General features: G+C 66.4%; 54 protein-coding genes, 1 tRNA gene and 2 pseudogenes (2 of these 57 cut by a window edge). 35 read left to right on the top strand and 22 right to left on the bottom strand.

All coding sequences use genetic code 11. The annotated features are described in order from the left end of the window. The 5 genes in view from AC1DYU_RS05100 to AC1DYU_RS05080 are tightly spaced (at most 19 nt apart) and all read left to right on the top strand, a layout consistent with a single transcriptional unit that may run on beyond the window. On the top strand, positions 1-1,018 hold the 3' portion of the coding sequence (locus AC1DYU_RS05100; RefSeq protein WP_476790670.1) for an ABC transporter substrate-binding protein. Its footprint begins 536 nt before the window's first position; only the last 1,018 of its 1,554 coding nucleotides appear in the window; its start codon lies beyond the left edge, outside the window; the stop codon is at positions 1,016-1,018. 19 nt (positions 1,019-1,037) lie between these two features. Continuing rightward, entirely contained in the window at positions 1,038-1,985 is a 948-nt protein-coding gene (locus AC1DYU_RS05095; protein ID WP_476790669.1) for an ABC transporter permease, read from the top strand. Then, positions 1,978-2,802 (top strand): ABC transporter permease, encoded by an 825-nt coding sequence (locus tag AC1DYU_RS05090; protein WP_476790668.1) that lies wholly within the window; start codon positions 1,978-1,980, stop codon positions 2,800-2,802. Before AC1DYU_RS05095 ends, AC1DYU_RS05090 begins: the two co-directional genes overlap by 8 nt. Before the next feature lie 4 nt (positions 2,803-2,806). Next, the gene (locus AC1DYU_RS05085) at positions 2,807-4,426 is read left to right on the top strand and encodes a dipeptide ABC transporter ATP-binding protein (RefSeq protein WP_476790667.1); all 1,620 of its coding nucleotides are present in this window, start codon (positions 2,807-2,809) and stop codon (positions 4,424-4,426) included. A gap of 17 nt (positions 4,427-4,443) precedes the next feature. After that, entirely contained in the window at positions 4,444-5,664 is a 1,221-nt protein-coding gene (locus AC1DYU_RS05080; RefSeq protein ID WP_476790666.1) for a M20 family metallopeptidase, read from the top strand. Between the two features lie 95 nt (positions 5,665-5,759). On the opposite strand, the pseudogene AC1DYU_RS05075 reads toward AC1DYU_RS05080, so the two are convergent. Beyond that, positions 5,760-5,967: pseudogene (locus AC1DYU_RS05075) on the bottom strand (NADP oxidoreductase coenzyme); the annotation flags it as partial. Position 5,968: 1 nt separating this feature from the next. Between AC1DYU_RS05075 and AC1DYU_RS05070 the strand changes: the two are divergent. Next, positions 5,969-6,286, top strand: a pseudogene (locus tag AC1DYU_RS05070) (LysR substrate-binding domain-containing protein); the annotation flags it as partial. A 103-nt stretch (positions 6,287-6,389) separates the two neighbouring features. On the opposite strand, the gene AC1DYU_RS05065 reads toward AC1DYU_RS05070, so the two are convergent. Both AC1DYU_RS05065 and AC1DYU_RS05060 read right to left on the bottom strand, forming a co-directional pair. Next, complete coding sequence (locus tag AC1DYU_RS05065) at positions 6,390-6,863, bottom strand: AtaL-like protein (RefSeq protein WP_476790665.1); 474 nt, start codon at positions 6,861-6,863, stop codon at positions 6,390-6,392. Positions 6,864-6,894: 31 nt separating this feature from the next. Then, the gene (locus AC1DYU_RS05060) at positions 6,895-7,758 is read right to left on the bottom strand and encodes an SDR family oxidoreductase (protein ID WP_476790713.1); all 864 of its coding nucleotides are present in this window, start codon (positions 7,756-7,758) and stop codon (positions 6,895-6,897) included. 104 nt (positions 7,759-7,862) lie between these two features. Between AC1DYU_RS05060 and AC1DYU_RS05055 the strand changes: the two genes are divergently transcribed. After that, positions 7,863-8,774: a LysR family transcriptional regulator gene (locus tag AC1DYU_RS05055; protein ID WP_476790664.1), complete on the top strand. Its 912-nt coding sequence runs from the start codon at positions 7,863-7,865 to the stop codon at positions 8,772-8,774. 124 nt (positions 8,775-8,898) lie between these two features. On the opposite strand, the gene AC1DYU_RS05050 is transcribed toward AC1DYU_RS05055, so the two are convergent. Then, positions 8,899-9,468, bottom strand: a complete 570-nt coding sequence (locus AC1DYU_RS05050) for a TetR/AcrR family transcriptional regulator (protein WP_476790663.1) — start codon at positions 9,466-9,468, stop codon at positions 8,899-8,901. A gap of 110 nt (positions 9,469-9,578) precedes the next feature. On the opposite strand from AC1DYU_RS05050, the gene AC1DYU_RS05045 reads away from it, so the two are divergent. The 4 genes from AC1DYU_RS05045 to AC1DYU_RS05030 all read left to right on the top strand — a co-directional run bounded on the left by AC1DYU_RS05045 (position 9,579) and on the right by AC1DYU_RS05030 (position 13,505). Further along, complete coding sequence (locus tag AC1DYU_RS05045; protein WP_476790662.1) at positions 9,579-10,367, top strand: SDR family NAD(P)-dependent oxidoreductase; 789 nt, start codon at positions 9,579-9,581, stop codon at positions 10,365-10,367. 60 nt (positions 10,368-10,427) lie between these two features. Further along, complete coding sequence (locus AC1DYU_RS05040; protein ID WP_476790661.1) at positions 10,428-11,519, top strand: alkene reductase; 1,092 nt, start codon at positions 10,428-10,430, stop codon at positions 11,517-11,519. A gap of 43 nt (positions 11,520-11,562) precedes the next feature. Then, positions 11,563-12,564, top strand: coding sequence for an NADP-dependent oxidoreductase (locus AC1DYU_RS05035; protein ID WP_476790660.1), 1,002 nt, complete (start codon positions 11,563-11,565; stop codon positions 12,562-12,564). An 83-nt stretch (positions 12,565-12,647) separates the two neighbouring features. Next, a complete protein-coding gene (locus AC1DYU_RS05030) occupies positions 12,648-13,505 on the top strand; it encodes an alpha/beta fold hydrolase (RefSeq protein ID WP_476790712.1) in 858 nt (285 codons plus the stop codon). 95 nt (positions 13,506-13,600) lie between these two features. Here the strand turns inward: AC1DYU_RS05030 and AC1DYU_RS05025 are convergent, their stop codons facing one another. From AC1DYU_RS05025 to AC1DYU_RS05015, 3 genes are all read right to left on the bottom strand, one after another. Beyond that, a complete protein-coding gene (locus tag AC1DYU_RS05025; protein ID WP_476790659.1) occupies positions 13,601-14,416 on the bottom strand; it encodes an oxidoreductase in 816 nt (271 codons plus the stop codon). 57 nt (positions 14,417-14,473) lie between these two features. Further along, a complete protein-coding gene (gene fabF, locus AC1DYU_RS05020; protein ID WP_476790658.1) occupies positions 14,474-15,763 on the bottom strand; it encodes a beta-ketoacyl-ACP synthase II in 1,290 nt (429 codons plus the stop codon). A gap of 166 nt (positions 15,764-15,929) precedes the next feature. Further along, positions 15,930-16,535: a TetR/AcrR family transcriptional regulator gene (locus AC1DYU_RS05015; RefSeq protein ID WP_476790711.1), complete on the bottom strand. Its 606-nt coding sequence runs from the start codon at positions 16,533-16,535 to the stop codon at positions 15,930-15,932. A gap of 79 nt (positions 16,536-16,614) precedes the next feature. Here AC1DYU_RS05015 and AC1DYU_RS05010 point away from each other — a divergent pair, with 79 nt between their 5' ends. The 6 genes from AC1DYU_RS05010 to AC1DYU_RS04985 all read left to right on the top strand — a co-directional run bounded on the left by AC1DYU_RS05010 (position 16,615) and on the right by AC1DYU_RS04985 (position 23,511). Next, complete coding sequence (locus AC1DYU_RS05010; RefSeq protein WP_476790657.1) at positions 16,615-17,736, top strand: efflux RND transporter periplasmic adaptor subunit; 1,122 nt, start codon at positions 16,615-16,617, stop codon at positions 17,734-17,736. After that, complete coding sequence (locus tag AC1DYU_RS05005; RefSeq protein WP_476790656.1) at positions 17,733-20,843, top strand: efflux RND transporter permease subunit; 3,111 nt, start codon at positions 17,733-17,735, stop codon at positions 20,841-20,843. Before AC1DYU_RS05010 ends, AC1DYU_RS05005 begins: the two co-directional genes overlap by 4 nt. 153 nt (positions 20,844-20,996) lie before the next feature. Continuing rightward, a complete protein-coding gene (locus AC1DYU_RS05000) occupies positions 20,997-21,515 on the top strand; it encodes an arsenate reductase ArsC (RefSeq protein WP_158486336.1) in 519 nt (172 codons plus the stop codon). Further along, positions 21,512-22,393 carry a metalloregulator ArsR/SmtB family transcription factor gene (locus AC1DYU_RS04995; RefSeq protein WP_476790655.1) on the top strand — a complete coding sequence of 294 codons (882 nt, stop codon included), beginning with the start codon at positions 21,512-21,514 and terminating at the stop codon, positions 22,391-22,393. Before AC1DYU_RS05000 ends, AC1DYU_RS04995 begins: the two co-directional genes overlap by 4 nt. Beyond that, positions 22,390-22,845 carry an arsenate reductase (glutaredoxin) gene (gene arsC / locus AC1DYU_RS04990; protein ID WP_476790654.1) on the top strand — a complete coding sequence of 152 codons (456 nt, stop codon included), beginning with the start codon at positions 22,390-22,392 and terminating at the stop codon, positions 22,843-22,845. Before AC1DYU_RS04995 ends, arsC begins: the two co-directional genes overlap by 4 nt. A gap of 3 nt (positions 22,846-22,848) precedes the next feature. Next, entirely contained in the window at positions 22,849-23,511 is a 663-nt protein-coding gene (locus AC1DYU_RS04985) for an MIP/aquaporin family protein (protein WP_476790653.1), read from the top strand. Between the two features lie 107 nt (positions 23,512-23,618). Here AC1DYU_RS04985 and AC1DYU_RS04980 read toward each other — a convergent pair whose 3' ends face one another. The 10 genes from AC1DYU_RS04980 to ccoN form a co-directional block, all read right to left on the bottom strand. Next, on the bottom strand, positions 23,619-25,019 hold the full coding sequence (locus AC1DYU_RS04980; protein WP_476790652.1) for an NAD(P)-binding domain-containing protein: 1,401 nt from the start codon (positions 25,017-25,019) through the stop codon (positions 23,619-23,621). Between the two features lie 51 nt (positions 25,020-25,070). Then, positions 25,071-25,385: a metalloregulator ArsR/SmtB family transcription factor gene (locus AC1DYU_RS04975; protein WP_158486413.1), complete on the bottom strand. Its 315-nt coding sequence runs from the start codon at positions 25,383-25,385 to the stop codon at positions 25,071-25,073. Between the two features lie 189 nt (positions 25,386-25,574). Next, positions 25,575-25,772: a cbb3-type cytochrome oxidase assembly protein CcoS gene (ccoS, locus tag AC1DYU_RS04970; RefSeq protein ID WP_476790651.1), complete on the bottom strand. Its 198-nt coding sequence runs from the start codon at positions 25,770-25,772 to the stop codon at positions 25,575-25,577. A gap of 9 nt (positions 25,773-25,781) precedes the next feature. Further along, positions 25,782-27,974, bottom strand: coding sequence for a heavy metal translocating P-type ATPase (locus tag AC1DYU_RS04965; protein ID WP_476790650.1), 2,193 nt, complete (start codon positions 27,972-27,974; stop codon positions 25,782-25,784). After that, complete coding sequence (locus AC1DYU_RS04960; protein ID WP_476790649.1) at positions 27,971-28,504, bottom strand: FixH family protein; 534 nt, start codon at positions 28,502-28,504, stop codon at positions 27,971-27,973. The genes AC1DYU_RS04965 and AC1DYU_RS04960 overlap by 4 nt, the downstream gene beginning before the upstream one ends. A 147-nt stretch (positions 28,505-28,651) precedes the next feature. Further along, positions 28,652-30,094, bottom strand: coding sequence for a cytochrome c oxidase accessory protein CcoG (gene ccoG, locus AC1DYU_RS04955; protein ID WP_476790648.1), 1,443 nt, complete (start codon positions 30,092-30,094; stop codon positions 28,652-28,654). 2 nt (positions 30,095-30,096) lie between these two features. Further along, positions 30,097-30,981: a cytochrome-c oxidase, cbb3-type subunit III gene (ccoP, locus tag AC1DYU_RS04950; protein ID WP_476790647.1), complete on the bottom strand. Its 885-nt coding sequence runs from the start codon at positions 30,979-30,981 to the stop codon at positions 30,097-30,099. A gap of 4 nt (positions 30,982-30,985) precedes the next feature. Further along, positions 30,986-31,141: a cbb3-type cytochrome c oxidase subunit 3 gene (locus AC1DYU_RS04945; protein WP_305679403.1), complete on the bottom strand. Its 156-nt coding sequence runs from the start codon at positions 31,139-31,141 to the stop codon at positions 30,986-30,988. 11 nt (positions 31,142-31,152) lie between these two features. Next, a complete protein-coding gene (gene ccoO, locus AC1DYU_RS04940; RefSeq protein WP_476790646.1) occupies positions 31,153-31,917 on the bottom strand; it encodes a cytochrome-c oxidase, cbb3-type subunit II in 765 nt (254 codons plus the stop codon). A 12-nt stretch (positions 31,918-31,929) separates the two neighbouring features. Next, positions 31,930-33,597: a cytochrome-c oxidase, cbb3-type subunit I gene (gene ccoN / locus AC1DYU_RS04935; RefSeq protein WP_476790645.1), complete on the bottom strand. Its 1,668-nt coding sequence runs from the start codon at positions 33,595-33,597 to the stop codon at positions 31,930-31,932. Between the two features lie 261 nt (positions 33,598-33,858). Here ccoN and AC1DYU_RS04930 point away from each other — a divergent pair, with 261 nt between their 5' ends. The 6 genes from AC1DYU_RS04930 to AC1DYU_RS04905 all read left to right on the top strand — a co-directional run bounded on the left by AC1DYU_RS04930 (position 33,859) and on the right by AC1DYU_RS04905 (position 40,100). Beyond that, positions 33,859-34,692, top strand: coding sequence for a transporter substrate-binding domain-containing protein (locus AC1DYU_RS04930; RefSeq protein ID WP_476790644.1), 834 nt, complete (start codon positions 33,859-33,861; stop codon positions 34,690-34,692). Between the two features lie 165 nt (positions 34,693-34,857). Further along, complete coding sequence (locus AC1DYU_RS04925) at positions 34,858-35,598, top strand: amino acid ABC transporter permease (RefSeq protein WP_476790643.1); 741 nt, start codon at positions 34,858-34,860, stop codon at positions 35,596-35,598. Further along, positions 35,595-36,449, top strand: coding sequence for an amino acid ABC transporter permease (locus AC1DYU_RS04920; protein ID WP_476790642.1), 855 nt, complete (start codon positions 35,595-35,597; stop codon positions 36,447-36,449). The genes AC1DYU_RS04925 and AC1DYU_RS04920 overlap by 4 nt, the downstream gene beginning before the upstream one ends. 6 nt (positions 36,450-36,455) lie before the next feature. After that, complete coding sequence (locus AC1DYU_RS04915) at positions 36,456-37,208, top strand: amino acid ABC transporter ATP-binding protein (RefSeq protein WP_476790641.1); 753 nt, start codon at positions 36,456-36,458, stop codon at positions 37,206-37,208. 67 nt (positions 37,209-37,275) lie between these two features. Further along, positions 37,276-38,907, top strand: a complete 1,632-nt coding sequence (locus AC1DYU_RS04910) for an FAD-dependent oxidoreductase (RefSeq protein WP_476790640.1) — start codon at positions 37,276-37,278, stop codon at positions 38,905-38,907. A 26-nt stretch (positions 38,908-38,933) separates the two neighbouring features. After that, on the top strand, positions 38,934-40,100 hold the full coding sequence (locus tag AC1DYU_RS04905; protein WP_476790639.1) for an NAD(P)/FAD-dependent oxidoreductase: 1,167 nt from the start codon (positions 38,934-38,936) through the stop codon (positions 40,098-40,100). A gap of 61 nt (positions 40,101-40,161) precedes the next feature. Here AC1DYU_RS04905 and AC1DYU_RS04900 read toward each other — a convergent pair. Further along, positions 40,162-40,251 (bottom strand) — tRNA-Ser (locus AC1DYU_RS04900). Between the two features lie 388 nt (positions 40,252-40,639). Here AC1DYU_RS04900 and AC1DYU_RS04895 point away from each other — a divergent pair. The 7 genes from AC1DYU_RS04895 (at position 40,640) to AC1DYU_RS04865 (ending at position 48,184) form a co-directional block, all read left to right on the top strand. Further along, positions 40,640-41,848 carry a septal ring lytic transglycosylase RlpA family protein gene (locus tag AC1DYU_RS04895; RefSeq protein WP_476790638.1) on the top strand — a complete coding sequence of 403 codons (1,209 nt, stop codon included), beginning with the start codon at positions 40,640-40,642 and terminating at the stop codon, positions 41,846-41,848. Positions 41,849-41,989: 141 nt separating this feature from the next. Next, entirely contained in the window at positions 41,990-43,138 is a 1,149-nt protein-coding gene (locus AC1DYU_RS04890; protein ID WP_476790710.1) for a D-alanyl-D-alanine carboxypeptidase family protein, read from the top strand. An 8-nt stretch (positions 43,139-43,146) separates the two neighbouring features. After that, positions 43,147-43,797 (top strand): dTMP kinase, encoded by a 651-nt coding sequence (tmk, locus tag AC1DYU_RS04885; protein WP_476790637.1) that lies wholly within the window; start codon positions 43,147-43,149, stop codon positions 43,795-43,797. Between the two features lie 70 nt (positions 43,798-43,867). After that, positions 43,868-44,938, top strand: a complete 1,071-nt coding sequence (locus AC1DYU_RS04880) for a DNA polymerase III subunit delta' (protein ID WP_476790636.1) — start codon at positions 43,868-43,870, stop codon at positions 44,936-44,938. Positions 44,939-44,958: 20 nt separating this feature from the next. After that, complete coding sequence (gene metG / locus AC1DYU_RS04875) at positions 44,959-46,521, top strand: methionine--tRNA ligase (RefSeq protein ID WP_476790635.1); 1,563 nt, start codon at positions 44,959-44,961, stop codon at positions 46,519-46,521. Continuing rightward, positions 46,521-47,321, top strand: a complete 801-nt coding sequence (locus AC1DYU_RS04870) for a TatD family hydrolase (protein ID WP_476790634.1) — start codon at positions 46,521-46,523, stop codon at positions 47,319-47,321. The genes metG and AC1DYU_RS04870 overlap by 1 nt, the downstream gene beginning before the upstream one ends. A 14-nt stretch (positions 47,322-47,335) precedes the next feature. Then, entirely contained in the window at positions 47,336-48,184 is an 849-nt protein-coding gene (locus tag AC1DYU_RS04865; RefSeq protein WP_476790633.1) for an MBL fold metallo-hydrolase, read from the top strand. 100 nt (positions 48,185-48,284) lie between these two features. Here AC1DYU_RS04865 and AC1DYU_RS04860 read toward each other — a convergent pair whose 3' ends face one another. Together AC1DYU_RS04860 and AC1DYU_RS04855 are read right to left on the bottom strand one after the other, a co-directional pair. Then, positions 48,285-49,502, bottom strand: a complete 1,218-nt coding sequence (locus tag AC1DYU_RS04860; RefSeq protein ID WP_476790632.1) for an MFS transporter — start codon at positions 49,500-49,502, stop codon at positions 48,285-48,287. 24 nt (positions 49,503-49,526) lie between these two features. Then, positions 49,527-50,018 (bottom strand): class I SAM-dependent methyltransferase, encoded by a 492-nt coding sequence (locus AC1DYU_RS04855; protein WP_158486359.1) that lies wholly within the window; start codon positions 50,016-50,018, stop codon positions 49,527-49,529. 232 nt (positions 50,019-50,250) lie between these two features. On the opposite strand from AC1DYU_RS04855, the gene AC1DYU_RS04850 reads away from it, so the two are divergent. Further along, positions 50,251-51,228 (top strand): tripartite tricarboxylate transporter substrate binding protein, encoded by a 978-nt coding sequence (locus tag AC1DYU_RS04850; RefSeq protein WP_158486360.1) that lies wholly within the window; start codon positions 50,251-50,253, stop codon positions 51,226-51,228. 25 nt (positions 51,229-51,253) lie between these two features. Here AC1DYU_RS04850 and AC1DYU_RS04845 read toward each other — a convergent pair whose 3' ends face one another. After that, on the bottom strand, positions 51,254-51,835 hold the full coding sequence (locus AC1DYU_RS04845; RefSeq protein ID WP_158486361.1) for a regulatory protein RecX: 582 nt from the start codon (positions 51,833-51,835) through the stop codon (positions 51,254-51,256). Next, positions 51,835-52,254: an alternative ribosome rescue aminoacyl-tRNA hydrolase ArfB gene (arfB, locus tag AC1DYU_RS04840; RefSeq protein WP_158486362.1), complete on the bottom strand. Its 420-nt coding sequence runs from the start codon at positions 52,252-52,254 to the stop codon at positions 51,835-51,837. Before arfB ends, AC1DYU_RS04845 begins: the two co-directional genes overlap by 1 nt. 38 nt (positions 52,255-52,292) lie before the next feature. Between arfB and mazG the strand changes: the two genes are divergently transcribed. The 4 genes from mazG to AC1DYU_RS04820 all read left to right on the top strand — a co-directional run. Beyond that, complete coding sequence (gene mazG, locus AC1DYU_RS04835) at positions 52,293-53,132, top strand: nucleoside triphosphate pyrophosphohydrolase (RefSeq protein ID WP_476790631.1); 840 nt, start codon at positions 52,293-52,295, stop codon at positions 53,130-53,132. A 49-nt stretch (positions 53,133-53,181) separates the two neighbouring features. Continuing rightward, the gene (locus AC1DYU_RS04830; protein WP_476790630.1) at positions 53,182-53,640 is read left to right on the top strand and encodes a hypothetical protein; all 459 of its coding nucleotides are present in this window, start codon (positions 53,182-53,184) and stop codon (positions 53,638-53,640) included. 129 nt (positions 53,641-53,769) lie between these two features. Further along, a complete protein-coding gene (gene cysG / locus AC1DYU_RS04825) occupies positions 53,770-55,230 on the top strand; it encodes a siroheme synthase CysG (RefSeq protein ID WP_476790629.1) in 1,461 nt (486 codons plus the stop codon). Positions 55,231-55,329: 99 nt separating this feature from the next. Continuing rightward, positions 55,330-55,335, top strand: the 5' end (the start) of a protein-coding gene (locus tag AC1DYU_RS04820) for an OsmC family protein (RefSeq protein ID WP_158486366.1). It continues 432 nt past the right edge of the window; only the first 6 of its 438 coding nucleotides appear in the window; the start codon lies at positions 55,330-55,332; its stop codon lies beyond the right edge, outside the window.

Here is a 55,335-nt window from a genome sequence, read left to right as displayed (position 1 = left end):
GGAGGGGCTCGCGAAGCTTGACCGGCAGGCGATCGGCACCGGCCCGTTCAAGCTCGTTTCCTTCGAGCCGGAGCGGCAGATCGTGGTCGCCCGCAATGACGCCTATTACGACAAGGCGAGGCCCTATCTCGACAAGATCGAGGTCGTCGTCTTTCCGGATGTCAGCGCCGAGGCGTCCGCCCTGATCGCGGGCGATACCGACCTGATCAGCACGACGCCGCCGACGGAGTTCGGCCGGCTGCAGAAGGCCTCCGGCGTCAAGGCGCTGCGCGTGGCTTCTGGCCAGTTCTGCAACGTCAATTTCGGCTGCGACCAGAAGCCCTTCAACGATGTGCGCGTGCGCCAGGCGCTGGCCCTGACCGTCGACCGCGCCGCCATGGTCGATTTCGTCACCGAGGGCTTCGGCTCGGCCGGCAACGATACGCCGCTCAGCCCGGCCTATCGCTTCTACGCCGACCTGCCGGCCAAGAAGGCGGACATCGCCAAGGCCAAGGCGCTGCTCGCAGAGGCGGGCTACCCGAAGGGGCTCGAGGCGACACTGATCGCCTCGGACCGCCCGGGTCAGCGCACGCAGCTCGCAGTGGCTCTGCGCGAGATGGCCAAGCCCGCCGGCTTCGACATCAAGGTCGAGACCATGCCGCACGCGACCTATCTGGATCAGGTCTGGAAGAAGGGCTCGTTCTATGTCGGCTTCTACAACATGCAGGCGACAGCCGACGCCATCTTCTCGCTGCTCTACACCTCCAACGCCGCCTGGAACGAGACGCGCTGGAACAACACGGCTTTCGACAAGCTCGTCTTCGAGGCGCGCGCCACAGTCGACGAAGCCAAGCGCCGGGCGCTCTACGCTGAGGCGCAGAAGCTGATGTATGACGAGGTTCCCTCGATCATCCCGGCCTTCTTCGATCTGCTCGGCGGCCAGCGCAACTGGGTCGAGGGCTATCAGCTCCACCCGCGCGGCGCGGTGTTCCGGCTCGATCACGTCTCGCTCGGCGCCAGCGCGCCGAAGCGCGGCTGAGCGGAAGAGGGCAGCGGGCGTGTCGCCGGCCTATATCCTCAAGCGCATCCTGCTGATCGGCTACACGCTCCTCGTCGTGTCGCTGATCGTCTTTGCGATCACCCAGATCCTGCCGGCGGATGCAGCCGTCATGATGCTGGGGGAAAACGCGACCCCGGATGCGCTGGCGGCGCTGCGCGACAAGATGGGGCTGAACGACCCCATCTGGATGCAGTATCTGCACTGGCTTTCGGGCGTCGTCCGCGGCGATTTCGGCCTCTCGATGCGCACCGGCCAGCCGGTCGCACCCGCGATGCTGGAGGCGCTCGGCCGCTCGCTCCTGCTCGCCCTGTTCTCCATCCTGCTGATGCTGGCGGTCGCGATCCCGCTCGGCATCGTCGCGGCGGTGCGACGGGGCAGGGCGGCCGATCTCGGCGTCAGCTTCCTGTCCTATGTCGGAGTCTCGCTGCCGGAATTCGTCACGGCCACACTCTTCGTGCTGGTCTTCGCGGACTGGCTGCAATGGCTGCCCGCGACCGGCTATGTGCCGCTGACCGAGGATCCGCTGCGCGGCTTGCGGCACCTCGTCCTGCCGGTGCTGACCGTCTCGGTGATCCTGATAGCCCATGTCTCGCGCATGGTGCGATCGGAACTCGTCGACGTGCTGCACTCCGACTACATCCGCGCGGCGCGGCTGAAGGGGCTGTCGAAGCGACAGGTGCTGTTCAAGCACGCTTTGCGCAATGCTTTGCTGCCGACCATTACCATCGTCGCGCTGGATGTCGGCTATCTGCTCGGCGGCGTCATCGTGGTCGAGGAGATATTCGCTCTGCCCGGTATCGGCCGCCAGCTCATCGTCGCGATCCAGGCACGCGATCTGCCCTCGATCCAGGCGGGAGCGCTGATCATGGCGACGACCTACGCCGTCGCCAATTTCCTCGCCGACGTCGCCTATGCCTGGCTCGACCGGAGGATCCAGTATGATTGAGATCCTCAAGCGCATGCTGCGCTCGCCGCAGGGCGCCCTCGGCCTCGTCATCGTCGGGCTGATCCTGTCCGTCGTCATCGTCGGCCCATGGCTTGCACCCTTCGATCCCGAGAAGATGGCGCCGCTGATGCGCTACAAGCCGCCAAGCGCGCAGTTCTGGCTCGGCACCGACCAGTATGGCCGCGACATCTTGAGCCGGCTGCTGCACGGCGCCCGCGCTACCGTCGTCATGGCGGTGCTGGCGACGGCGCTGGGCACACTCGTCGGCGCCGTCATCGGCACGGTCTCGGCCTTCCTTGGAGGCCGCGGCGACGAGGCGATCATGCGCACCGTCGATGCGATCATGTCGATCCCAAGCCTGCTGCTGGCGCTTCTGATCGTGAACCTGCTCGGCAAGAGCGGCAGCAATGCGCTGCTCGCCATCGCGCTCGCCTTTGCCCCTGGCATGGCCCGCGTCACGCGCTCGGTCGCGCTGTCCGTGCGCAAGCAGGACTACGTCAACGCCGCGATCGCGCGCGGCGAGAGCGCAGCGTTCATCGTCATCCGCGAGATGCTGCCGAATGTCGTCGCACCGATCATCGTCGAGATGACGATCCGTGTCGCCTTCGCCGTCATGCTTTTCGCGACGCTCTCTTTCCTGGGGCTCGGCGCCCAGCCCCCGGCCTCCGAATGGGGGTTGATGGTCGCGGAGGCGCGACGCTTCATGCATCTGAGCGCATGGATGATCCTGTGGCCGAGCCTCGCCGTCGCGCTGGTCGCGATCGGCTTCAACCTGCTCGGCGACGGCCTGCGCGATGCGCTCAATCCGAGGAACTGAGGCGATGAGCGAAGCGATCCTCGACATCGCCGGCTATGGCCTCGACTACGCGACGCCGACCGGCTTCACCCGCGCCCTCGACGATGTGACGCTCCAGGTCGCCAAAGGCGAGGTGCTGGGCCTCGTCGGCGAATCCGGCTCCGGCAAGACGTCGCTAGCCTGGGCGATCATGCGCCATCTGCCGTCCAGCGCACGCGAGGCGGGCAGCATCCGCATGACGGGCCGGGACCTGCTGAAGGCCTCGGAAGCCGAGATCGACGCGATCCGCGGCAAGCGCATCGGCATGGTCTTCCAGGACCCGAGCACCTCGCTCAACCCGACGCTCCCGCTCGGCGAGCAACTCGCCGAGGTGCTGGTGCGCCATGGTGGCCTGACGCGGAAGCAGGCCTGGGTCGAGGGCGAGGAGCGCCTCGCCCATGTCGGCCTCAAGATCCCCAGGCAGATGATGCGGCGTTATCCGCATGAGGCGTCTGGCGGCGAGAAGCAGCGTGTCGTCATCGCCACGGCCTTCGCCTGCCAGCCGGAATGCATCATTTTCGACGAGCCGACGACGGCGCTCGATGTGATCACCGCACGCCAGATCCTGGACCTTTTCAGGGAATTGCAGGAGGAGACCGGCGTCGCCTCGCTTTACATCTCGCATGACCTCGCTCTGGTCTCGCAGATCGCGACCCGGGTCGCGGTGATCCACCGCGGCAGGATCGTCGAGCAGGGCGCGGTCGCGGATGTCTTTGCCCGGCCGCAGGATGCCTATACGCAGAAGTTGCTCGCCGCTGTGCCCAGGCCTGATCATCGCCTCGTCGAGGCCACCGTGCCGGACGGCGGAAAGCCGCTGGTCGAGGTCGAGAAGGTCAGCGTTCATTACGGTCGCAAGCCCTTTCTCGGCAGGCTGCTAGGGCGCGCCAACACGCAATTCACGGGCAATCGCGAGGTCAGCCTGTCGGTGATGCCGGGTGAAATCCTGGGCATCGTCGGCGAGTCAGGTTCGGGCAAGTCGACGCTGGCCAAGGCGATGACGGGGCTCAACCACTTCGAGGGCGAGATCCGCTTCGCCGGTCGACGCATCACCGGCCTCGGCGACATGGACAGTGCCTATCGCCGCGATGTCCAGATCATCTTCCAGCACCCGGACTCCTCGCTCAATCCGCGCCAGCGCATTCGCGAGATCCTGTCGCGGCCGCTCGAACTCTATGGCGAGCCCGGCGCGCGCAAGCATGCGGTTGCGATCGGCGAGTTGCTGGAGCAGGTCAGGCTGCCCGCATCCTATGCTGACCGCTACCCGCATCAGCTTTCCGGCGGCGAGAAGCAACGCGTCGCCATCGCCCGCGCCTTCGCCTCGAAGCCGAAGCTCGTGATCTGCGATGAGATCACCTCGGCGCTCGACGTCTCCGTTCAGGCCTCGGTTGTCGAGCTTCTGGTCGATCTCCAGAAGCGTTTCGGCACGGCCTATCTGTTCATCACCCACGATCTCAACCTGGTGCGCCAGATCGCCCACCGGATCGCGGTGATGTATCGCGGCGACCTCGTCGATCTCGTCGATATCGCGGCGCTCTCGACCGGCCCCCTCCACCCCTACACCCAATCCCTGCTCGAAGCCGTGCCCGCCCCGGCCACGGCCGCCTGACATTCGAGGCCATACGCATGAATCCCCGCGACCTGATCCATTCGCTCGACGAGAAAACCTGCCTCGCGCTGCTCTCCGACTGGGCGAAACATAAGAGCTATTCCGAGACGGAGGGCGAGAAGGAGCTGGTGCACCACGTCGTCGCCCAGATGAAGGCCATGGGCATTGAGGCGGAGGCGCAAGCCTTCGATGAGGGGCGCCGCGCCAACGCCATCGGTCGCTGGAAAGGGACTGGCGGCGGCAAGAGCTTGCTCTTCAACGGCCATCTCGACACCAACCCGGCGACCGAAGGCTGGACGGTCGATCCCTGGGGCGGGCTGGTCGACAAGGAGTTCATCTACGGCATCGGCGTCTCGAACATGAAGGCGGGCGACGCCGCCTCCTATTGCGCGGTCAAGACGCTGCGCGATGCCGGCGTAAGGCTGAAGGGCGACGTGATCCTGACCTATGTCGTCGGCGAATTGCAGGGTGGCGTCGGCACGGTCGCGGCGATCCGCAACGGCATCCGCGCCGACTACTTCGTCAACAGCGAGCCCACCGACGTGCAGGCCGTGACCATGCACGCTTGCGCCTTTTCCTTCGTGATCGAGCTCGTCGGCAACACCCGGCATCTCTCCAAGCGCGAGCAGGCGGTCGACGCGATCATGGCAGCTTGCGACCTGATCCCGCGCCTCAATGCGATGACGTTCAGCGGCGCGCCGTCGCCCGAGCATGAATCGATCAACCGCGTTCATGTCGGCGTCGTCCATGGCGCGCTCGGCAAGGAGCTGCATGAATGGCGCGCGCCGCAGGTCGCCGATTACTGCAAGCTCAAGGGTTCCGGCCGCTACGCGCCGGGCCAGACGGAAGGAGGCGCGCTCGCCGACATGCAGCGCGAGCTCGCTGCGCTGGAGCAGCGCTTCCCGGGGCTGAAGGCCTCGATCCGCGTCGAGAAGAAGGAAGGCCACCAGTCGATGCCGGCCTTCGAGGTCGCCAAGGACGCCCGAATCGTGAAGACCGTCAACGCCGCCTACGAGGCGGTACGCGGCGAGAAGCAGCCTACTGGCGCGATCAAGCCGCCGGGCTTTTTCGGCACCGATGCCGGCCATCTCTATGCCGAGGCCGGCATGGAAGGCATCGTCTGCGGCCCGGGCGGGCGCTACAACACCATGCCCGACGAGCGCGTCGAGATCCGCGACTTCCTCGACATGGTCCGCATCTACATGCTGACCATCCTCGACATCTGCGAGGTGGCGTGAGCCCACTCTTCCCACCCGGCCCGTCGGAACGGTAGCGCGACCGGAGCAGCCAGCGGGATCGCTGTCCTCGTCCTCGTGATATGGTCGTAGGTCGACTATTGCTCCTTCTTGAACAAATCCTTGAAGATGAGCTGACGCCATGTGCGGCCGTGTGCATGCACCAGGGCGCCGCCCTCGTTGAGCTTTCCGAGTTTGACGGGAGCGAACCCGAGTTGTTTGCCTGGCGCCGGTGAACGCCTTCGCGACGACGGCGGAGGATGGGAGGCCGTCCAGCTCTTCGGGAACGGGAAACGCGTTCGTCGCGCATGGACTCCCGGACTGGGCTCGCGAGGGAGAGGTTCACACCACGGGAGTTCCATTCAGGACGCCGGATGCCGAGGCGCAGATCGTAGCGGCTCAGCAAGGGATCGGGATGACGAAACTGCCGTGCTTCGTCGGAGATGCCGGCCCCCTCTTGGTGAGGGTGCCGGGCACCGATCTGGCCATGCACGGGACGCTCTGGCTTCTCACACACGAGGAGACACGCAAGACGAAGCGCGTGCGGCTCTTCGCGGAGTTCATATCCCGCAGGCTCGCTGCGTACGCTCCGCTTCTCGCGGGGCTGTCCATATCGCGCGACTGACGCCCGGAGGTCTCAGGCGACGCCTGCTGCAAGGAAGCCGGGCTGCCTTGTGGAACGAGGGCGGCACTGCCTGACGACAGGGCCGCCGATCGATCAACCAGGTTCAGAGCAAACCATCAGCCAGCAACTCGCGAGAGCGTCTCAGCGTCGAGAGGAGGGCGGCCTTGTAGCCCTTGTCGCTGTCGAACTGCGCCTGCTCGACCTGTTCCTCGGGGCCGCCCGGCTCTTTGCCGCGCAGCCCAAGGTAGCAGTAGAATTTGAGCTGAAGCGCGCCGGTTTCATCCTCGAACAGCTCGTTGATGATCGCGCCCTCGCGCGGGCCGGCGGACTGGAAGAAGGTGACCTTGCGTTGCGGTTCGAGCGTGATGATTTCGCGCAGATCGGAGCCCGCGATGGTGGCTTCGCGCACGAAGTGCGTCACGCTTTCCTCCGTCACGTCGCAGCGGGTGCAGAGGCCGGGCGGAAGGAACAGGCGCGCATCGCGCGCCTTCAACTCCAGAGCCTTCCAGACCTGCTCGCGGGTCAGCCTGGCTTCGCCTTCCGGATTCACCGGGACGGTGGCGGTTGAATAGATCATGTCGATATCCCTTGTTCAGGTTTGATGGCCTTCAGCCGGCGATCTGGGCCACGTAGTCGTGGTAGGAACGAAGCGGACGCCCCAGCAGGGCGGTCAGCCGATCGACGTCGCCAGCCTCGGGGAGCATGCCGTCGCTGAGGAAGCGCTCGGCCATCAGACGCATGTCGAAGGCCATCCAGCTCGGCATGAACTGGCGCAGGTTCTTCTCGAACCCGGCGGTGTCGTTGCCGGGGAAGGCGATCGTGCGGCCGAGGACCCTGGTCCAGACAGCGGCGGCGTCCGCGCCGGTCAGCGTATCCGGGCCAACCAGGTTGATGCGGTTGAGCGGGAGCGGCGTGACCGACCGCTCGCGGCGGATCAGTTCGATCGCGGCAATCTCGCCGACATCGCGCGCGTCGATCATCGCAAGGCCCTTGTCGCCGATCGGCATGGGGTAGATGCCGTAGCCGGTGACCACGTCCTTGATCGTGATCTCGTTGTCCATGAAATAGGCCGGGCGCAGGATGGTGGCGTTGAGGCCCATCTGCTCGATCATGCGCTCGACGCCGAACTTGCCGGCGAAGTGCGGCACGTTCACGTAGATGTCGGCGTGGATCACCGACAGGTAGACGATCCGCTCGATCCCTGCCTCTCGGGCGACGGCCAAGGCGACCAGCGCCTGGGTATATTCATCTGCCACCACGCCATTCAGCAGGAACAGCGTGGACACGCCGGTGAAGGCGGTGCGCAGTGCATCGACGTCGAGAAGGTCGCCCTGGACGACATCGACGCCGGCAGGGAAGTTGGCCTTGGACGGATCGCGGACCAGCGCGCGTACATCGGCGCCACGGTTTGCGAGCTGTTCGACGACGTTGCGGCCGACATTGCCGGTCGCGCCGGTCACGAGGATGGTCATGGGGGTCACTCCTGGGTTGAGCCGTTTGGCTGTCCCGAACTTAGCGATCCACATTCGCGCCAATAGCCGCTATATCTGGACAGACCGTCTCGCTGGTGGAACGCATGGACCTCCTCGCTCTCGCCGACTTCAACCTCGTCGCCCGTCATGGAGGGTTCGGAAAAGCCTCACGCGCCGCAGGGCGCCCAAAGGCAACGCTGTCCCGCCGCGTCGCTGAACTGGAGGCCCGTCTCGAGTTGCGGTTGTTCGAGCGTGGCGCACGGACTCTGAAACTGACCGAGGAAGGGCGCGCACTTTTCACGCGGACGGGCCAGTTGCTCACCGAACTCGATGAGACGGCCGCGGCAATCGCCTCGGGAGGCCACACCCCAAGAGGCAAATTGCGGATCAGCGCGCCGCTACTCTTTTCCCAGCTTGCTATGGGGAAGCTGGCCGCGGGCTTTGCGCTGAAATATCCGGAGGTCCGGCTTGAGATCACGACCGAGGACCGACCTGTCGATATGATCGAGGAAGCCTATGATCTGGTGATCCGCGTCAACCCGCAGCCCGATGAAAGCCTTGTCGGACGGGTCTTTCTCGATGATCGGCTGGTGGTCGTGGCGAGTCCCGCCTTGGCGCTACCCGCGGACGGCTCGACCGTCCCGGCTGTCGTGCGGGGTCCGGCCTGGCAGGGCGATGTCTGGAACGTGAGGACGAAGGCGACAACATCGAGGATCGCGATCGATCCCGTGCTGAGCCTGTCGTCGCTCGTCATGGTCCGCGACGCGGTTCGAATGGGTGTGGGAGCGGCCCGTCTTCCGATTTCGCTCGTGAGCCACGATCTTGCCGATGGCACATTGGTGCATTGGGGTGATGTGGAAGGATCGGAGATCGCGCTGTGGGCGCTCTATCCGACACGCCGGCTGCTGAGTGCGCGCGTGTCAGCCTTCCTCGATCATCTGAGGGAGGCTTTCCCGCAGGGCACACCCGACGAACTGGCCACCTATGTCACAGGACAAGGACAACGCGAAGCTTGATCCGCTTCGTTAAATGCCGGGACTAAACAACCAGGCAGGAGCCCAACCTCCAATAATGGCCTTGCCGATCTTGACGGATGACGGCCGCTTCTCATCGAGTGCCAGTTGCGAGGCGTGCCCTGGCCTATATGGCGCCGGCAGGCTGTGGGCTGATCCCGGCCTCGATCCATTCGCGCGTCTGTTCCAGCACCTCATCCGAAAGTGTGCGGTCGTCGATCGAGCGGGCAAGGATCACCGCCCCCACCATCGCCGCGAAGCTTCCGATTGCCGCGCGGCGTCTCTCTGCCGCATCCAGTTCCGGGAGCGCCTTGCCGAGACGGTCGATCTGCGAGCGAAGGCCTTCGGCCATGACGGCGCGTGCAGCCGGAGTCTGCAGGCGGACCGCCGCTGCAAGTCCCGCCGTCGGGCAACCACCGGCGCAGTTGTCGCGATGCCGGGGTGAAAGATAATCGTCCAGATAGGCGCGAAGATCGCCCCCTTCGCCTGCATTCGCAGCGAGAACATGGGCAAGGGTCTGCGCGATCAGGTCGTCCTTCGAACCGAAATGGCCATAGAAGCCGCCATGGGTCAGGCCGGCGGCTTTCATCACCTCCGCCACGCTGACCGCGTCGAACCCCCTGTCGCGGAACAGCCGGCCGGCAACCTCCAAAATCCGGCGACGGTTCTCCACCATCTGCTCTCGACTGACCTTCATTTCAAAATTCTCCGCCGGCTCCGTTGACATTTACATGATGATCATCATATTTAGGATCATTCATGACGACCATCATGAATATAGGTCCCAGCAGAGAAAAGAGCAACGCCATGACCACCATTCCCTCAGTCCTCGTCACCGGCGCCTCCACCGGCATCGGAGCCGCCTATGCCGAGCGCTTCGCGCGCCGCGGGCACGACCTCGTGCTGGTTGCCCGCGACATGGCACGCATGGAGGCTCTGGCCGCCCGTCTGCGTCAGCAGAATGGCGTGGCCATCGACATCATCCAGGCTGATCTCACCAAGGCCGACGAGCTTGCAACCGTCGAGGCAAGGCTGCGCGACGACGTTCGCATCGGAATCCTCGTCAACAACGCCGGGACGGCCATCGGCGGAAGCTTCATCGAGCAGAGCACCGACGACGTCGCGCGGCTGGTTGCGCTCAACACGACCGCATTGCTCCGGCTCGCCAGTGCCATTGCCCCGCGTCTTGCCAAGGCCGGCGACGGCGCGATCGTCAACATCGGTTCCGTGGTCGGTCTGGCACCGGAGTTCGGCATGACGGTCTACGGCGCGACCAAGGCCTTCGTGCTGTTCCTGTCGCAGGGGCTCAGCCTCGAGCTCGCGCCGAAGGGCGTCTACGTTCAGGCGGTGCTTCCTGCCACGACGCGAACCGAAATCTGGGACCATGTCGGCGCCGACATCAACGCGCTTTCCAACGTGATGGAGGTGGGCGATCTGGTCGATGCGGCACTGGTCGGCTTCGACCGCCGCGAGCCGGTGACCATCCCGCCGCTTCCCGATGCCGGACAGTGGGACGCGCTTCAGGCCGCGCGCCAGGCCATGCTTCCGAATTACCGGAACGAGCTTCCCGCCGAGCGCTACCGCACGGTCGCCTGAGCACCAACCAAGCCATTTCGACAAGCTACCCCGCCGCGGCGGGGACAACATGGGTGATCTATGACCAACAAGACGCTGTTTGAGCCCTATAAACTCGGCGCGCTGACCCTCTCCAATCGCATCGTCATGGCCCCTTTGACGCGCAATCGCGCTGGCGCGGGCTTCATTCCGGGCGAGCTCGCGGCAGAATACTACCGCCAGCGCGCATCGGCCGGGCTGCTGATTTCGGAGGCGACGCAGATCTCGCAGCAGGGACAGGGTTACCAGGACACGCCCGGCATCTACTCCCAGGCTCAGATCGACGGCTGGCGCAAGGTCACCGCCGCTGTGCACTCCAAGGGCGGGCGGATTTTCCTGCAGCTCTGGCATGTCGGCCGCGTCAGCCACGTCGATCTCCAGGAGAACGGGGCGGCGCCGGTCGCGCCGTCGGCGATCCGGGCCGAAACCAAGACGTTTGTGAACAACGGCTTCTTCGATGTCTCGGAGCCGCGCGCGTTGGCCCTCGACGAGCTGCCAGGGATCGTCAACGATTTCCGGCAGGCCGCCGCGAACGCCATTGCCGCCGGCTTCGATGGCGTCGAGATTCACGGTGCCAACGGCTATCTGCTCGACCAGTTCGCCAGGGACAGCGCCAACCGCCGCACCGATGCATACGGCGGCTCGGTCGAGAACCGCGCCCGGCTGATGCTGGAGGTAGCGGCCGCGGTGGTCGAGAAGATCGGCGCCGAGCGCACCGGCATCCGCATTTCGCCCGTCTCGCCGGCCAATGGTGTTTCGAGCAGTGATGCTCAGGCGCAGTTCGACTACATCGTCGATCAGCTGGATGCCTTCGGCCTCGTCTATATCCATGTCGTCGAGGGCGCCACGGGCGGATCGCGCGACGTTGCGCCGTTCGATTTCGGCTCGCTCCGCCGTCGCTTCAAGAACACCTATATCGCCAACAACGGCTATGACCTCGACCTTGCGACGTCGCGCCTGGCCGAGGACAAGGCCGACCTGTTCGCCTTCGGCCGTCCGTTCATCGCCAATCCCGACCTTGTGGAGAGGCTCGAGGCCGGCGCGCCGCTGGCTCAGGTCAACCCGTCCACGATCTATGGCGGAGGCGCGGTGGGATACACCGATTATCCCGCCATCGCAGCAAGCCGTTCCTGACCAACCGGGGGCGCGCTGTCGGCGAGATTGGAGAACAGATTTCATGAAAGCCTTCATCCTCGATCGATACAAGAAGAACGGCGCGCTGCGGCTTGGCGAGATGCCGGAGCCGACCGTGCGGGATGACGATGTCCTGGTCGAGATCCACGCGGCCGGGCTCAATCCTCTCGATTCGAAAATCCGCGACGGCGAGTTCAAGCTCATCCTGCCGTACCGCCCGCCCTTCATCCTGGGGCACGATGTGGCGGGCAGGGTGGTCCGCGTCGGATCGAACGTCCGGCGCTTCAAGCCGGACGACGAGGTTTATGCCCGGCCGCGCGACGGCCAGATCGGGGCCTTCGCGGAATTCATCGCCGTGAACGAAGCCGACCTCGCGCTGATGCCGCAAAACCTCAGCATGGAAGAAGCCGCTTCTCTCCCGCTGGTGGGACTGACGGCCTGGCAGGCGCTGGTCGAACGAGCCGGTTTGCGAAAAGGGCAGAAGGTCCTGATACATGCCGGCTCCGGTGGCGTGGGGACATTCGCCATCCAGCTTGCCAAGCATCTGGGCGCGACGGTCGCGACGACGACGAGCACGGCGAACGTCGATCTGGTCAGAAGCCTCGGCGCTGATGTCGTCATCGACTACAAAAAGGAAGACTTCGAGAAGGTCTTGTCCGGCTATGACGTTGTCCTCAACAGCCTGGACGGCGACACGCTTCAGAAATCCCTGAAGGTGCTGAAGCCCGGCGGCAAGCTGATCTCGATCTCCGGCCCGCCGGACCCTGGTTTTGCCAGGGAACAAGGACTGAATTGGCTCCTGCAGCAGATCTTGCGTCTTCTGAGTTTCGGCATCCGAAGGAAGGCCAAAGCCCGCGGGGTCGGCTATTCCTTCCTGTATATGCGCGCCAATGGCGGGCAGCTGAGCCAGCTCACGTCGCTGATCGAAGCCGGGATCGTTCGCCCCGTCATGGATCGGGTCGTCCCGTTCGAAGCGACCAACGAAGCCATGGCTTACCTCGAAACCGGACGGTCAAAGGGCAAAGTCGTGATCAAGCTGAGGTGAGGGCGGTGTCGTCTTTGCGTGAAGCCCACGGGGACGCCAACGGCGTTCGTCTGTCGCGCGCATCTAAGGAAACGATCCTGAGCATGTCCCATCCATCGCAATCCAGCTCCATGACGTGGAAAGACGCGCCGACACGGAACGTCAACGTTGCCGGCACGATATTCGTCTACCGGCAGCTCGGGCCAACCACCGGCATCCCGATCGTCCTGCTGAACCATTGGGGCGCCGTTCTCGACAATTTCGATCCGCGCATCGTCGATGGCCTCGCCACGAGCCGGCGAGTGATCGCTTACAATTATCGGGGCGTCGGCGGATCGGGCGGCAAGGCGCCGCTCACGGTGGCCGAGACGGCCGAAGACGTCGTCGCCTTCATTCGCGCGCTGGGCCTCGAACAGGTCGATCTACTTGGCTTCTCGCTTGGCGGTTTCGTGGCGCAGGACATCGTTCTGAAAGAACCGGGCCTGGTTCGCAAGCTGGTCTTGACCGGCACCGGCCCGGCAGGCGGCGAGGGCATCGCGAATGTGGGGCGTATGTCCTGGCCGCTCATCCTCAAGGGGATGCTGACCTTCCGGGAGCCGAAATTCTACCTCTTCTTCACCTCGACAGCGAATGGCCGCCGCGCCGCGAAAGCCTTCCTGGAACGGTTGAAGGAGCGCAATGCGGATCGCGACAAGCCGATCACGATGGCTGCATTCCTGAGGCAGCTCAGGGCGATCAAGGCCTGGGGCAAGCAGACGCAACAGGACCTCAGCGGAATTCGCATCCCCGCTCTCATCGTGAACGGCGAGCAGGACAAGATGGTGCCCAGCCGCAACTCGGTCGACCTGGCGCGCCGCCTGCCGAATGCGGAACTCGTGCTCTATGAGGATGCCGGTCACGGAGGCATCTTCCAGTATCACGAGGCCTTCGTGGGAAGGGCTCTGGCGTTTCTTGCGCGCTGATCCCCGCGTGCTCGCAGCCTGCCGCGCGGGGGATCACCGATATCCATCGCAAAAGCGGCTGAACACTCGCCTCCGGATTCCCGTGATCCCGACCATCAGGCCGGTAGCCCGTTCTGCTTTCGCAAGCTTTTATCGAATGCGGATGCGGGGACGAAACGGCGCAGCAAACTGACCTGCCGCGCCATCTTTCCCGCCGCATAACGCCGTTTCGGAGCAGAAGCGGTCGCCGCTTCGAGGATCGTCCTTGCGACGACGTCCGGCGCATCGCCTGCTTCGATCGCTGTCCGCATAATCGTGTTCATGCCGTCCCGCGCGGCGTCATAGACGTCCAGCGGTCGGTCCGGCCTGATTTGGTTTTCCTCGAATGCGGTCCGGGTATAGGCCGGCTCGACCAGAACGACGCGGATGCCAAGCGAGCGCAGCTCGTGGTCGAGCGATTCGGAATAGCCTTCGATGGCATGCTTGGTCGCCGCGTAGAGCGCCGAATAAGGCGCCGGTATCAGGCCCAGCAGCGAACTCAGATTGACGATCCTGCCCTGCTTCTGGCGGCGCATCACCGGCAGAACCGCGTTGGTCACGCGCAAGACACCGAAGACATTGACATCGAACAGGGCCTTGGCCTGCTCGATCGAGGATTCCTCGGCGCCGCCGAGCAGCCCGATGCCGGCATTGTTCACGAGCAGGTCGATGCGCCCCGCCTGGGCCACCACCTCACCGATCAGCTTCGCTACGGATCCATCGTCGGTCACGTCACAGGGCAGCATGGTGACGCCTTCGAGGCGTTCCGAGGTCGCCCGACGGCTGGTTCCGAAGACGCGATACCCTGCGTCCGCTAGCGCCTTGGCCGTCACGCGGCCGATGCCGGAGGAAGCGCCGGTGACCAGGGCCACGCCAGGATTCTTCGTGTTCATAACAATTATCTCTTTGTTTTTGTTGAATAGGCGACGTCGAAGCGCTGCGCGGCTGCGTCAAGAACCCGCGCCGCTGATCGCGTCCGACCACCGCCGGAACAGCACGCTGGCATTCACGCCGCCAAAGCCGAAGCCATTGGCGATGGCGTAGTCCGTCACGATCGGTCGGGCCTCGTTCGCGACGAAGTCGATCCCGTCGCCGGCAGGATCGGGAGTTGTCAGATTGAGCGTCGGAGGAGCGATTTGATGTCGGAGCGCAAGGATCGCGAAGATGGCTCCAAGCCCGCCGGCTGCGCCCAGAAGATGGCCGGTCGCCGACTTCGTCGCACTGACGGCAATAGCGCGATCCGAGCCGAACAGGGTCCTGATGGCAGCCAATTCGCCGAGGTCGCCGACCGGCGTCGACGTCGCATGCGCATTGAGATGGCTGATTTCGCCCGGGGCAATTCCGGCCTGGGCGATCGCGACCTCCATGGCGCGGCGCGCGCCGCTGCCATCCTCGGGGCCGGAGGTGATGTGGTGCGCGTCCGCGGTCGTGCCGTAGCCGACGAGTTCGGCGAGCGGTGTGGCGCCGCGCGCCAGCGCGTGACCCAGCTCCTCGATCACCAGCATGCCGGCGCCTTCGCCCATCACGAAACCATCCCTTGCCATGTCGAACGGGCGTGAAGCCTCGGCAGGCTGGTCGTTGAAGCCGGTGGACAATGAGCGTGCGGCGGCAAACCCGCCGAGGCTGACGATGTTGATGCAGGCTTCGGAGCCGCCGCACAGCGCGATATCGGCTTCGCCCGAGCGGATGAGGCGGGCGGCATCCCCGATCGCCTGGATACCCGCGGCGCACGCCGTCACCGGCGCACCGAGCGGGCCCTTGAATCCGTGGCGGATCGAAACCTGCCCGGCGGCGAGGTTGACCAGGAAGGAGGGTACCGTGAACGGCGACAGGCGGCGCACGCCTCGCGTGTCCACGGTGCGTACGGCTTCGGTTATGGCCGGGAAACCGCCGATGCCCGAGGCGATGATGGTGGCCGTGCGGCGTTGTTCGGCGTCCGAGCCAGGCTTCCAGTTTGCCTGCGCAAGCGCCTCGTCTGCCGCCGCCAGCGCGAGGATGATGAACCTGTCGACCTTGCGCTGATCCTTTGGAGCCAGGACGGCATCGGGATCGAAGCCCGCCTCCGGGTCCTCGACGATGGAGGGAACGACTCCTCCCACCTTTGCCGGCAAATCGCCGACAACCTCGTCGGGGAGCCTGCGCAGGCCCGAGCGGCCGGCCAGCAGACGCGACCACGAGGCATCGACCCCGGCGGCAAGCGGCGTGACCGCTCCCAGGCCCGTAACAACAATCCTTCGCATCAGGCACCTATCGGTTTCATCTTGCCGGTGGGATCGGCCGACGCGAAATGCAGGTCGCTCAATCCCAATCCGTTCGTCAGCACGCCGGGCGCCGCCGCGAAGACGCGGTGCAGTGGCCGGGTGTCGGGCGTGCAACCGCGACAGAGCGCGCCTGAATCAAGGGCCGTCACTGGCGCCGACCGGGATGTGCTTCGCCCGCAGGCGAACGCGGCAGCACGCTTTCGGCCGCGGCCTCCAGGAACCGCTTCGACATCTCTTGGTCGTTGACCGCGCGCGCGAGGAGCACCGCCCCGACCATGGTCGAGAGGATGGCCATGGCCTTGCCGTCCGGCGCGCCGCCCTCTGCCCTTCCGATCCAGCCATTCAGCAAATCGAGATATTCGCGGATGCCGGCTTCAAAGGAGGTCTTCACCTCCGGGCCTTGCCGTGCGGCATCGGAACCGAGCGCCACGACAGGACAGCCATCCGTCTTCTCGGCGCAGTGACCCATGCTGAGATAGAAATCGACGACAGCCGACAGCGGGTCTTCAGGACTGGACTCGGCAGCGGCCGACCATCGTTCCAACGCGCTCTCCAAAGCGCGCCGGGAGGCTCGCGCCGCCAAATCGTCCTTGGAGTCGAACTGCTTGTAGAAGGCGCCCTGCGTCAGCCCGGCACCCGCCATCAGATCCTTCAGGCCAATGCCGTCAAAGCCATGCTGCCGGAAGAGGCGGCTTGCCACGTCGATGACCGTCTGCCGGTTTTCTTCAGCCTGCTGCCGCGTGACACGCATCGGGGGCTCCAAAATTAGATTGCGTTCAACCTCTATATCGATCATAGAGTTCGAACGCAATCTAATTTGGTAAGAGGCGATGGGCAAGACAAGAAAATCGGTCATTGCGGCGGGGGGCGTCCTGTTCGCGGCGGCGGCGGTCGCGGGATTCGTCGCGCTGTCGGTGCGCCCGCAGCAGGCTTCGGCCGTCGGAGACCCGCGACAGGCCGCGCCGATCGTCAGGCTGGCGACGCCGACGCCTGTCGTCGCATCCGAGCGCCGCTTCACCGGCGTCGTCGCCGCCAGGGTGCAGAGCAATCTCGGTTTCCGCGTTCCCGGCAAGATCGTCGAACGGCTGGTCAATGTCGGCCAGCCCGTCACGGCCGGTCAGGCGCTGATGCGGATCGACGAAACCGATCTGCGGCTTGCGCTCACCGCCAAACGCAACGCGACGATCGCGGCGCGTGCCGTCCTGGCTCAGGCGAAGGCGGACGAGAAGCGCTATGCGGTTCTGGTCAAGGACGGTTTTGCCGCGAGTCCGCAGCGCTACGAACAGGCAAAGGCGGCACTCGACACCGCCGCCGCACAACTCGCCGCGGCGGAAGCGGATGAGAAGGTCGCCGAGAACGGATCGAGCTATGCCCTTCTGGTCGCCGATGTCGACGGGATTGTCGTCGAGACGCTTGGTGAGCCCGGCCAGGTCGTCACGGCCGGCCAGGCCGTGATCCGGCTTGCCCAGGCGGGCCCGCGCGAGGCGATCGTCGCACTCCCGGAAACCGTCCGGCCCGCCATAGGCTCGACAGCCTTCGCCAAGCTCTATGGCACGGAGGCCCGCCGCCATGCGGCCACGCTAAGGCAGCTGTCGGATTCCGCCGATCCTCTGACGCGCACCTATGAGGCGCGCTACGTCCTCGACGGCGAGGCCGCGGCGGCGCCGCTCGGAGCGACCGTGACGATCCGGCTGACCAATCAGGCGAGCCAGCCGGAGATGGAAGTGCCGCTCGGAGCGGTCTTGGACGATGGCCGGAAGACGGGCGTCTGGCTCCTCGATGAAGCGTCGTCGACGGTGCGGTTCCGCGCCGTCAGGCTCGTGCGGGTGACCAACGAGACCGCCGTGGTCTCCGGGCTGAGCGCTGGCGAGCCGGTCGTTTCGATCGGAGCGCATCTTCTGCAGGAAAGCGCCCGCGTCAGGACCCTCTCGCAGAGCAAGGTCAGCAAATGAGCTTCAATCTCTCGGCGATCGCCGTTCGCGAAAGGGCCGTCACCCTGTTCTCGATCCTTCTGCTCGTCGCGGCCGGCGCCTACGCCTTCATCATGCTGGGTCGGGCCGAAGATCCGAGCTTCACCATCAAGACGCTGACGGTCACGACGGTCTGGCCGGGCGCGACCGCGCGTGAAATGCAGGACCTTGTCGCCGAGCCGCTGGAGAAACGAATCCAGGAGCTGACCTGGTACGACCGGGTCGAAACGACCACCCGTCCGGGCTACGCCTATATGACGGTCACGCTCAAGGACAGCACGCCCCCATCCGCCGTTCAGGAGGAGTTCTACCAGGCCCGCAAGAAGCTCGGCGACGAGGCCCGCAACCTGCCGCCAGGCGTGGTCGGCCCCTTCGTCAACGACGAATATTCGGATGTGAGCTTTGCCCTCTATGCGCTGAAGGCCAAGGGCATGCCGATGCGCGAACTGGCGCGACAGGCGGAAACCATCCGCCAGGACCTGCTGCACGTGCCCGGCATCAAGAAGATCAACATCCTCGGCGAACGGCCGGAACAGATCTTCGTCGAGTTTTCCTTTGCGAAGCTCGCGACGCTGGGCTTGTCGGCGCAGGACGTCATCGCGGCCCTGCAACGGCAGAATACCGTTACTCCGGCGGGTTCGATCGACACGAACGGGCCGCAGATGTTCATCCGGATCGACGGCGCCTATGCCGGTTTGAAGACGATCGCCGATACGCCGATCGTCGCTGCCGGGCGCAGCCTGAAGCTCTCCGACATTGCCGAGGTTCGGCGCGGCTATCAGGACCCCCCGACCTATCTCATCCGGCGGCAGGGCGAGCCCACGATCCTGGTCGCAGCGGTGATGCAGGCGGGCTGGGATGGGCTGGCGCTCGGCAAGGCGCTCGAGAAGAAGACCGCTGACATCGCCGCGATGCTCCCGCTCGGTATGACGCTCGACAAGGTCACCGATCAGGCCGTCAACATCAGGTCGGCGGTCGACGAGTTCATGATGAAGTTCGCCATGGCGCTCGGCGTCGTGCTGCTGGTGAGCCTGCTCAGCCTCGGCTGGCGCGTCGGCCTCGTCGTGGCGGCCGCGGTTCCGCTGACGCTTGCGGTCGTGTTCCTGATCATGCTCGAGACCGGGCGATTCTTCGACCGGATCACGCTGGGCGCCCTCATCCTGTCGCTGGGCCTGCTCGTCGACGACGCCATCATCGCCATCGAGGTCATGGTGGTGAAGATGGAGGAGGGCATGGACCGTATCAAGGCGGCCGCCTATGCGTGGAGCCATACGGCCGCGCCGATGCTGTCGGGCACGCTCGTGACGATCGCCGGCTTCCTGCCCGTCGGTTTCGCTCGCTCGACGGCCGGCGAATATGCCGGCAACATCTTCTGGGTCGTCGGCTTCGCCCTGATCGTCTCCTGGATCGTCGCGGTGGTGTTCACGCCCTATCTGGGCGTGAAGATGCTGCCCGACATCAAGCCCGTCGCAGGCGGCACGCATGCGATCTACGACACGCCGAACTACCGGCGCCTGAGACGTCTCATCACCTTCGCCGTGCGCCACAAATTCATGACCTGCGTCATCGTCGTCGTCGCGTTCGCGCTGTCCGGCATCGGCATGGCCGGTGTCAAACAGCAGTTCTTCCCGACATCGGACCGGCCCGAAGTGCTGGTGGAAGTGCGTCTGCCGGAAGGCACCAGCATCGAAACCACGACCGCCACGGTCGAAAAGCTCGAACGCTGGCTGGGCGGCCAGCCCGAGGCGACGATCGTCACGAGCTACGTCGGCCAGGGTGCGCCGCGCTTTTTCTTCGCCATGGCCCCGGAACTGCCGGATCCCGCCTTTGCCAAGATCGTCGTCCTGACGCCCGACGCCGAGAACCGCGAGGTCTTGAAGCACAGGCTCCGCGAAGCCGTATCCCAGGGCCTGGTCCCGGAGGCTTTCATTCGCGTCACGCAGCTCGTCTTCGGCCCCTACACGCCGTTCCCGGTCGAGTTTCGCGTGATGGGGCCCGATCCCGCCGAACTCTATGCCATCTCCGAAAAGGCCCTGGAGGTCATGCGGGGCGTTGTCGATGTCCGGCAGGCCAATCGGGACTGGGGCAACCGCACGCCGGTGCTTCGCTTCGTTCCCGACCAGGACCGGCTGAACCTCATTGGCCTGTCGCCTGCAGCCGTCGGCCAGCAGCTGCAATTCCTGCTCACCGGGGTGACCGTCACGCAGGTTCGCGAGGACATCCGCAATGTCCCGGTGGTGGCGCGCAGCGCGGGCAGCGAACGGCTCGACCCGGCGCGTCTTGCGGATTTCTCGCTGACGAGCCGCGACGGTCGCCAGATTCCGCTCGACCAGATCGGTCATTCCGAAATCCGTCTGGAAGAGCCCATCCTGAAACGCCGCGACCGGACGCCCGTCATCACGATCCGGACCGACATCAACGAGGCGACGCAGCCGCCGGAGGTCTCCAAGCAGATCAGGACGGCCCTGCAGCCGCTGATCGCAGCGCTTCCGGCGGGCTATCGCATCGAAACCGGGGGATCGATCGAGGAGGCCGGCAAGGCCAACGCGGCCCTGGCTCAAATCTTCCCGGTGATGATCGCGGCCACCCTGATCGTCATCATGTTCCAGGTGCGGTCGTTCTCAATGATGGTGATCGTGCTGCTGACGGCGCCGCTGGGGGTGATCGGCGTCGTCCCGACCCTGCTCATCTTCAACCAGCCCTTCGGGTTCAACGCCATCCTGGGCCTGATCGGACTGGCCGGCATCCTGATGCGCAACACGTTGATCCTCACTGAGCAGATCGAGGAGAACCGTGCCGCCGGCCTCGACGACTATAACGCCGTCATCGAGGCGACGGTGCAGCGGACGAGACCCGTGATCCTGACGGCGTTGGCCGCCGTGCTCGCGTTCATTCCGCTCACGCACTCCGTCTTCTGGGGATCGATGGCCTATACGCTGATCGGCGGCACGGCGGTCGGCACCGTGTTGATCCTGCTGTTCCTTCCCGCGCTCTACATTGCGTGGTTCCGGATCAAGCCGCGTGCCGACGAGAACGATGAGGTCGCGACGGAGCGAGTTGAGCCGCGAACCGCAATGGCTGCTGAGTAGGAAGCCATTCTTGGAAGGAGATCGTTCAGGCGTCCGAGTGACCCTCGCGTCTCCCGATCGTGAGGATACGCTGTCCGGTGGGCATGTCGGTTGACATCAAAATGAGAATGCGGCCAATATGTCGATACTAATCGACATAACGAGATGATGGCCATGACTCGCGCGCCGCTGAACGTCCTCTTCGTCTGTACCGGCAATTCCGCCCGCTCGATCATGGCGGAGGCCATCATGAGCCGCGTCGCGCCCGGCAAGTTCAAGGGTTACAGCGCCGGCAGCGATCCGAAGGAGGAGATCAACCCCTTCGCCGCGCGGCTTTTGAAATCGCTGAACTATGACATCTCGCAGTTCCGTCCGAAGAACTGGGAGGAATTCGCCAGGCCGGGTGCACCGGAGCTCGATTTCGTCTTCACCCTCTGCGATGACGCCGCCAACGAGCCGTGCCCTTACTGGCCTGGCCAACCCATGAGCGCCCATTGGGGCCTGCCCGACCCGGCCGCCTTCGTCGGCGATGACGTGCAGAAGGCCCTTGCCTTCGCCGACGCCTACCGGATGCTCAACAACCGGATATCGACCTTCGCCAGCTTGCCCTTGGCGTCCCTTGAAGGGGTCGCGCTGCAACGCCGGCTCGAATCGATCGGCACTGACGCCGGCAAGACGGACCACGCCGCTTGAACAATCGCCTCGAAGCGCCGGCCGCGGTGGATCTGCTGGGTGCACTCGCCCAGCCGACGCGGCTGGAGATCTTCCGCCTGCTGATGCGCTACCGGCCTCACGGGCTCGCCGCCGGCGATATCGGCCGGTTGCTGGCGGTCGCGCACAATACGCTCTCGACCCATCTTGCCGCGCTGGAGCAGGTCGGTCTGCTGGCATCGCGGCGCGAAGGCCGGCACGTCATCTTCGCGGCGGCGCCCGGACGGGCTGACGCATTGCTCGGCTTTCTCGCCGACGCCTGCTGCAGCGAGCGCCCGACCGGATGCGACACCGCAGCCTCCGCCTATCCTTCACGGAAGGAGCCGCGTGCCACCGACGCGCCCCTTCGCGTGCTTGTCGTCTGCACTGGCAATTCCGCTCGCTCGGTCATGGCGGAGGCGGTGCTGAACCGCGAGGGGCTGGGCCGCATAGAGTCGTTCTCGGCGGGCAGCCGACCGCACGAGGCGCCGCATCCGCTCGCGCTCGGTCTGCTTGACGAGCTCGGATACGAGAGCTCCGGCTTTCGTTCGAAATCCTGGGACGAGTTCCTGGCTCCGGGCGCACCGAAGCTCGATCTTGTCATCACCGTTTGCGATGCCGCGGCTGACGACGCTTGTCCCGCCTTCCCGGGAACTCCCCTGCAGGTGCATTGGGGCCTCGATGACCCGGCCATCGTCGAGGGGCCGCTCGAAGCGCGCCGCGCCGCATTCCGCAAGAGCTACCGCAACCTGGCCGCCCGCGTCTCCGCCTTCGTCAACCTGCCATTCGAAGAGATGACACTGACCGAACTCGCACCGCTGCTCGCCGCGATCGGGCGGATGGATGGCGCCACCGATCGATCCCTGGAGCCGGCCGCATGAGCCACGACCCCGCCACCACCGATGTGGTGATCTATCACAACCCGGATTGCGGCACTTCGCGCAACACGCTGGCGCTGATCCGCAATGCTGGCGTCGAACCGCATGTCGTCGAATACCTCAAGACCCCGCCGAACCGGGCGTTGCTGACCAGGCTAATCGCGCGCATGAACCTGCCGCTGCGCGCGATCCTGCGCGAGAAGGGCACGCCCTTCGCCGAACTCGGCCTGGGTGATCCCGCCGTCAGCGACGAGGCGGTCTGGTCGGCCGTTGCCGCGCATCCGATCCTGATCAACCGACCGATCGTGATCACGCCCTGGGGCGTCGCCTTGTGCCGGCCCTCGGAAGCGGTGCTCGACATTCTGCCGCTGCCGCAGCTCGGCCCGTTCGACAAGGAGGACGGCGAGCCGCTGATCGATGGGCATGGCCGTCGCGTCGCCGCATCGGCGGCCTGAGGCATGAAACAATCGCTTTCCATCCGCCTGCTGGCGGAAGCGCTCGGCACCGGCATCCTGGTCGCGACCGTCATCGGCTCCGGCATCATGGCGACCAGGCTGTCGCAGGACGTCGCGATCCAGCTGCTCGGCAACACGATTCCGACCGGCGCGATCCTCGTCGTGCTGATCACGATCCTCGGGCCGGTCTCTGGTGCGCATTTCAATCCGGCGGTCAGCCTCGTCTTCGCGCTCAGGCGCGAGCTGCCCTGGCGCGAACTCGCGCCCTATGCGTTGGTGCAATGCCTCGGCGGCATCGCCGGCACGGTGATCGCACATCTGATGTTCGGGCTGGCGCCGCTGATGATCGGCACGACTGCGCGGACCGGCGCCTCGCTCTGGCTGGCGGAGGCGGTCGCGACCTTCACGTTGGTGCTTGCGATTCTCGGCTCGCTCAAGGCGCGACCGGAGAGCGTGCCGCTGATTGTCGGCCTGACCATCACCGCGACCTACTGGTTCACCGCCTCGACTTCCTTCGCCAACCCGGCGGTGACGCTGGCGCGCGGCTTCACCACGAGCTTTGCCGGCATCGCGATCGAGCATGTGCCGGTGTTCGTTCTGGCGCAGATCGTCGGGGCGCTGGTTGGGTTGGCGGTGGCCGGAGCCTTGTCGTTCAATCGCAGCTGAGCTGTCGCGTCAGGCCGACTGTCGTCGCTGATGTGCAGTCGCTATGGCGGACGGGTCATAGCCGCGCCCGCCTGAGGGCGCGGTGAGAGGCAAGGACAGGCTCGCCATCAGACTTCGGCCGCCTCGCGATTTTCGCCTTGAACGGGACTGCAGCCGCAACCCGTCTCGCCGGCGGCCTTCGCTTTCGCGTCGTCGGCGCAGCAGGCATCGACCGAGACCGGAGCGGGACCGCCGCAGCAGCTCGTCTTCGCCTGGCTTGGACCACCCGGCGTGGAGCTGCACACCCCGGTCTCGGGCAAAACCAGCTCGACGCGCCGTGCTGCAGCATGGTCGCCGGCAAGCTCGGCGACGATCGAGCGAACCTGCTCATGACCGGTCGCGAGCAGGAAGGTCGGTGCGCGGCCGTAAGACTTCATGCCGGCGATATAAAACCCGGGTTCGGGATGAGCGAGTTCGACCGCGCCATGCGGCCGAACGGTGCCGCAGGAGTGAATGTTGGGATCGATCAGCGGCGCCAGGCTCGGCGGACATTCCAAGGCGGGGTCGAGCGCGATGCGCAATTCGCGCAAGGGGCTCAGATCCGGGCGGAACCCCGTTGCGACGACGAGCTCGTCTGCCGTCACGGTCTGATTGCGCGCGTCGTCCGAGACGAGCCGTAGCCCCGTTTCATCGCACTCGATCCGATCCAGCTGGAAGCCGGTGAGGGCGCGGATCCGCCCCTGTCTGACGAGCTCGGCAATCTGCAGGCCGAGATCGCCGCGCGCCGCCAATTGGTCAGCAACGCCGCCGCCAAAGGCCTTTGCCAGAATCGGACCCCGATAGAGCCAGGTGATCTCCGTCGAGAGCGTTGCCGCCTGCAATTGCGACAATGCGATGAGGGTGCCGATGGCCGAATGCCCGCCGCCGAGCACTGCGATGCGCTTGCCGGCATAGCGCCACCGGGCTTCGCCCAGAGCATTCGGCATGCCGTAGCTGATGCGTGCCGACGCCTCGGACTCACCCGTCGCCGGAATGCCGCCGGCGCCAGCCGGGTTCGGCGAGAACCAGGTGCCGGAGGTGTCGATCACAGCGTCGGCGGTGAGCTTCGCAATCGCCTTGCCGTCGCGATAGCGAACCAGAAATGGCGCCGTCGCGCGTCCGGCGCTCTTCACCTTGTCGAAGCCGACGCGCGAGACCGAGATCAGCTCCGCGTTGAACCTGATGTGATCGCGCAGGATCGTCCGCTCGGCGAGGGGAGCGACGTAGTCCGAGACGAGATCGCCGCCGGTTGGATACCGGTCCGGATTCGGCCGCGTCCAGCCCGCCGTCACAAGGAGGCGCTCTGCCGCCCTATCGATGTTGAAGGCCCAGGGCGAGAACATGGGCACATGCGCCCATTGCTGGATGGCATGTCCCGCGGACGGGCCTCGCTCCAGGACGATCGGGGAGAGGCCGCGCTCCAGGGCATGGGCTGCCGCCGCAAGGCCGACCGGACCGGCTCCGATAATCGCGATCGTTGTGATTGCCATCTTATATCCTCCCATAAAACCGGAATTATCGAAATAACACGCCGAAAAACGTCATGCGGCGCTCTGGTCGGAGGCGCAGTTGCTGTCGGCGCAGCATTCGGCCACCAGGAACGCGACAAGTTCATTCATGCGGTCGAAATTGGCTCGACAAATCAGCGTCGTGCCGTCGCGCTCCTGGCTGACGAGGCCGACGATGATGAGCGTCTTCAGATGATGCGAGAGCGTCGAGGCGGCGATTTCCAGCCGCTGCTGGCACTGTCCCACGGACAGACCGCCATGGCCGGCCCTGACCAGCAGCCGATAGAGCGAGAGTCGCGTCGGATTGCCGAGCGCTTCGAGCTTCGCGGCTGCGTCTGGTGTGTTCATCATGTCGGCGAGCTTGCAATGGGCAGGCGAAAGGAGTCAATCGATATTTCCAGAAGTACGAAATAATACTGCCGGTCGGCCCGGTAGCTGAGGCCTGAGCCGCGCCAATCTTCACGCGCGAGCGCGCCCGGGGCAGGCGAGCGCGATCCGTGCCATGGATGTCGCCCGCGCCTCAGGACAGATCGACGGTCAGGGCACGTCGATCTGCGGGCCGTGTGTCCCGGCTGGTCGGTCCGGCGACCGCGGGAGGTCGTCATCCTGCAGGGCGCGCCAGCCGGGCCCCTCGAGATCGGCGAACTGGCCCGTCCGCATGCACCAGAAGAACGCAAGCAAGCCGACAAGGCCGAGGCCCAGAGCCAGCGGAAACAGGATCACGAGAATGTTCATGGCGCGGTCCTAGCGGGGTGCGCCCGAGCGCCTTGCGGCGCGCAAGGCGTTGAGCGTGACGATCAGGGACGAGCCGGACATCGCCGCCGCCGCGACCAGCGGAGTCGCCAGCCCGGCGATCGCGACCGGAACCGCGATTGCGTTGTAGAGCACCGCGAACCAGAGGTTTTCCAGCATCAGTTTTCGCGCCTGCCGGGCGGTGCGAAGGCTGGAAGCCACCGGCGCGAGGCTGTCACCGAGGAATACGATGTCGGCCGATGCCTGCGCCAGATGCGTCGCGCTGATCGGCGAGATCGAGACATGGGCCTTGGCGAGGGCAGGGGCGTCGTTCAGCCCGTCGCCGACCATCAGGACCTTGCAGCCCTGCGCGGCAAGCCGGTCCAGTTCGAGCAGCTTCTCGTCGGGGCGCAAGCCGGCCTTGTAGTCGGAGATGCCGAGCTGGGCCGCGACGGGCGCGACCGCAGAGGCGCGGTCGCCGGAGAGGATCAGCACGCGCAGGCCGAGCCTAACCAGCGCCTGCACACACGCTTCCGCATCCGGGCGTAGTTCCTGGTCGACGGCGAAGACGGCGCTCGCCTCGCCATGTCGCCAGGCGATCAGCGAGGCCGTGGGGAAGGCGGCCGCGACCGGCGCTGCGGCCACTTCGGCGTCGCAGAAGCCGACGCTGCCGAGACGCATCTCGACACCGTCGCACAACGCGCTCAGGCCGAGCCCTTGATGCTCGCGGACTCCCTCGATCGGCCGGAGATTGCCCGCCGCGATCGCGATCGGGCGGGCCAGCGGATGGCGGCTGGCCGCGGCGAGGCTGCCGGCCTTGCGCAGCACCTCGGACGCGACGCTTCCGGCATTGACCAGGGCGGGATCCGGCAGGGTCAGGGTTCCCGTCTTGTCGAAGACGACGGTGTCCGCCTCGGCCAGGCGCTCCAGCGCTCCGCCCTCCTTGAGCATCACCTTCTGGCGAAACAGAGCGGAGGCCGCGACGACCTGCACGGCCGGGATCGCCAGCCCCAACGCGCAGGGGCAGGTGATGATCAGTACGGTGATCGCGATGATCAAGGCCTGCTGCCAGGCCAGCCCGAAGGCGATCCAGCCCAGCAAGGTCGCGAGCGCCGTCGCATGCACCAGCGGCGCATAAAGGCGTGCCGCGCGATCGGACAGGCGCACATAGCGCGAGCGGCTCTCGACGGCCTGCGCCATCAGGCGGTCGATCTCGTCGAGCAGCGTGCCGCCGCCGGCCGCCGCGACCCGCACGGTCAGGGCTCCCGACAGGTTGATGGTGCCGGCATAGACGGACGCACCCGGGGCGATGCTGATCGGCGCGGTCTCGCCGGTCACCAGGCTCTGGTCGATATCGGAGGCACCGCTCTCGACCATCCCGTCGACGGAGACGCGCTCGCCCGGCCGGACCAGGACGAGGTCGCCGCGGGCGATCGCCGCGATGGGGACGACGACCGTCTCGCCGCTCGCCGACAGGCGCGTGGCGGTCTCCGCCTTGAGCGCGGCCAGATTGCCGGCGAGATCGCGTGTGCGCCGCCGCATCAGCTCGTCGAGATAGCGCCCGATCAGCAGGAAGAAGAGCAGCATCACCGCGCCGTCGAAATAGGCGTGCTCGGCATGGTTCCAGGTCTCGACGACCGACATCCCCAGCGCCAGCACGACGCCAAGCGTGATCGGCACGTCCATGTTGACCGCGCCGGCCCGCAGCGCCCGCAGCGCGCTCTCGAAGAAGGGGCGTCCGGCATAGGCGGCCGTCGGTAAGGCGAGCAGGGCCGAAAGCCAGTGGAAGAAATCGCGGGTGACCGGCGAGATGTCGCTGCTGTTGCCCGACCAGACCGAGACCGAGAGCAGCATGATGTTCATGGCGGCGAAGCCCGCGACGCCCAGGCAGCGCAGCAGGCGCTTCTCTTCGCGCGAGGCGCCATCGCGCTCGGCCGATGGCAGGAACGGGTAGGCCTTGAAGCCCAGGCCGGACAGGCGCTCGATCACCGTCTCGGGCCGGAGTGCGCCTTCGCGCCATTCGACGGTGACGCGCTTGAGCGCCAGGTTGACGCGCGCGCTCAGAATATCGGCTTCGCGGGCAAGACCGCTCTCGATCGCCTGCATGCAGCCGGCGCAGCGGATGCCGTCGACCGCCAGTTCCATCCCGGCGATATCGCCGTCCCGATGGCGGACGAAGACCGACAGATCCTGCTTCATGCTCACAGCCCTCGATCCGTCAGCACGACGCGGCTGCGCGAAAGGAAGACCGGCGCGCCGTCGCGCCGCGCCTCGATCACAACCGTCCAGCCACCGCTGTGGACCGCCGGCACGCGCGCCGCATAGCTGCCTGGCGCCGTCTCGCTCAGCGTCGCGTCGTGATCCAGCTGCCGCGTCGCCGGGTGCAGCAGCTTCGCCTCGACAGCCAGCCCCTGGACGGGCAGCCCCTGCTTGTCGTGCAGCACCAGCGCGACGAGGGCATCCGCGCCGGTGCGGTGGATGTCGGCCTTCGCCTGCCAGCCGCGTGCGTCCTGCTCCTGCATGCGGGCGATCTCGCTGTTGAAGCGCTGGCTCGTCTCATAGGCGCTCTTCACATCGACGCCGGGCATCGTCCGGATCGCCATGGTCATCATGATCGCGTTGACCCCGGCCACGACGAAGAAGAAGCCGATCATGCTCGCCAGCACGATGCGCCCGCTGAGTTCGAACGGGCGGCGCGGGCTCGGCGCGGCGCGAACCGGCAGATCGATCGGCATGATGAAACCTCCGCAGCAGCACATGGGCGTTCTCTGGAGCATGGCCTTGGCGGAAACGGGTGGCGTCTTCGCTGAGGTCGTTGCTCGATCTCTCTGTCCACGAACAGGTTTTCGCGGTCGGGCGGGAACGCCCGGCCGCGACGTGATCTAGGGCGCGATGAAGTGATCCTGGACCGTCACGACTTCGCCCGCGAACAGGTCGGAAGCGGTGAAGGTGATCGTCTGCGTCGGATTGACATGGACATCGGCGGGCACGGTGACGAGCACCCGGACCTCGCGCGAGGTGTCGGGCGGGACGGACACGATCGGCCTCAGATCGGCTGTCGCCGTCACGCCAACGGCTTCGATGCGCAGGCCCGGCACGCCGTGGACAGTCAGCGCCACAGGACGCTCGTCGGGGCGCTTGTTGAGGATGCGGATGGTGTAGGCGTTGCGGATCGAGCCGTCGCTGAGCAGAACGAAGAGCGGTGCGCGGTCGTGCAGGACCGACAACTCCACGGTGCGGCGCGTCGCCAGCTGGTAGACCATGGCGCCGCCGACCAGGAGGATCAGCGCGGCATAGATCATCGTGCGAAGGCGCAGCGGGCTGTAGATCGGCTTCTCGCCGGCGATGCGGCGCTTGACGTTGTCGTCGGTGTCGTAGCCGATCAAACCCTTGGGACGGCTGATCTTTTCCATGACGTTGTCGCAGGCGTCGATGCACAGACCGCACTGGATGCAGTCGAGCTGCGCGCCGTCGCGGATGTCGATCCCTGTCGGGCAGACGGCGACGCATTGGCGGCAGTCGATGCAGTCGCCCGCCGGCTCATTCTTGGCTCGCAGACGCTCGGCTTGGCGCAGCGAGACGCGCGGATCGCCGCGGTCGTAGCGATAGGTGACGTTCAGCGCGTCGTCGTCGGTCAGCGCGGCCTGGATGCGCGGCCAGGGGCACATATAGTTGCAGACCTGCTCGCGCATGATGCCCGCGAGCGCATAGGTTGTGAAGGTCAGGATCGCGATGAAGGCGTAGGCCGTGAACGGCGCCTGCAGGGTCGCGAGGTCGCGCACCAGCGTCGGCGCATCGGCGAAGTAGAGCACCCAGGCGCCGCCGGTCCACCAGGCGATCATCAGCCAGACGAAGTGCTTGGCGCTCTTGCGCCAGATCTTGTTGGGGGTCCAGGGCCCTTCGTCGAGCTTGATGCGCTCGCGCCTGTCGCCCTCGAAGAAGCGCTCGACCACCAGGAACAGATCGGTCCAGACGGTCTGAGGGCAGAGATAGCCGCACCAGACCCGGCCTGCGACCGCGTTCATCATGAACAGAATGAAGGCCGCCAGAATCAGCAGGCCGGTGAAGTAGTAAACCTCCTGCGGCCAGATTTCGATGAAGAAGAAATAGAAACGGGCATTGGCGATGTCGAGCAGGACCGCCTGGTCGGGCAGGTTGGGGCCGCGGTCCCAGCGCAGGAAGGGCAGCAGGTAATAGACGCCGAGGCAGAGCGCCAGGATGATCCATTTGGCGCGCCGGTAAGGCCCGGACACGCTTTGCGGATAGACCTTCTTCGTCGCCGCGAAGAGCGGCAGGTCGCCAAGGTCCGTCTCCTGGGAGGCCATGTCTACTGGCCCCCTCCCAGCGAGTGCACATAGATCGTCAGCGCCTTCACCGTGGTCGCGTCGAGACGCGGCCCCCAGGCCGGCATCACGCCGGCGCGGCTGTTGGTGATGGTCTCGGTCAGAGAGGCCAGGTCCATGCCGTAGAGCGAGATGGCGTCGGTGAGGTTGGGCGCACCGAGCTCCTTGTTGCCCTTGCCGGCATCGCCATGGCAGGCGGCGCAGTTGGTGGCGAAGAGCTCGCGGCCCTTGGCCAGATCGGCGCTGGCTTCCGTCGGCAGGCCGGCCAGTTCGCGGACATGGTTGGCGACGGCACGGATCTCTGCGGGCTTGAGCAGCCCGTCCTTGCCGAAGGCCGGCATCTGGCTGACGCGGGTGTCGTTGTTGCCGGCGACGCGGACGCCGTGCTGGAGCGTCAGATGGATCTGGTCGAGCGTGCCGCCCCAGAGCCAGTCGTCGTCGTTGAGGTTGGGATAGCCCTTGGAGCCGGCCCCCCCGACGCCGTGGCACGCGGCACAGTTGTCGCCGAAGGCGGCCTTGCCCTGCGCCATCGCGATGCGAAACAGCGACGGGTCGGCCTTGATCTGCGCGAGGGAGGCCTCCGCGAGACCGCTCGACTGGGTCGCGCGGTGCTGCTGCAGCAGAGCGAGGTCCTTGGCGATCTCGATGCGCGAGGCATAGCCGATGACGCCCTGCGTCGCGCCGGTGATCAGCGGCCAGGCCGGATAGACGACCCAATAGCCGACCGACCAGACGATGGTGGCATAGAAGATGCCGAGCCACCAGCGCGGCAGCGGGGTGTTGAGTTCGCGGATGCCGTCCCATTCATGGCCGGTCGTGGGCACGCCGGTATGGGCGTCCACCTCGTGATGGTCCTGATGCTGAGCCATGATGTCAGTCGTCCTGCAGCGGGGTGCGGGCGGCCTCTTCGAACCGGGCCTTGTTCGACGGCCAGAAGGCATAGAGGCAGACGGCGAGAAAGATGCCGACGAAGTAGAGCAGGCCGGCGGACTGCGCGAAACGCGCGAGCCACTGATAGGTTGTGTCCATGATGACCTCGCTCAGCGAATGTTGGCTTTGTCGTCGTAGAGCTTGAAATCGACGAGCGTGCCCAGCACCTGGAGATAGGCGATCAACGCGTCGGCCTCGGTGATGCGAGCCGGGTCGCCGTCGAAATCGCGGGCCTGCACCTTCGGGTAACGTGCCTCGAGCTCGCCGGCCTTGGGATGCTCCGGCGTGGCCTGAGCCCGCAGATCGGTCTCTGCCTGCGCGATCATCTCGTCGGTGTAGGGCACGCCGCCGCCCCGGTTGGCGCGCAGCTCGTTGGCGATGTCGCCGAATTTGAGCTCGTTGCGCGCCAGGAACGGATAGCCCGGCATGATCGATTGCGGCACCAATGCGCGCGGATCGGCGAGGTGGCCGCGCTGCCACTCGTCGGAATACTTGCCGCCGACGCGGGCGAGATCGGGTCCCGTCCGCTTCGAGCCCCACTGGAACGGCTTGTCGTACATGCTCTCGGCGGCGAGCGAATAATGCCCGTAGCGCTCGATCTCGTCGCGCAGCGGCCGGATCATCTGGCTGTGGCAGTTGTAGCAGCCCTCGCGGACATAGATCGCGCGGCCCGCCAGCTCGAGCGGGGCGTAGGGCCGCATGCCGTCGACCTTCTCGATGACGTTCTTCAGGTAGAAGAGCGGCGCGATCTCGACCAGGCCGCCGACCGAGATCACCAGCAGCACGCCGATGATCAGGATGATGGAGTTGGTCTCGAAGATCTTGTGCTTCGACCAGAGCGACTGGCGAGGAGCCTTGTGTTCGATGCTCGTCATGGAAGGCGATCCTTACTCGGCCGGCACGAGGCTGGGCTGCAGAGGGGCGCTGTCTTGGGCGCTCTCGGGCGTTCCGCTGCGGACCGTCATCCAGAGGTTGAAGACCATGATCAGCGCGCCGGTCAGGAAGAGTGCGCCGCCGAGCGCGCGGATGACGTAGAAGGGATGCATCGCCGCGACCGTCTCGATGAAGGAGTATTCGAGGAAGCCGAGCGGGGTGTAGGCCCGCCACATCAGGCCCTGGAGGATGCCGGAGACCCACATCGCCGAGATGTAGAAGACGATGCCGAGCGTCGAGATCCAGAAGTGCCAGCTCACGAGCTTGAGCGAATACAGCTCCTTGCGGTTCCAGAGCCAGGGCACGAGGCAGTAGATCGCGCCAAACGAGATATAGGCGACCCAGCCGAGCGCTCCGGAATGGACATGGCCGATCGTCCAGTCTGTGTAGTGGGAGAGCGAGTTGACCGCCTTGATCGACATCAGCGGCCCCTCGAAGGTCGACATGCCATAGAAGGCCAGCGAGACGACCATCATCCGCAGCACGGGGTCGGTACGCAGCTTGTCCCAGGCACCTGACAGCGTCATCAGGCCGTTGATCATGCCACCCCAGGACGGCATCCAGAGCATGATCGAGAAGGTCATGCCGAGCGTCTGGGCCCAGTCGGGCAGGGCGGTGTAGTGCAGGTGGTGCGGACCCGCCCAGATGTAGAGGAAGATCAGCGCCCAGAAGTGGATGATCGAGAGCCGGTAGCTGTAGACCGGCCGGCCGGCGCGCTTGGGCACGAAGTAATACATGATCGCGAGGAAGCCGGCGGTCAGGAAGAATCCGACCGCGTTGTGGCCGTACCACCACTGGAACATCGCATCCTGCACGCCCGACCACAGGATATAGGACTTCGGCGAGAGGACCGAGACCGGCAGCGCCAGGTTGTTGCCGATATGCAGGACCGCGATGGTCAGGATGAAGGCGAGATAGAACCAGTTCGCCACATAGATGTGGGGCTCCTTGCGCTTGGCCAGCGTCAGCAGGAACACCAGCAGGTAGACCACCCAGACGATGGTGAGCCAGAGATCGGCGTACCATTCCGGCTCGGCGTATTCCTTGCCCTGGCTGATCCCCAGCAGGTAGCCCGTGCCGGCGATGACGATGAAGAAATTATAGCCCAGGATCACGAACCAGGGCGCGATATCGCCGGCCAGGCGGGCGCGGCAGGTGCGCTGGACGACGTAGAAGGAGGTGCCGAGCAGCACGTTGCCGCCGAAGGCGAAGATCACGGCCGAGGTGTGCAAGGGCCGCAGGCGGCCGAAATTGATCCAGGGCAGATCGAAGTTCAGGACCGGAAAGGCGAGCTGCAGGGCGATGATCAGGCCGACCGAGAAGCCGGCGATGCCCCAGAACATCGCGGCGATCGTCGCGAACTTGACCGGCTCCATGTTGTAGTTCGGGCGCCCGTCGATCTCCTGCGGCGCGGGCACTTGGCCGGGCTGGAACAGGCGGTTGGCGAGGAGGATCAGGCTGCCAAGGGCCGCGGCGATCGCCAGCGTCACGTGGAAGGCATAGGCGGGATGGTCGGTGAGCGCCGCCACGAGAATCAGCGGCAGGACCGCGCCGGCGGCAAGGATCATGCCGCCGAACTCTCCCACGGTTGCCTGTCTGGTTGGAGAGACAATCGCTCCCATGAATCAATTCCCCCGTAACCGTTGCGCTGCTTGGGTTGAGCCTTACAGGCGCACGCGCCGGCCGGGTTTGATCCATGTCAAAGGGGCATCCCACGCCGCCGCCTTCGCGCCACGGCCTTGATCTCCTCAGGGTCCGGCCTGCCATGGCGCGCAGCCAGCCATTTTGTCGCTTTCAGGCCAGAACATGTCGTATTCCAACACATCACGGAGGGGATGCATTGGAACTCTAGCGGTCACAAAAAAACGAGGGGACCGACCGACATGAATCGTCTTGCCATTCTTGCGTCCAGCCTGGTGCTGGCCTGCGCCGCGACCCTGGCCGCCCTGCCTGCCGCGGCCCAGGATTCGCTGGCTAAAATCAAGGAGAAGGGCGTCCTCTCCGTGGGCGTCAAGAACGACTACAAGCCCTGGGGCTTCCTCGAGCCGTCGGGCAAGATCGTCGGGCTGGAGATCGATCTCGCCCAGGCCGTCGCCGACAAGATCGGCGTCAAGCTCGAGATGCTGCCGGTGACCGGCGCCAACCGCATGGAATTCCTCAAGCAGGGCCGCATCGACATGATCGTGGCGACGATGGGCGACACCGCCGATCGCCGCAAGATCGTCGGCATGGTCGAGCCGAACTACTATGCCGGCGCGACCAACGTCATGGCCCCCAAGAGCGCCGGGCTGAAGAAGTGGGAAGACCTCAAGGGCCGCAAGGTCTGCGCCGTGCAGGGCGCCTATTACAACCGCCGCGTCTCGCAGCTCTACACGCCCGATCTGACGGTTTTCCCGACGGTTCCCGATGCCCTCAATGCGCTGGCCGGCAACAACTGCGTCGCCTTCCTGTTCGACGACACGCTGATCGTCTCGACGCTCTCGGCCGGCGATCCGAAATGGGCGAATTACGAGATGCCGCTTGTCTCCGAGGACCCGCAGCTCTGGGCGATCGGCATCCGGCTCGAGGACATGGACGGCCCGCTCGGAAAGATCGTCAAGGACATCTCGACCGACTGGCACAAGAGCGGCAAGCTGCTCGAACTCGAGACCAAATGGGGCATCAAGCAGAGCCCCTACCTGATCGAGACCAACAAGAAGCTGAAGGCGGCGTCGTAAGTTCACGTCCGTCGCTAAGCGCAGTCCAATGCCAAATCCTCCCCGTCATCCCGGGCTTGCCCCGGGATCCATCGAAGGGCGCGTCGCTCTAAGATGGATCCTGGAGCTTCGCTTCGCTGCGTCCGGGATGACGTCGAGGGTGGGGCAACGGGACGGCAACTCCCAATGATCGCCGCCTTCTTCGAGCGCTTGAACGAGACGCAGGGGCTGAACTTCTCGGTCTTCTACGACGCGTTCGACCGCTCGCGCTTTCTCACCGGGCTCTGGACCACGAGCTATATCTGCGTAGTCGCGATCCTCGCCTCGCTGCTGCTCGGCCTGCTCGGCGTCTGGGTCGCCGGCAGCGGCTCGCGGCTCGGGCGTCTGCTCGTGCGGGCTTACGTCCAGTTCTTCCGCAACACGCCGCCGCTGGTGCAGCTGTCCTTCTTCTATTTCGCCGTTGGCGGGCTGCTGCCCACGGTATCTGACGGCTTCGGCGGGCAGTCGCCGCTGGTCTCGGGGACGGGCTGGGCGATCATCGCGCTCTCGCTTTTCGCGGGCGCCTTCAATGTCGAGATTTTCCGCGCCGGCATCGAGGCGGTGCCCTCGACCACGGTTGAGGCGGCCGAATCGCTCGGCTACACGCGGCTGCAACTCTATATCCATGTCGTGCTGCCGCTGGCCTTCCGGATCTGCTTGCCGGCGCTGAACAACAACCTCGTCAATCTCGTCAAGACGACGACGCTGGCCTACGCCATCGGCGTGCCCGAACTGCTTTATGCCGCGTCGCAGATCTGGTCGGAGAGTTTCAACGTCCGCGAGATGATGAATGTGCTGCTGGTGACCTATGTGCTGCTCGTCGCCGTGCTGGTCTTCATAATGGGCCGCTGGGAGAGGGCGATGCGCATTCCCGGTTACTCGACATGAGAGCGGGTACGACCGACCTTCCCGTCCTGCTGCCCTATCGTGCGCCGGCTCCGATCGCGCCGTCGGGCCTTGCCGCGCCGGTGTTGCTGGGTGGTGGAACGCTGGCCGCCTTCGCCATCCTGTTCGGGGCGTCGCTCGCGCTGGCGCAGGTCACGATGCGCCCGGCCGGGGAGGGTGCGACCACCGTGCTGCTGCGCTGGGCGCCGCTGATCTTCCAGGGCTTCCTGTTTAACATCCTGATCAGCTTTCTCTCGATGGCGCTGGGCACGCTCGTCGGCGTGCTGGTCGGCGTCGCGCAAGTCTCGCTGGTCGTCCCCCTGCGCAAAGCCGCCTGGGGCCTGACCCAGTTTTTCCGCAACGCGCCCTGGCTGGTGCTGCTGTTCTACGCGATGTTCCTCTTGCCCTTCGAGTTCCGGGTATTCGGCCTGACCATCGCCTTCCCGGCCTGGGTCAAGGCGGTCGTCGGGCTGGCGCTGCCGGTTGCTGCGAACGTCTCCGAGATCGTGCGCGGCGGCGTCCGCTCGATTCCCTCGGGCCAATGGGAATCGGCCGAGGCGCTGGCCTTCACCCGCCGGCAGACCATGTGGATGATCATTCTGCCGCAGGCTTTCAAACGGATGATCCCGCCCTGGATGAACCTCTATGCCATCCTGACCATGGCGACGACGCTGATCTCGGTCGTCGGCATCCAGGACGGGCTGACCATCACCCGCGCGGCGCTCGTGGCCGAGAGCCGGCCCGAGCTGATGATTCCGATGTATCTGCTGCTGCTGCTGATGTTCTTCGCCTATTGCTACCCGATTGCGCGGGCGACACTGGCGCTGGAGCGCCGTTTCAACGTGAAGGCTTAGACGGATATGGCAAGCCGGCATCAACTGGGCGAGCCCGTCGTCGTGGTCGCAGGCGTGGAGAAATCCTTCGGCAGCTTCAAGGTGCTCAAGGATGTCGGACTGATCGTGCGGCGCGGCGAGACCGTCTGCATCATCGGTCCGTCCGGCTCGGGCAAGTCGACGCTTTTGCGCTGCATCAACGGGCTCGTGCCGATCAGCAAGGGCTCGATCATGGTCGCCGGCCGCGAGGTCAATGATCCGCGCCTCGACAAGCTGAGTTTGCGCCGCGACGTTGGCATCGTCTTCCAGCAATACAATCTCTTCCCCCACAAGAGCGCGCTGCAAAACGTCATGATGGCGCCGATCCATGTCCTCAAGCAGGACAAGGCCGAGGTCGAGGAGCGGGCGCGCCGGCTGCTCGCCAAGGTCGGCCTCTCCGACAAGCTCGCGAGCTATCCCGGCGAATTGTCGGGCGGGCAGCAGCAGCGCGTCGCGATCGCGCGCTCGCTGGCGATGAACCCTAAGGTCATGCTGTTCGACGAGGTCACCGCCGCGCTCGACCCCGAGACGAAGAAAGAAGTCTTGGTGACGATCCAGGATCTCGCCGCCGAAGGCATGACCTGCATTCTCGTGACCCATGAGATGGGCTTTGCCCGCGAGGTCGCCGACCATGTCTATTTCACCGATGGCGGGTTGATCGTCGAGCATGGGGCGCCGGGCGAGCTGTTCGGCGCGCCCCGCGAGGAGCGCACGAAGGCCTTCCTCGACAAGGTGCTGTGACAACCGATCGAACGCCTGGTCATGACCGCGGGCGGCAAGGCGGTCTCATGAGGGAACGAAACGCGCCATGGCTTCGACCATTCCGCCCGATCCGAAATCCGTCGCCGGCAAGGCCCTGCAGGTCGAGGAGCGCACGCAGCTTCTGGTCATCGGCGCGGGGCCGGCCGGGCTCGATGCCGCGATCGAGGCGGCCGGGCGGGGGCTCTCCGTCGTCCTCGTCGACGAGAATCCGGTCTCCTTCAAAACCATGGGCGACGAGGCGCCGCTGCATTACGGGCAGGGCATGTCCGGGCTGGCGCGCAATCGCAACGCCATGCTGGAGGCCTTCATCGCCTCCGAGCCGCAAATCGAGATCGCCTTCGAGGCCGGCGTCGACGTCCGTCTCGGCACCACCTGCTGGGGCCTTTACGCCAACGGCCCCTCGGTCACCTGGCTGCCCGGCCTCGTCGCGGGGCTGAACGACGAGGAGCGCTCCTGGATGCTCCAGGCCGACCATGTCGTGGTCGCGGCCGGGCGTCGCGACATGGGGCTCGGCTTTCCCGGCTGGGAGAAGCCCGGCGTGATGGGCGCGACCGCGGCCGTTTCCCTGGCCTCGCGTTATGGCGCGCTCGCACCGCGCCGGGTCGTGCTGCTGGGATCCTCCGCCGAAGCACTGAGCTCGGCTCTGGTATTGCGCGAAGCCGGCATCGAGATCGCAGCGATCGTCGAGCAGGCAGCCGAGCCGCTGGCCCCGGCCGACCTGGTCGCAATGCTCCGCAAGGGCGGCACCGAAATCCTGACCGGCCATGTCGTGCGCGAGGCCCTTGGCCGCGACGGTGTCGAGTCGGTCCTGGTCAGCGCCATCGATGAAAAAGGCCGCGCGATGGGCGAGGAACGCGCAATCGCCTGCGACGGCATCGTGCTCGCGGTCGGGGCGACGCCCGTGGTCGACCTGCTCGACGCGCTCGGCTGCAAGATCGCCTTCCAGCCCGAGCGCAGCGGCTATGCCCCGCTGGTCGATGCCGACCAGCGCACCAGCCTGCGTCCGGTCTTCGCGGTTGGCGATGGCGCCGGGATCTGGCCGTCGAAGTCGCTCAACCGTGAGGTTGCCGAGACGGAGGGCCGCCGCGCCGTCGCGGCGATCATCCGGGATTTGGCGCTCGATGACGGACGCGCCGTTCCTGACGCCGTCATCCCCGACGCTGCGACTCATGACATCGGCGCCTATCGCCTCGCCTGGGTGCGCGCCAGCGTCATCGAAGCCAGGGCGGAATTCCACGTCTGCCAATGCGAGGAGGTGACGGCCCGCGAAATCCTCGAGGTTCGGCCGCCGCGCTATCTCGACTGGCAAAACGAGCGCCGCAACGACCGCTCGCTTGCAGCCCTGCTCGGCGAGGAGCCGCCAAATCCCGACCAGATCAAGCGCCTGACGCGGGCCGGCATGGGTCCCTGCCAAGGCCGGCGCTGCCGCGAGCAGGTTGCGTCCCTGCTGGCGCTCGCCGCTGCGCTGCCGCTGTCCTCGATTCCGCTCGCCGGCTATCGCGCCCCGGTCCGGCCGCTACCGCTTTCGGTCGCCGGGCAGATTCCCGAGGCGCCGGAGCAGGCCGAGCATTGGGACACCTGGTTCGGCATGCATGCGCAATGGCGCCCGTTCTGGGACGTGCCGGAATTCTACACGGTCGCGAGCAACGACGCGACCGGCCCCGTGGCGAGCGAGTGAGCAGGCCTTAGCGAGCGAGAATGGCCATGAGCGAGATCAAGGGAGCCAGCGTCGTCATCGTCGGCGGCGGCGTCACGGGCTTGAGCGCCGCCTGGTGGCTGGCGCGCGAGGGCGTCGATGTGCTGGTCATCGAGAAAGGCATGATCGGCTGGGAGGCGTCAGGCCGCAATGGCGGCGGCTGCTCGCACCATCACTCGCCGCTCTTCCTGGAGGAGCAGCGGCTCTGGCCGCAGCTGGACGAACTGCTCGGCTATCCCACCGAGTTTAGCGGCAGCCGGATCCGTCTGGCATCGAGCGAACACCAGATGGCGCTCTATGGCCGGGCCTTGTCGAACGCAAAGCGGCAGGGTTTCGACTCCGAGATCCTAGACGTCAAGCAGATCAGGGAATTCGTGCCGCTGGCCGGCGAGAACATGGTCGGCGGCTATTTCTACAAGTTCGGCGGCCACGCCAATCCGCACCGCACCCTGCAGGCCTATGCCTGGGCGATGCAGGATCATGGCGGACGCGTGATGCAGCATTGCGCTGTCACGGGTTTCCAGACGGCCGGCGGCAAGGTCACGGGCGTGGAGACGGAACGCGGACTGATCGCCTGCGACCATCTCGTCATCGCCGCCGGTCCCCAGACCGGCCGGCTGTCCGCCATGCTCGGACAGGAGGTCCCTGTGGCCTCGGCGCGCTGCGAGATGGTTGTGACCGAGCCGCTACCGCTGATGCCCTATGGCGGCGTCGACGGGAACGGTCTCTACGGCCGCCAGACCCTGCGCGGCAACCTCGCCTATGGCGGCGGCCCGCATGAATGGCTCGACATCGCCGGCAACGCCGCGCCGGCCAAGCCCTCGACGCCGCTGATGGGCCATATCGGACGGAGGCTGGCCGAGCTTCTGCCCAAGGCGGCGCATGCCCGCATCATCCGCTCCTGGGCCGGCGTGATCGAGAACACGCCGGACGGCCGGCCCGTGATTGACCGGCTCGCCTCGCAGGAGAATGTCGTGGTGGCGACGCTGTCGAGCGTCGGCTTCGGCCTCTCGCCGGCGAGCGGCCATGCGATCCGCGATCTCGTCATCGACGGCGCCTGCTCCTTCGCCGACATCTCGTCGTTCAAGCTGTCCCGCTTCGACAGGCTCGAACCGAACTGGCGTGATTTGCAGGGCTGGCAGGCGCTGGCGGCGCAAGAGGCGATCGCGGCGTAGCGAGGCCTGCTGCCTTACGCTGACCGTGCTGCCTCGCGGAGGCCCGTTCAGAACGAATCGATGGCGGAAGGGGTGGGATTCGAACCCACGGTAGGCTTTCACCTACGGCGGTTTTCAAGACCGCTGCCTTAAACCACTCGGCCACCCTTCCGGTGTCGCAGTCATTGCCGCGCATGGGCCGTTTTGGCAAGCGCTGTCCGCAACGAGCAGGCGAGGGGGCCGGCATGGGCAGCGTTTTCGCGGCGGATCGGCTCGAACGGAGGGCGCCGCTCTCTCGGCAGAGTGTGCTTGCGGCAAGCGTGGCAGCCGTGCCACGCCTCTGCCGAAAAGTGGCGCTGGCGTGCCGCGGGTTGACAGTTGCCGCATTTCCGACACCTTTGTGCCCGCTCAAGGGCATGCGGGGAACAGCCCGTTAACGCTACCGCGTCGCTGCGGCCGGCGTTAACGATCCCTTAATTGGATTGACCGAAAACTCTGGCTTCGCCGCCGATGCGGCTTGGCCGGCCAGTGGTTTTCGGCGCAGAAAGCGGAACGACGGCATGATGCGAGGCGCTCGCCCTTCGGCACCGGACAGCCTTTCCGCTTCGACCGATACGGGCCTAGCCCTGCCTTCCCACAGCATCGCCATCCGCGCCGCGCGCCTTGGCTGCGTTGCGCTCGCAGGCCTTTTTCTCGCCAATTGTGCCAATGACCAGGTCGCCCGCCGCGGCAAGTCGAAGGAAATCGGCGCCTTTCCGCAGTCCAAATACGGCCCCGCCAGTCCGCGCGTCGTCGCCGAGGGCGAAGAGGTGCCCAAGGGCGGCGGACGCCAGCTGATCGGCAAGACCTATTCCGTCGCCGGCAAGCGCTACACCCCTTACGAAAAGCCCGTCGGCTATACGGCTGTCGGCACCGCCTCCTGGTATGGCGAGGCTTTCCACGGCCGCCGCACCGCCAATGGCGAGGTCTATGACCGCCACGGCATCACCGCCGCGCATCCGACTATGCCGCTGCCGGCCTATGCCCGCGTGACGAACATGCTCAACAGCCGCTCGATCATCGTGCGCGTCAACGATCGCGGCCCCTATCATGGCGGCCGCGTCATGGACGTCTCGCAGCAGACGGCCGAGGCGCTGGCCTTCCGCCATCTCGGCACCGCGCGAATCAAGCTCGAGTATCTGGGCCAGGCCTCGCTCGCCGGCTCGGACGACAAGCTCCTGCTGGCGACGCTGCGCACCGACGGTCAGCCCGCCGCCATTCCGGGCACGAGCGCCCGCACCATGGTCGCGAGCACAACGCCGGTGGCCAGCACCCGATCGCAAAGCGCCAATCTCGACGAGCGGCCTGAACCCGTCGCCGAGCCGGAGGTTTCGCGGCCGGTTGCTCAGACCTATTCCACGGCATCGACCGCGCGCGCCTATGCGCCGCAAAGCTATTCCACGGCCTCGTCATCGAGCGAGCCGCTGCGCACGGTCCAGCCGAGCGAACCCGTTGCGGCTTCGCTCGTCTCGACATCGCCCGCTGGCGGCGTCCCGGTTCGCGGCGTGAAGCTGCCTCCGAGCCGTCCTTTCGACCTCGATACTATCGCGAACGCAGGCACCCCCGTTCGGGTTCCCGCCGTGATGCGCAGCACGTTGCCGCCGACGCGGGCCACGGTTGCGAGCCTGTTCGCCGCCCCCGAGCGCGCACCGACGCAGCGCTTCTCTGCCTCGCATCCGCTCAATCGCGCCCTCCTTCCGCAAGAGCTGCAGCCGCTGTCGCGGAATTGATGCGATCGAGCCTTGACCGGCCGCGTTCGGCTCTGCTTCTGATCGGATATGCGCGCTCCCGGTCGCCCGTCTGACAGGTTTTCCACCGTTTCGGTCGTCAGGCGCTGCCTGATCCGCGCCCGTGCGCTCGGCGTCGTCGCGATGCTGGCCCTCGCAGCCGGACTGCCTGCTTCCACTGCCTTCGCTCAGAGCTTCCAGTCGCCGGCCCCCTTTGCGGTGCTGCTCGATTCCGCCAGCGGCACCATCCTCTACGAGAAGGCGGCCGACGAACTGATGGCGCCCGCCAGCCTCGCCAAGATCGCGACCGCGCTCGTCGCCTTCCAGGAAATCGCCCAGGGCCGGCTGACGCTCGACAGCGAGATCGGCATTTCCGAGAACGCCTGGCGCAAGGGTGGCGGCGTCTCGGGCGGCTCGACCATGTTCGCCCAGCTCAACAGCCGGGTGAAGCTCTCCGACATCCTGCACGGTATCATCGTCCAGTCCGGCAATGATGCTTCGATTGCGCTGGCCGAGACCGTCGCCGGAGACGAGGCGACCTTCGCGCGGCTGATGACCGAGCGCGTCCGGGCGCTCGGTCTGACGAAATCGGTCTTCCGCAACGCCACCGGCATGGGCGATCCGCTGCAGAAGGTCACGGCGCGCGAACTCGCGCTCCTGTCCGACCACATCATCAAGACCTACCCGGAGCACTACAGGATCTTCGGCCAGCGCGAATTCACCTGGAACAAGATCAGGCAGCAGAACCGCAACCCGCTGCTGACGATGGATATCGGCGCCGACGGGCTCAAGACCGGCAATATCGACGATTCCGGCTTCGGCCTCGTCGGCTCGGCCGTGCAGAACGGCCAGCGCCTGATCGTCGTGGTCAACGGCCTCAAGACCGCGCGCGACCGCGCCAACGAATCGCGCAAGCTGCTCGAATGGGGTTTTCGCGCCTTCGAGCCGCGCAAGATCTTCGAGGCCGGCGAGATCGTCGGCGAGGCCAGCGTCTTCGGCGGCGAGAAGGGACGAGTCGGGCTCAAGGCCAGGGGGCCTGTCAGCCTGCTCCTGCCGCGCGGCAGCAGCGAACGCCTGAACGCACGCATCGTCTATCGCGGGCCGCTGATCGTGCCCGTCCAGGAAGGGGCGCAGGTCGCGCGGCTCCTGGTCACGCGCGGCGAGGTCAAGACGCTCGACATACCCCTCTATGCCGCCGAGACGGTGCAGGCCGGCACCTTGCAGAGCCGCGCGCTCGACGCGCTGATGGAAGCGGCATCCGGCTGGGTCCGCAAGGCCCTGAGCCGGGGTTGAGCGGCGCCATGGCACCGGGACGCTTCATCACACTCGAAGGCGGCGAGGGCGCCGGCAAATCGACGCTGTCCCGCAGCCTGAAGGAGCGCATCGAGGCGCTCGGCCTGCGCGTCACGGTGACGCGCGAACCCGGCGGCTCGCCCAAGGCCGAGGCGATCCGCGAGGTCATCCTCTCCGGCCAGGTCAAGCAGCACGGCCCCTTCGTCGAGGCGCTGATGTTCTCGGCGGCCCGGATCGACCATATCGACCGGCTGATCGCGCCCGCCCTGGCGCGGGGCGAATGGGTGCTCTGCGACCGCTTCATCGATTCGACCCGGGTCTATCAGGGCACGCTCGGCCGCATCGAGCCGGGGCTGCTGGCTGAGCTCGAAGCCGTCACCATCGACGGGCTGATGCCGGATCTGACGCTGATCCTCGATCTCGACCCGAGCATCGGGCTTGCCCGCGCGGCGCGGCGCCGGGCCCCCGGCGAAGGCACCGACCGCTTCGAGAGTGAGACCCTGGCCTTCCATCGCAAGCTGCGAAAGGCCTATCTCGCGATCGCCGAAGCCGAGCCGTCGCGCTGCGTCGTGCTCGATGCGGCCCAGCCGCCGGCCATGCTGGCGCAGGCGGCCTGGACGGCGATCCGCGAGCGGCTCCCAGTACCGCAGACCGCCTGAGCCGGCGAGGGCTCTTGCCCTCAAGCGCGCCACGGACCAAACACATCCGATCAGCGACGAAGGACGACGGATGCTCCAGACCAGCGACGAACCCGACCGCCTGCCAAACGCGCCGCATCCGCGCGAGACGCTGGCGCTGATCGGGCACGACGCGCAGGAGCAGGCCTTCCTCGCCGCGCTCGCTTCGGGCCGGATGCACCATGGCTGGTTGCTGGGAGGGCCCGAAGGCATCGGCAAGGCGAGCTTCGCATATCGTGCCGCGCGCTTCGTGCTGGCCGCAGGTGATCCCACCGTCCGGGCGGCAGGCGCGACCTCGCTGGCGATGCCCGAGACCGATCCGGCGACGCGACGGGTGATGGCGCAGTCCCATCCCGATCTGCACTTGCTGCGCCGAATCCAGAAGCCCGACGGCAAGGGCTACACCAGCAACATCCCGGTCGATGCGGTCAGGCGGGTGCTCGACCATTTCGGTTCGAGCGCGGCCGAGGGCGGCTGGCGCGTCTGCATCGTCGATTCGGCCGAGGACATGGACCGCTCGGCGGGCAACGCCCTGCTCAAGCTGCTGGAGGAGCCGCCGCCGCGCGCGCTCTTCCTGATCGTGGCCCATGCGCCGGGCCGGATGCTGCCGACGATCCGCTCGCGCTGCCGGCTGATGACCTTCGCCGCGCTCGACGAGGCGCACGTCGCGCAGGCCGGCGAAATCGCGCTCGAGCGTCTGGGCGGCCCCTTCGACGCCTCCGCATTGACCCGCGCCGCCCGGCTCGCCGACGGTTCGGTGCGCCGGGCGCTCACCTATGTCGATCCGGAGACGCTGGCGCTGGTCGAGGCGGTGCGGGCGCGGCTCGACGCGCTGCCCGGCATCGACCTGAACGCGCTGATGGCGCTGGCCGAGGATGTCGCCGGCAAGGCCGGCGAAAGCGACTTCGCCGTCATGATCGAGACGGTGCAGAGCTGGCTGTCCGACCATCTCCACGCGCATGCTGCAGCGCAACCGGCGCGTCTTGCACCGCTGGCGGAGGTATGGGACAAGCTTGGTCGTGCGGCCCGCGACGTCGAAACCTATAATCTCGACCGCCGCCCGCTCGTGATGACCATGTTTCATGATCTGTCGGATGCGGTTGCCCGCTCGCGCGCAGCGTGAAGCGAAGCTCCGGATCGACCATGGCCACGGCCCCGAAATTCTACCTGACGACCGCGATCCACTACACCAACGGGCCGCCGCATCTCGGCCACGCCTATGAGATGGTGACCTCCGACGCGATCGCGCGCTTCAAGCGGCTCGACGGCTACGACGTCTTCGCGATGACCGGAACCGACGAGCACGGCCAGAAGGTGCAGCGTACCGCCGCGCAGAACGGCCTGTCGCCGAAGGATTTCGTCGACGGCATCGCCACGCGCTTCCACGAGATGGAGCAGCGCATGGGCTGCTCCTTCGACCGCTTCATCCGCACCACCGATGCCGACCATCTGCCCTCGACGCAGGAGTTGTGGCGGCGGATGGAGGCCAATGGTGACATCTACCTGTCGAAATACGCAGGCTGGTACTCGATCCGCGACGAGGCCTTCTACGGCGAGGAGGAAACCACGCTCCAGCCCGATGGCACGCGCCTCGGCGGGCAGGGCACGCCGGTCGAATGGGTCGAGGAGGAAAGCTATTTCTTCCGCCTGAAATCCTATCAGGACCGGCTTCTGAAGCTCTACGAGGACGTGCCGGACTTCGTCTCGCCGCCGACGCGCCGAAACGAGGTCGTCTCCTTCGTGAAGGGCGGGCTTGAGGATCTCTCGATCAGCCGCACCACCTTCGACTGGGGCCTGCCCGTGCCAGGCCATCCCAAGCATGTGATGTATGTCTGGGTCGATGCGCTCAACAATTATGTGACCGGCACGGGCTTTCCCGATCCCGACAGCCCGCGCGCGCATTACTGGCCGGCAGATGTCCACATCATCGGCAAGGATATCCTCCGCTTCCACACGGTCTATTGGCCGGCCTTCCTGATGTCGGCCGGGCTGCCGCTGCCCCGGCGCGTCTTCGGCCATGGCTTCCTCCTTGCCAAGGGCGGCGAGAAGATGTCGAAGTCGCTCGGCAACGTGGTCGACCCCTTCGATCTCGCCGACACCTATGGCGTCGATCAGTTGCGCTATTTCTTCCTGCGCGAGGTCTCCTTCGGCCAGGACGGCAATTACAGCCATGAGGCGATCGTCGGGCGCATCAACGCCGACCTCGCCAACGACCTCGGCAACCTGGCGCAGCGCTCGCTCTCGATGATCGCGAAGAACTGCGAGGGCAGGGTGCCGCCACGCGGCACGCTGACCGAGGGCGACGAGGCGATGCTGGCGCTGGCCGATGGCGCGCTGGCCAAGGCACGCGACGCCATGCAGGATTTCGCGCTCCACGTCATGCTCGCCGAGATCTGGGCCGTGGTGGCGGAGGCGAACCGCTATTTCGCCGCCAACGAGCCCTGGCGCCTGTCCAAAAGCGACCCGGCCCGGCGCGACAGCGTGCTTTACGTCACCGCCGAGGTGATCAGGCAGGTCGCGATCCTGGTCCAGCCGGTGATGCCGGATTCCATGGCCAAGCTGCTCGATCTGCTCGGCGTGGCGCCCGAAGCGCGCAGCTTCGCGGCCTTGGGCGAAGGTGGCCGACTCGTCGCCGTCACGCCATTGCCGGCGCCGAGCGGGATCTTCCCGCGCTATGTCGAGCCTGACAGCGGGCAGGCCGCCTGATGCTGATCGACACCCATTGCCATCTCGACTTCCCGGACTTCGCCGAGGAACTGCCGTCCTATGTCGCCCGCGCCGAAGCGGCCGGCGTCGGTCGCATGGTCACGATCTCGACCCGGGTCGCGCGCTTTCCAGCCTATGCGGCGATCGCCGAGCGCTTCCCCTCGGTCTGGTGCAGCGTCGGCACGCATCCCCATGGCGCGCATGAGGAATTGGACGTCACGGCCGAACAGCTTGTGGCCCTGTCGGCGCATCCGCGCTGCGTCGCCATCGGCGAGGCCGGACTCGACTATCATTACGACAAGAGCCCGCGCGAGGCGCAGGCTCAAGGCTTGCGCGTCCATATCGCAGCCGCGCGCATCACCCAGCTGCCGCTCGTCATCCATGCCCGCCAGGCCGATGACGACATGATCGCGATCCTACGCCACGAAATGGGGAAGGGCGCCTTCCCCGCCATCCTGCACTGCTTCACCGCCGGCGAGGCTCTGGCGATGGCCGGCGTCGAGCTCGGCCTCTACGTCTCCTTCTCCGGCATCTTGACGTTCAAGACCTCGGAAGAGCTGCGCCGAATTGCTCGGATGGTGCCGCGCGAGCGCCTGCTGGTCGAAACCGATGCGCCTTATCTGGCGCCGGTACCGTTCAGGGGCAAGCGCAACGAGCCGTCCTATGTCGTTGAAACAGCGAAGGTTCTCGGCGAGACAATCGGCATCTCATTCGACGAGATCGCGGCCCTGACCACGGCGAATGCGCGTCGCTGCTACTGGAAGATGGACCATGCCGTGCCCGTCGCACAGGTCGCCTGAGGCCGCGCGCGGACATGACCCTGACGCTGACCATCCTCGGTTGCGGCTCTTCCGGCGGCGTGCCCAAGCCCGGCACCGGCTGGGGCGCGTGCGATCCGTCCGAGCCGAAGAATCGGCGGCGGCGCTGCTCGATCCTAGTCGAGCGCATCCAGGAGGCCGGCACGACGCGGTTGCTCGTCGATACCTCGCCGGATTTGCGTGAACAGCTTCTCGACGCCGAGGTGCCCGATCTCGACGCCGTGCTGTTCAGCCACGACCACGCCGACCATACCCATGGCATCGACGATCTGCGCTCGCTCGTGCTGCACAACCGGAGGCGCATCGTCGTCCACGCCGATACGCTGACGACGCACTCATTGCTCTCGCGCTTCGCCTATCTGTTCGAGACGCCGCCGGGCAGCATCTACCCGCCGATCCTTGAGCTGCGGCCGATGGCGGACCGGACTCCTGTGACCGTCCAGGGCGCCGGCGGCGAGATCGTCGCGCTACCGATCGCCGTCGAGCACGGGCCGAACTACGAGGCGCTTGGCTTCCGCTTCGGCGACGTCGCTTATCTGCCAGATGTCAGCCTGATCCCACTGCGGGCCAAGGCGGCCCTGGCAGGGCTCGACATCCTGATCCTCGACTGCCTGCGCGAGGCGCCGCATCCGAGCCATTTCAACCTGACGCAGGCGCTGGCGACGATCGCGGAACTGAAACCGCGCAAGGCGATCATGACCGATCTCCACTCCGATCTCGATTACGCCAGGCTTATCAGCATGTTGCCGCCGGATATCGATGTGGCATTCGATGGCATGCGGATCCCGTTCGACCTGCGGATCGACGCTGCCAGGACCAGCACGGCATCAGTTTTAGTTCCATAATATACCTTATGCGAATCAGCTATGGGGTGGTTGGTGTGTGATCCCGCGTCATCCCTGACGCCGCTCGGCTTCACGCTGCGTACGGTACAGGCCGATCCGCTCAGGCTGACTTGACCCTCCGCGCCAGGGCAAACAACGCGACCGCCGCGAGCGTCGAAAGCGCGATCAGCAGCAGCAGGCTCGGCACCTGCCCCGCGCGCTCGATCAGAACCGCGAAGGCCAGCGGCGCCGCCGCCCTGATGATCAGGCCCGGCGCCGAGAGCTTGCCGAGCATCGCGCCATAACCAGCCGGGCCGAACAATTGCAGCGGCACGGTTCCGCGCACGATCGAGCCCAGCCCCATGCTGATGCCATAGGCGACCGCAAACAGCCCCGCGAGCGTCGCTGTCATGCCGCCGACCAGCAGGAGCATCAGCCCCAGCGGCATCAGCACGGCCGAGACCCAGGCGGTGGTCACCGGCTGCAGCGCGGTGCCGAACAGCATCTCCACCAACCGGCCGGCGACCTGCGACGGCCCGATCATCGCCCCGATGCCGACCGCGACCGCCGCGCTTAAGCCCAGCCCCTGCAGCAGCGTTAGCATATGCACCGACATCGCCGAGACCACGAAGCCCTGCAGCGAGAAAGCGAGAGCCAGCAGCAGAAAGGCAGAGCGTCGGGCGTCGCCATGAAGATAGCTGCGGCCAGCAGCGACCTCGCCTGTCGGCGTCGACGGCGCGATGCCAATGGGATGGCGCACGCGGCCGGGCAGCAGGAAGAGGTGCAGCGGCACGCAGAGCGCGAACTGCAGCACGGCGTAGAGGCGATAGATCTCGCGCCAGTCGAACTGGCCCAGCAGCATCGTCGTCAGCGGCCAGAACAGCGTCGAGGCGAAGCCGCCGATCAGAGTGAGCTGGCTGATGGCGCGACGCGCCTGGGCGCCTCTCGCCTGCGTCAGGGCTGCAAAGGCTGCATCGTAGAGCACCATGGTCGAGACGACTTCGAGCGCGATCATCGCCGCGAAATAGCTGACCGGCCCCCTCGCCTCCGCCAGCGCCAGCAATGCCACGCCGGCCAGCGCCGAACCGATGCTCATGACGATGCGCGTGCCATAACCATCGATCAGGCGGCCGACCGCTGGCGCGACCAATCCGCCTGCCAGAAGCCCCGCAGCGAAGCCGCCATAGGTCCATTCCGGTGCCCAGCCGAAGCTCTCTGTCATGCGCGGCGCCAGCACGGCGAAGGCGTAGTAGAGCGCGCCGTAGCCGATGACCTGGGTCACGCCGAGCGCGAGGATCAGAGGCAGGCCGCTCTTGGCTCCCGGGGCGGGCGGTATCATCGAAACACTGGACATCCCTGTCACTCAGCAGACACGGCGATAGGCGTAGTAGCGCCCGGCAGGCACGCCCTCGGGCAGCGGAACCGCCACGAGCGCCGCATGATCGAGCTCCCAGCCGCTGAGGACCAGCGCATCGGGCGCCGCCAGCGCCGCGACATGCTCCGGCAACCAGGCGAACAGGATGCGGTCGCGCTCGGGCACGCCCGTGGTCACGTCGACATGGACGAGTGCGGCGCTGCGGCCATGGCGCGCCGCGAAGGCCGGCAGCGTCATCGCCATATCGCCCGCCACCAGCATACCGGCCGGCGGCATCGAGGCGGGATTGGGGCTGACATCGCGCTCGAAGACATGGATGTCGCGCTCCGGCAGGATCTCGCGGAGATGATCATAGGTCCGGCCATTGCCCAGGCCGAGTTCGAGCACGAGGCCGGGACGGTCCATGATCGACGCAGCGGCCCAGTCCAGCATCCGGCGCTGGGCCTCGAGGCGGCGGATGAAACTGTCGAGGCGGCTCATGCGCAGTCGTCTCCAGGCGGCACTATTCCCCGGCGCGTTCAGATGCGAAAGCGTGCCGTCGTGCCGGCATAGCAGCGGCGACGGGCGCGCCGATACCCCCTCCAAACGACAGGCTTGTCAGGACGATCGGCGAATGCCCTAATTCATCACGATGACGGTCGTTCTGCCGAGGCGGAGCGACCAGCGGCCGCCAAGAGCCGTCTTCAACATTTTCAGGGAGGTATCCGATTCCATGACCACGTCACGTTCTCTCGTCGCGCTCGCGGTCGCCACCGGGCTCAGCCTCGTCGCGGCGGGTTCGGCTCAAGCCCAGACCTGGCCGCAGCGCCCGATCACATTTATCGTCCCCTTCCCGGCCGGCGGCGGCACCGACGCCTTCGCCCGCCCGTTGGCAGCCCAGCTCGACCAGCAGCTCGGCCAGCGCATCATCATCGAGAATCGCGGCGGCGCCGGCGGCACGGTCGGCGCCTCGGCCGCATCCAAGATGCAGCCGGATGGCTACGGTTTCTTCGTTGGCGCGGCTCACCACGCCATCGCGCCGGCGCTCTATCCGAAGCTGGACTACAACATCCAGACCGACTTCATCCCGATCGCGGTGATCGCGCAGCCGCCGCAGGTCATCGTCGTCCATCCGAAGGTCGAGGCCAAGACGGTCGCCGAGCTGATCGCCTTCGCCAAGGCCAACCCGGACAAGCTGAACTACGCCTCGGCCGGCAACGGCACCACGCATCACCTCGCCGGCGAGCTGTTCAAACTGCAGACCAAGACCAGCCTGACGCATGTCCCCTATCGCGGTGCCGGCCCGGCGCTGCAGGACATCGTCGCCGGCCAGGTCGACGTGCTGTTTGACGGTCTCGGTTCGTCCGCGCCGCAGATTCAGAGCGGCCGCCTGCGCGGTCTCGCCGTCGCGGCGGCGACGCGCTCGGACGCGATTCCCGATGTGCCCACAGCCAAGGAGGCCGGGCTCGACGGCTATGAGGTCGCGACCTGGTATGCGCTCTGGGCGCCCAAAGGCACGCCGCCAGAGATTGTCGCCCGCATGCGCGCCGAAGTCGCCAAGGCGCTCGCCGCGCCGGCCATCGCCGATGCCTGGAAGAAGAACGGTTCGCCGATCCCGACGCTCGCAGGCGATGATTTCGGCAAGTTCGTCACTGCCGAGATCGCGCGCTGGGGCACGGTGGTGAAGGACGCGCAGGTCAAGCTGGAGTGAGCGGGGCGGCTCACGCCGCCCTTTCTCATCCGTCGATCGCTTCCTCATCGCCCGCGCCGTCAATCACGGCGCGGGCGATTGTCATCGGGAAGCCCGCACGCGCCATCGCCGCCAGATCCTTTTGCCGCAAGGCCACACGGTCGCCTCTGCTCCAGGGACCGAGCCGTTTGCGCTGGGCGGTCTTCAGCGCCGCCGCCAACTCGTCCTCGGTACTGGCGTCGCTGGCCTCCGCCGCAAGCTCGCGCGACACGCCCTTGGCGGACAGGCTTGCCGCGACGGCGCGCGAGGATCGGCCCTTGCGCCGCAGCGTCGCCGCCCTCGCCTGCGCAAAGCGCTCGTCATCGACAAGCCCCGAGGTCACGCAGCGCGCCACGACCTCATCCAGCATCGCATCGAACGCCGCCGGCTCCAGCCCGTGATGCCGGCAGCTCAGATTGATCTTGCGCGCCAGTACCCGGCGCAGCTGCGCAGCCGGCGCGGCATAGCGTTCGAGGTAATGCATCGCCGCGCGCTGGAGATAGTCGGCGCTGATGCGACGCGGTGGCCGGCGCACGGGCCTGCGATTCTGGAAATTGCCGCTGTCGGGGCGCCCTCCTCCGGTCTCCATCAATCCTCGCCCGGCCTGGCGCGGCCGGCCTTGATCGAGGAGCGCTTGTCCTTGGAAACCAGCCGGCGCTCCTTCGAGGCCTTGGTCGGCTTGGTCGGGCGGCGGGTCTGCGGACGGATCGCGGCCTCGCGGATCATCTCGAGCAGGCGTTCCAACGCCTCCTCGCGGTTGCGCTTCTGGCTGCGCTGCGCCTGCGCGATGATGACGATCACGCCGTCCTGCGTCAGGCGGCTGCCGGCGAGCTTCATCAGCCGGATCGCGACGTCGTTTGGCAGCGAGGTCGAGCGCCGCGCATCGAAACGCAGCTGCACCGCGCTCGAGACCTTGTTGACGTTCTGCCCGCCGGGACCCGAGGCGCGCACGAAGGTCTCCTCGATCTCGCTCTCGTCGATGGCGATGGACGGCGTCACTTGAATCATGGGAGGAACCGTAGCTCATTTGACGGAGATTTTCAGCCTTGCAGCCCTCCAGCGACATCGCCCGGCTGATCGAGATCATGGCGGCGCTGCGCACGCCGGGCACGGGCTGCCCCTGGGATCTCGAACAGGATTTCGCGTCGATCGCGCCCTACACGGTCGAGGAGGCCTATGAGGTTGCCGACGCGATCGCGCGCGGCGACCGGCTCGATCTCAAGGACGAGCTCGGCGATTTGCTGCTCCAGGTTGTCTATCATGCCCGCATGGCGGAGGAGGAAGGCGCCTTCGCCTTCCCCGACGTGGTCGAGGCGATCACCGCCAAGCTGATCCGGCGCCATCCGCATGTCTTCGGCGATGCGCGCGACCTGTCGCCGGCGCAGGTCAAGGCGCTGTGGCACCGGATCAAGGCGCAGGAGAAAGCCGACAAGGCCGCCGCCCGGCGCGCCGCTGGCCAGCCCGAGCAGGTCGAGGAGAAAGGCGTGCTCGCCGGCGTCACGCAGGCCCTGCCCGCCCTCACCCGCGCCTGGAAGCTGCAGGCCAAGGCCTCGACCGTCGGTTTCGACTGGAACGACGCCCGTCTCGTGCTCGACAAGATCCGCGAGGAAACCGCCGAGATCGACGAGGCGTTGGCCTCGGGCGACAAGGCGGCGATCGCCGAGGAAATCGGCGATCTGCTCTTCGTCGTCGCCAACCTCGCCCGCCATGTCGATGCCGACCCCGAAGGCTGCCTCCAGGCCGCCAACGCCAAGTTCGAGCGCCGATTCAAGGGAATCGAGCAGGCCCTGGAAGCTCAGGGCCGGACCGCCGCCGATGCAAGCCTCGACGAGATGGAAGCGCTCTGGCAGGCGGTGAAACGCGGCGAGCAGGCCCGAAACCGGTAGGGCCGCGCATGCAGAAGAAGCGCGGAATGCCAATTGCGGGGAGATCGCGATGAGACGGGCCGTTGTCCTGGGGCTGATCGTGCTCGGCTGCGCCGCGCCTGTGGCCGCCAGTTGGAAACCCAGCATCTTCGACGGCGAAAGCCGGCGCTCGATCCAGGGTTGCGCCGCGAAATCGACCGATGATTCCTGGTCTTGCGCCTTCATCCGCTGCGAGCCCGGCAACCGGCTCGGGCTTTATCTCGATGTGCCGGGCGCGCTGGCCGAAGGGCCGATCACCCTGGCCGTCGGGGCCCGCTCCTTTGTCCTTGCGCTGGAATCGACCCCGCCCAGTCCCTTCGGCGGCGCCTTGCGAGTGGTCGGCGCCGGCCCCGAGCTGGTCCCGGCGCTGGCTGCGGGCACATCACTGCGAATCGTCAACTACGGCATCAGCTCGGGATACGACGCGATCCCGCTGACGGGCATCGCGTCACATCTGCGCCGGATCGAACAGGCCTGCAAGCCGCGCTAATCAGCCGACAGACTGCCTTGCTGGTTCGCCCCTTGCTTTCGGCCTATCCTGTTGCAGGGAATGGCTTCCGCCCGCTATCGGACCATATCGAGCCGGCATGATGGGCCTGGAAGACAGACAAAGAACGCGATGACGCAGAGACGACCCGAAACCGCCAGCGCACGCCGTATCGAGCGTCTGGCGACATTGCCGCTCTTCCACAAGCTGGAGGGGCGCAAGGTCGTGCTGGCTGGCGACAGCGAAGGCGCACTCTGGAAGGCCGAGCTTCTGGCCGCGACCGGTGCCGATCTGCACGTCTTCGCAGGCCTCGGCGCAGAGCTGTTCGACAGCCTTGCGAAACAGGGCAATGGTGGGCGTATCACCGTCCATGTGCGAAATTGGCAAGCGGCCGATCTTCAGGATGCTGCGCTCGCGGTCGGCGATATCGAGAATGAAGCCGAGATCCGCGCCTTCGTCGCTGCGGCGCGGCAGGCCGGCGCGCCGGTCAACATCGTCGACAAGCCGGAGCATTGCGACTTCTCCTTCGGGACGCTGGTCAACCGCTCGCCGCTGATCGTCGCGATCTCGACCGATGGCGCCGCCCCCGTCTTCGGGCAGGCGCTCCGCGCCAGGATCGAGACGCTGCTGCCGGCCGGGCTCAAGGCCTGGGCTCAAGCCGCCAAGGACTGGCGGCCAGCAGTGCAGGCGCGCGAGTTGCCCTTCGCACTGCGGCGCGCCTTCTGGGAGCTTTTCACCACCAAAGCGATGAGTGAGCCGGAGCGGGCTCCAGACGAGGATGACAGGGCGGCGCTGTTCGCAGCACTCGACCGGCTCGAGGGCAGTCCGGACGGCACTGGTCGGGTCAGCCTGGTCGGTGCGGGTCCCGGCGATCCGGAACTGCTGACGCTCAAGGCGATCCGCGCGCTCCAGAGCGCTGACATCATCCTTTACGACGATCTGGTCTCGCCCGGCGTGCTCGAACTCGCCCGCCGCGAGGCCAAACGCATGATGGTCGGCAAGACGGGCTACGGCCCCTCGGTCAAGCAGAGCGAGATCAACGCGCTGATCGTCTCGCTGGCGAGCCAGGGCAAGCATGTCGTGCGGCTGAAGGGCGGCGATCCCGGCATCTTCGGGCGCGCCGGCGAGGAGATCGCCGCCTGCGCGGCGGCTGGCCTGCCCGTGACGATCGTGCCGGGGATTTCGGCGGCACAGGGCGCAGCCGCTTCGCTTGGGCTGTCCCTGACCCATCGCGACCATGCCCGCCGCCTGCAATTCGTCACCGGCCATGCCCGCAGCGGCGACCTGCCCGAGGATCTGGACTGGCGAGCCATGGCCGATCCCCATGCCACGACGGTGATCTACATGGCACGCGCCACCCTGTCGGGCTTCCGCGACCGCGCCATCGCGGCGGGGCTTGATCCGCAGACGCCGGCCATCGCCGTGCAATCGGCGACGCTGCCCGGCGAGATCCGCGTCGCCGCCACCATCGCGACGCTGCCGGAACGCCTCCGCGAGCTTCCGAAGGGTGGGCCGGTGCTGGTGATGGTCGGTCACGCGCTGGGGGGCGCGCTCTCCGGAACGGCCTCCGTCGCCGACCGCCGCCGCGCCTGAGCGCGCGCCGAAGCCCGCCGGGCTCGCCTCATTCCGTTCAAGCGGCTATGCCATGCAACCGACTTCGCCATGGCTGAATCGGCAGACAGGAGACGCAGCATGAAA

The sequence above is a fragment of the Allobosea sp. P2_B12 genome (assembly GCF_056404835.1).
This window is presented reverse-complemented; position numbering and strand designations above follow the sequence as displayed.

Excerpts from the sequence above, each read along its gene's own strand:
- AC1DYU_RS05090 (WP_476790668.1), top strand. The coding sequence starts at position 1,978 with ATGATTGAGATCCTCAAGCGCATGCTGCGCTCGCCGCAGGGCGCCCTC.
- AC1DYU_RS05085 (WP_476790667.1), top strand. The coding sequence starts at position 2,807 with ATGAGCGAAGCGATCCTCGACATCGCCGGCTATGGCCTCGACTACGCG.
- AC1DYU_RS05080 (WP_476790666.1), top strand. The coding sequence starts at position 4,444 with ATGAATCCCCGCGACCTGATCCATTCGCTCGACGAGAAAACCTGCCTC.
- AC1DYU_RS05065 (WP_476790665.1), bottom strand. The coding sequence starts at position 6,863 with ATGATCTATTCAACCGCCACCGTCCCGGTGAATCCGGAAGGCGAAGCC.
- AC1DYU_RS05060 (WP_476790713.1), bottom strand. The coding sequence starts at position 7,758 with ATGACCATCCTCGTGACCGGCGCGACCGGCAATGTCGGCCGCAACGTC.
- AC1DYU_RS05055 (WP_476790664.1), top strand. The coding sequence starts at position 7,863 with ATGGACCTCCTCGCTCTCGCCGACTTCAACCTCGTCGCCCGTCATGGA.
- AC1DYU_RS05050 (WP_476790663.1), bottom strand. The coding sequence starts at position 9,468 with ATGAAGGTCAGTCGAGAGCAGATGGTGGAGAACCGTCGCCGGATTTTG.
- AC1DYU_RS05045 (WP_476790662.1), top strand. The coding sequence starts at position 9,579 with ATGACCACCATTCCCTCAGTCCTCGTCACCGGCGCCTCCACCGGCATC.
- AC1DYU_RS05040 (WP_476790661.1), top strand. The coding sequence starts at position 10,428 with ATGACCAACAAGACGCTGTTTGAGCCCTATAAACTCGGCGCGCTGACC.
- AC1DYU_RS05035 (WP_476790660.1), top strand. The coding sequence starts at position 11,563 with ATGAAAGCCTTCATCCTCGATCGATACAAGAAGAACGGCGCGCTGCGG.
- AC1DYU_RS05030 (WP_476790712.1), top strand. The coding sequence starts at position 12,648 with ATGTCCCATCCATCGCAATCCAGCTCCATGACGTGGAAAGACGCGCCG.
- AC1DYU_RS05025 (WP_476790659.1), bottom strand. The coding sequence starts at position 14,416 with ATGAACACGAAGAATCCTGGCGTGGCCCTGGTCACCGGCGCTTCCTCC.
- fabF (WP_476790658.1), bottom strand. The coding sequence starts at position 15,763 with ATGCGAAGGATTGTTGTTACGGGCCTGGGAGCGGTCACGCCGCTTGCC.
- AC1DYU_RS05015 (WP_476790711.1), bottom strand. The coding sequence starts at position 16,535 with ATGCGTGTCACGCGGCAGCAGGCTGAAGAAAACCGGCAGACGGTCATC.
- AC1DYU_RS05010 (WP_476790657.1), top strand. The coding sequence starts at position 16,615 with ATGGGCAAGACAAGAAAATCGGTCATTGCGGCGGGGGGCGTCCTGTTC.
- AC1DYU_RS05005 (WP_476790656.1), top strand. The coding sequence starts at position 17,733 with ATGAGCTTCAATCTCTCGGCGATCGCCGTTCGCGAAAGGGCCGTCACC.
- AC1DYU_RS05000 (WP_158486336.1), top strand. The coding sequence starts at position 20,997 with ATGACTCGCGCGCCGCTGAACGTCCTCTTCGTCTGTACCGGCAATTCC.
- arsC (WP_476790654.1), top strand. The coding sequence starts at position 22,390 with ATGAGCCACGACCCCGCCACCACCGATGTGGTGATCTATCACAACCCG.
- AC1DYU_RS04985 (WP_476790653.1), top strand. The coding sequence starts at position 22,849 with ATGAAACAATCGCTTTCCATCCGCCTGCTGGCGGAAGCGCTCGGCACC.
- AC1DYU_RS04980 (WP_476790652.1), bottom strand. The coding sequence starts at position 25,019 with ATGGCAATCACAACGATCGCGATTATCGGAGCCGGTCCGGTCGGCCTT.
- AC1DYU_RS04975 (WP_158486413.1), bottom strand. The coding sequence starts at position 25,385 with ATGAACACACCAGACGCAGCCGCGAAGCTCGAAGCGCTCGGCAATCCG.
- ccoS (WP_476790651.1), bottom strand. The coding sequence starts at position 25,772 with ATGAACATTCTCGTGATCCTGTTTCCGCTGGCTCTGGGCCTCGGCCTT.
- AC1DYU_RS04960 (WP_476790649.1), bottom strand. The coding sequence starts at position 28,504 with ATGCCGATCGATCTGCCGGTTCGCGCCGCGCCGAGCCCGCGCCGCCCG.
- ccoG (WP_476790648.1), bottom strand. The coding sequence starts at position 30,094 with ATGGCCTCCCAGGAGACGGACCTTGGCGACCTGCCGCTCTTCGCGGCG.
- ccoP (WP_476790647.1), bottom strand. The coding sequence starts at position 30,981 with ATGGCTCAGCATCAGGACCATCACGAGGTGGACGCCCATACCGGCGTG.
- AC1DYU_RS04945 (WP_305679403.1), bottom strand. The coding sequence starts at position 31,141 with ATGGACACAACCTATCAGTGGCTCGCGCGTTTCGCGCAGTCCGCCGGC.
- ccoO (WP_476790646.1), bottom strand. The coding sequence starts at position 31,917 with ATGACGAGCATCGAACACAAGGCTCCTCGCCAGTCGCTCTGGTCGAAG.
- ccoN (WP_476790645.1), bottom strand. The coding sequence starts at position 33,597 with ATGGGAGCGATTGTCTCTCCAACCAGACAGGCAACCGTGGGAGAGTTC.
- AC1DYU_RS04930 (WP_476790644.1), top strand. The coding sequence starts at position 33,859 with ATGAATCGTCTTGCCATTCTTGCGTCCAGCCTGGTGCTGGCCTGCGCC.
- AC1DYU_RS04925 (WP_476790643.1), top strand. The coding sequence starts at position 34,858 with ATGATCGCCGCCTTCTTCGAGCGCTTGAACGAGACGCAGGGGCTGAAC.
- AC1DYU_RS04920 (WP_476790642.1), top strand. The coding sequence starts at position 35,595 with ATGAGAGCGGGTACGACCGACCTTCCCGTCCTGCTGCCCTATCGTGCG.
- AC1DYU_RS04915 (WP_476790641.1), top strand. The coding sequence starts at position 36,456 with ATGGCAAGCCGGCATCAACTGGGCGAGCCCGTCGTCGTGGTCGCAGGC.
- AC1DYU_RS04910 (WP_476790640.1), top strand. The coding sequence starts at position 37,276 with ATGGCTTCGACCATTCCGCCCGATCCGAAATCCGTCGCCGGCAAGGCC.
- AC1DYU_RS04905 (WP_476790639.1), top strand. The coding sequence starts at position 38,934 with ATGAGCGAGATCAAGGGAGCCAGCGTCGTCATCGTCGGCGGCGGCGTC.
- AC1DYU_RS04895 (WP_476790638.1), top strand. The coding sequence starts at position 40,640 with ATGATGCGAGGCGCTCGCCCTTCGGCACCGGACAGCCTTTCCGCTTCG.
- AC1DYU_RS04890 (WP_476790710.1), top strand. The coding sequence starts at position 41,990 with ATGCTGGCCCTCGCAGCCGGACTGCCTGCTTCCACTGCCTTCGCTCAG.
- tmk (WP_476790637.1), top strand. The coding sequence starts at position 43,147 with ATGGCACCGGGACGCTTCATCACACTCGAAGGCGGCGAGGGCGCCGGC.
- AC1DYU_RS04880 (WP_476790636.1), top strand. The coding sequence starts at position 43,868 with ATGCTCCAGACCAGCGACGAACCCGACCGCCTGCCAAACGCGCCGCAT.
- metG (WP_476790635.1), top strand. The coding sequence starts at position 44,959 with ATGGCCACGGCCCCGAAATTCTACCTGACGACCGCGATCCACTACACC.
- AC1DYU_RS04870 (WP_476790634.1), top strand. The coding sequence starts at position 46,521 with ATGCTGATCGACACCCATTGCCATCTCGACTTCCCGGACTTCGCCGAG.
- AC1DYU_RS04865 (WP_476790633.1), top strand. The coding sequence starts at position 47,336 with ATGACCCTGACGCTGACCATCCTCGGTTGCGGCTCTTCCGGCGGCGTG.
- AC1DYU_RS04860 (WP_476790632.1), bottom strand. The coding sequence starts at position 49,502 with ATGATACCGCCCGCCCCGGGAGCCAAGAGCGGCCTGCCTCTGATCCTC.
- AC1DYU_RS04855 (WP_158486359.1), bottom strand. The coding sequence starts at position 50,018 with ATGAGCCGCCTCGACAGTTTCATCCGCCGCCTCGAGGCCCAGCGCCGG.
- AC1DYU_RS04850 (WP_158486360.1), top strand. The coding sequence starts at position 50,251 with ATGACCACGTCACGTTCTCTCGTCGCGCTCGCGGTCGCCACCGGGCTC.
- AC1DYU_RS04845 (WP_158486361.1), bottom strand. The coding sequence starts at position 51,835 with ATGGAGACCGGAGGAGGGCGCCCCGACAGCGGCAATTTCCAGAATCGC.
- arfB (WP_158486362.1), bottom strand. The coding sequence starts at position 52,254 with ATGATTCAAGTGACGCCGTCCATCGCCATCGACGAGAGCGAGATCGAG.
- AC1DYU_RS04830 (WP_476790630.1), top strand. The coding sequence starts at position 53,182 with ATGAGACGGGCCGTTGTCCTGGGGCTGATCGTGCTCGGCTGCGCCGCG.
- cysG (WP_476790629.1), top strand. The coding sequence starts at position 53,770 with ATGACGCAGAGACGACCCGAAACCGCCAGCGCACGCCGTATCGAGCGT.